Consider the following 55,090-nt stretch of genomic DNA (forward strand, 5'->3'; position numbering starts at 1 on the left):
GGGATGACGGCGGCCAGCGCGGCGCGAGCGGGATCTTCGACGAGCAGGGACGGCCGCGCTTGCCGCCCGGCGCCGGCGCCACCGCCGGCGACGCCTTGCCGCCCGGGGTGGTGTTCGAGGATATCCAGGACCTGGATCGCGCCGGCACCTGGCTCAAGCGGCCGCCGATCGACTACAAGCCGACGGCGTTCGACCGCTACTGGATGCCCGGCGGCACGCTGCTGGAGGAGTGGGTGAGGCGCGGCATCCGCGAGGTGCAGATCGCCATCCCCGGCACGTCGAAGAAGATCCGTTGCGTGGTGTCGCTGCTGCAGCTGGGCGGCGGCTGCGGGATCACCGATCCGGACATGCAGGACCAGGAAGCCGAAGCCCGGCCTCCGCCGGACGTGCCGTGGAAGCCGGAGCTGCAGGAGAACTGATCAGTGCGGGCTGAGGTCGCGCAGCTGCGTCGGCTGCGAGGCGAAGTACGCCGCCAGGTCCCGGATCTGCTCGTCGGTGAGGTCGCGCGCCTGCTGCGACATCAGCGCGTTGCTGCGGTCGCCGCTGCGGTACATCTGCAGCGCGTGCACCAGATAGTCGCGGTACTGGCCGCCCAGCTTCGGGTAGGTGGCGTCGATCGGCGCATTGCCGCCGGCACCGTGGCAGTCGATGCAGCTCTGGCCGGTGGCGGCGCCCTTGGTGTTGGCGAGCTGTTCGCCCGCGGCCGGGTTGCCGAGCGAGTCGTTGCCCTGCGAGCTGCAGCCGGCCAGCAGGCCGATGGCCGCGACCAGGGCGGTTGCGATGAGTGCGTTCTTCATGGGGCGGCTCACTTCAGGCTCGACAGGTAGGCGGCGATGTCGGCGATGTCCTGAGCCGAGAAGCTCTCGGCCTGGGCCTGCATCGTCGGGTGCTTGCGGCTGCCCTGCTGGTACTCGGTGAGCGCGTTGACCAGGTAGGGAGCGGCCTGGCCGCCGATCTTCGGCACGTGGTAGTTCGGGTAGGCGTTCTTGTAGCCGGTGACGCCGTGGCAGCCCTGGCAGGTGAAGGTGAGCTGGTGGCCGCTCTCGGCGTTGCCGACGGGGGCGGCGGACTCCTGGGCCCAGGCGCTGGCACTGGCCAGGCACAGGCAGGAGGCAAACAACAACGATCGGATCATCGGCTTGTCCGCAGTCAAGGGTGTTCGGAAGGTGCGCACTGCAACGCGGCGGCGCGCAATCGCATCAGTATAGCCACCTCGCCACGCCAACCCCAAGGCGGGGAACGATCCGGCCGGCCCGGGGTCATCAGGTCGGTCAGGCATGACGTCACCATGACCTCTGGCGGATATCGTTGCGCCGCCGGGTGATATACCTTCATACAACACCACATGACGAGCCCCCACCGATGACCCGCAAGACCCCTGCTGCCCGCCCGCTGCGGACCGCCCTTTTGCTGTGCCTGCTGACCCCCGGCGTGCTCGCGCTGGGCGCCTGCAAGGTGGAAACCGGCCCTGCTGCGGACGCCAAGGCGGCGACCAAGGACGGCGAAGGGGCGGACAAGGCTGCCGAGGCGGTACCGGTGGAGGCCGCGAAGGTCGAGCGCCGCTCGATCGCTGCCAGCTATGGCGGCACCGCGGCGCTCGAAGCGCGGGCCGATTCCCAGGTGGTAGCCAAGACCTCGGGCGTCGCCCTGGAAGTGCTGGTCGAGGAAGGCCAACGCGTGCGCGCCGGCGACGTGCTGGTGCGCCTGGACTCGGCCCGCGCCGAACTCCAGGCCGCGCAGAGCGAGGCGCAGATGCGCAAGCTCCAGGCCAACTACGAACGCTCGCTCAAGCTGGCCGAGCAGAAGCTGATCAGCGCCAACGACATCGACCAGATCAAGTACGACCTGGAGAACGTGCGCGCCGCCAATCGCCTGGCCAAGCTGGAGCTGTCCTATGCGGCGGTCAAGGCGCCGATCTCCGGCATCATCGCCTCGCGTTCGATCAAGGCCGGCAACTTCGTCCAGATCAACACCCCGATCTTCCGCATCGTCGACATCGACCAGCTCGAGGCCACGCTCAACGTGCCCGAGCGCGAACTGGCCACGCTCAAGGCAGGCCTGCCGGTGCAGCTGCAGGTCGACGCGCTGCCGGGCAAGACCTTCAAGGGCACGGTCGACCGCGTGTCGCCGGTGGTCGACGCCGGCAGCGGCACCTTCCGCGTGATCTGCGCGTTCGACAGCGCCGGGCAACTGCAGCCGGGCATGTTCGGCCGCCTGCGCATCGATTACGACCGCCGCGCCAACGCGCTCGCGATCCCGCGCAGCGCACTGATCGAGGACGACGCCAAGCCGTCGGTGTTCGTGGTGCGCGACGGCAAGGCGCAGCGCGTGTCGCTGACGCTGGGCCACATCGAGGGCGCGTGGGCCGAGGTCCGTGAAGGCCTGAAGGAAGGCGAACAGGTCGTGGTGGCGGGCAAGACCGCGCTGCGCGACGGTACCCAGGTGCAGGTCCTGGCCCAATGAAAACCAACGGATTGGTCGGATTCGCAATCCGGCGCCGCGTCACCATCGCGATGACGACGCTGACCTTCGTGCTGTTCGGGCTGATCGCCCTGGGCGACCTGAAGGTCAACCTGCTGCCGGACCTGAGTTATCCCACGCTGACCGTGCGCACCGAGTACACCGGTGCGGCGCCGGCCGAGATCGAGACCCTGATCACCGAGCCGGCGGAGGAAGCGCTGGGCGTGGTCAAGGGCCTGCGCAAGCTCAAGTCGATCTCGCGCACCGGGCAGAGCGATGTCGTGCTCGAGTTCGCCTGGGGCACGGACATGGACCAGGCGAGCCTGGAGGTGCGCGACAAGATGGAGTCGCTGCAGTTCCCGCTCGAGGCCGAGGCGCCGGTGCTGCTGCGCTTCAACCCGTCGACCCAGCCGATCATGCGCCTGGTGCTGTCGCCCAAGGCGTCGGTGGACGAGGACGAGGCGATCCGCCAGCTCATGGAGCTGCGGCGCTACGCCGACGACGACCTGAAGAAGAAGCTCGAGCCGGTCGACGGCGTGGCCGCGGTCAAGGTCGGCGGCGGCCTCGAGGACGAGGTCCAGGTCGACATCGACCAGCGCAAGCTGGCCCAGCTCGACATCCCGATCGAGACCGTCATCAGCCGGCTGCAGCAGGAAAACATCAACATCTCCGGCGGGCGCCTCGAGGAAGGCTCGCAGCGCTACCTGGTGCGCACGGTCAACCAGTTCGCCAGCATCGAGGAAATCGCCAACATGCTGCTGACCACGCGCAGCGCGCAGGGCGGCGACAGCGGCGCGGACGAAGTGGCGCGCGTGGCCGCGGCGTCGGGCGACGCGGCGGTGATGGCGGCGGCGATGGGCGCGCGCGGCGGCGGTTCCGCTGGCCCGGCCAACGGCATGCCGGTACGGCTCAAGGACGTGGCCGAGGTCCGCCAGGGCTACAAGGAGCGCGAGGCGATCATCCGCCTCGGCGGCCACGAGGCGGTGGAGCTGGCGATCTACAAGGAAGGCGACGCCAACACCGTGGCCACGGCCGATGCGCTGGAAGCGAAGCTGGCCGAGATCCGCGAGCACCTGCCGCCGGACATCGAGCTGACCACCATCGAGGACCAGTCGGTCTTCATCCGCCACGCGATCAGCGACGTCAAGGTCGACGCGGTGATCGGCGGCCTGCTGTCGATCCTGATCATCTTCCTGTTCCTGCGCGACGGCTGGAGCACGTTCGTGATCGGCCTGTCGCTGCCGGTGTCGATCATCACCACGTTCTTCTTCATGGGCCAGTTCGGCCTCAGCCTCAACGTGATGTCGCTCGGCGGCCTGGCGCTGGCCACCGGCCTGGTGGTCGACGATTCGATCGTGGTCCTGGAATCGATCGCCAAGGCGCGCGAACGCGGGCTGGGCATCATCCAGGCCGCGCTCCAGGGCACGCGCGAGGTCAGCATGGCGGTCGTCGCCTCGACGCTGACCACGATCGCGGTGTTCCTGCCGCTGGTCTTCGTCGAGGGCATCGCCGGTGAGCTGTTCCGCGACCAGGCGCTGACGGTGGCACTGGCCATCGGCATTTCCCTGGCCGTGGCCATGACCCTGATCCCGATGCTCGCCTCGCTCAAGGGCAGGGCGCCGCTGGGCTTCCCGGAAGAACCGCCGCATCCGCGCTGGGAGCCGGAGAAGCGCTGGCAGAAGCCGGCCGCGCTGGCCGGCCGCGGTTTCGGTGCGCTCGTGCGCGGCGCGTTCTTCGGCGTGGCGTGGCTGGTGATCCGCATCTGGCGCGGCCTGGTCGCCGTGGTCGGCCCGGTGATGCGCAAGGCCAGCGACCTGGCGATGGCGCCGTACCACCGTGCCGAAGGTGGCTACATGCGCCTGCTGCCGGCCGCGCTCGGACGTCCGACGCTGGTGCTGGGCCTGGCCGCTTCCGCCTTCGTGGCGACCATGCTCGTCGTTCCGCTGCTGGGTGCGGACCTGATCCCGCAGCTTGCGCAGGACCGCTTCGAAATGACGGTCAAGCTGCCGCCGGGTACGCCGCTGGCCAGGACCGACGCGCTGGTGCGCAAGCTGCAGGAGCAGCACGCCGGCGACGAAGGCATCCACGCGCTGTACGGCGTGAGCGGCACCGGCACGCGCCTGGACGCCAGCCCGACCGAGAGCGGCGAGAACATCGGCAAGCTCACCGTGGTGATGGCGGGCGGCGGCAGCCGCGAACTCGAGGCGCGGGAGACGGAAAAGCTGCGCGCGAGCATGCAGGGCAACTCCGAGGCGCAGGTGGACTTCGCCCGCCCGGAACTGTTCAGCCTGTCGCCGCCGCTGGAAATCGAGATCCAGGGCCAGGACCTGGAGACGCTGCAGAAGGCCGGGCGCAAGCTGGCCACGATGCTGCGCGGCAATGCCCACTACGCCGACGTGAAGTCGTCGGTAGAGCAGGGCTTCCCCGAGATCCAGATCGTGTTCGACCAGGAACGCGCCGCAGCGCTGGGCCTGACCACGCGCCAGATCGCCGACGTGGTGGTCAAGAAGGTGCGCGGTGACGTCGCCACCCGCTATAGCTTCCGCGACCGCAAGATCGACGTGCTGGTGCGGGCGCAGGAATCGGACCGCGATTCGGTCGAGAGCATCCGCCGCCTGATCGTCAATCCGGGCAGCGGCGCACCGGTTGAGCTGTCGGCGGTGGCCGACGTGGTCGCCACCACCGGTCCCAGCGAGATCCATCGCGCCGACCAGACGCGCGTGGCCATCGTCTCGGCCAACCTGCGCGACATCGACCTGGGCGCCGCGGTGCGCGAGGTTGAGGCCATGGTCGCGGCCGATCCGCTCGCGCCCGAGGTCAGCATGCACATCGGCGGCCAGGGCGAGGAGCTGGGCGAATCGCTGCGTTCGCTGCTGTTCGCCTTCGGCCTGGCGATCTTCCTGGTCTACCTGGTGATGGCTTCGCAGTTCGAATCGCTGCTGCACCCGTTCGTGATCCTGTTCACCATCCCGCTGGCGCTGGTCGGCGCGGTCCTGTCGCTCCTGCTGACCCGCTCGCCGGTTTCGGTGGTGGTGTTCATCGGCCTGATCCTGCTGGTGGGCCTGGTGGTCAAGAACGCGATCATCCTGATCGACAAGGTCAACCAGCTGCGCGAGGCCGGCGTGGCCAAGCGCGAGGCGCTGGTCGAGGGCGCGCGTTCGCGCCTGCGCCCGATCATGATGACCACGCTGTGCGCCATGTTCGGCTTCCTGCCCCTGGCGCTGGCGTTCGGCGAGGGCGCGGAGGTGCGCTCGCCGATGGCGATCACGGTGATCGGCGGCCTGCTGGTATCCACGCTGCTGACCCTGGTGGTGATCCCGGTAGTGTACGACCTGCTCGACCGCCGTCCCGACGCGGACTACGTCGAGCGCGGCCGCCGCGCCATCGACGACGCCGAGCTGGCCGCCGAAGTGCTCTCGCACGACGACGATCCGCTGTCGGCCTCCGATCCCCGCCACGCCTGAGCCCGCACGATGAACGTTACCGAGTTCAGCATCCGCAGGCCCGTCACCACGATCATGTTCTTCGTGTCGATGGTGGTGATCGGCCTGATCGCGGCGGTGCGCTTGCCGCTGGAGTCGTTCCCCGAGGCGACGGCGCCGTTCTTCTACGTGCAGCTGCCGTACGCGGGCTCCACGCCGGAGGAGGTCGAGCGCAACCTGGTGCAACCGGTCGAGGAAGCCATCGCGACCATGCCCGGCATCAAGTCGATGAACGCTTCGGCCGATGCCAACGGCGGCGGCGTGTTCGTGCAGTTCAGCGACTGGAGCCGGGACATCGCGATCGCGGCATCGGAGGCGCGCGAGCGCATCGACGCCATACGCGACCAGTTACCCGACGACTTCCGCCGCTACTTCGTCCACCGCTGGAGCTCCAGCGACGAGGAGGCAGTGGGCCTGCGCCTGATCAGCGACGAGGACCTCACCACGCGCGGCGACCTGATCGACGCCGTGCTCAAGCGCCGGCTCGAGCGGCTCCCGGGCGTTGCACGCGTCGAAATCGAGGGCGTTCCGGACCTCGAGATCGAAGTGGCGATCCGTCCCGAGCGGCTGGATGCGCACGGCATCGGCCTGGACGAGTTGGTCAGCCGGCTGCAGTCGGCCAATTTCTCGGGGTCCGCCGGCGAGATCACCGACAACGGGCGGCGCCTGCGCGTGCGGCCACGCGGCGAACTGGCGGACTTGCAGGAACTGCGCGACCTGCCGCTGGGCAACAAGGGCGCGCGCCTGTCCGACATCGCCGACGTGAACATGCGGCCGGAACGCATGGACTACGTCCGCCAGGTCGACGGCAAGCCGTCGGTGGGCGTGGACATCTACAAGGAGCGCAACGCCAACGTCGTCGACCTGTCCCGCGACGTGCGCGCCGAGGTCGAACTAATCCGCAAGGACCCGGCGATGCGCGGCATCCGCATCGACGTGACCGACGACCAGGGCAAGGAAGTGACGAGTTCGCTGGCGGCCCTGGCCGAGGCCGGGGCCATCGGCCTGATCCTGTCGATCGCCGTGCTGTTCTTCTTCCTGCGCCACTGGCCGTCGACCCTGATGGTGACGCTGGCGATCCCGATCTGCTTCATCATGACCCTGGGCTTCATGCATTTCACCGGGGTGACGCTCAACATCCTGTCGATGATGGGCCTGCTGCTGGCGGTCGGCATGCTGGTCGACAACGCCGTGGTGGTGGTCGAGAGCATCTACCAGGAACGGGAGAAGTACCCCGACCAGCCGCGCCTGGCGTCCATCGTCGGCACCCGCCACGTGGCGATCGCGCTTTCGGCCGGCACCCTGTGCCACTGCATCGTGTTCCTGCCGATGATGTTCGGCGAGAAGAACATCATCACCATCTACCTGTCGCAGCTGGCGATCACCATCTCGGTGTCGTTGCTGGCTTCGTGGCTGGTCGCGGTCAGCCTGATCCCGATGCTGTCGGCGCGGATGAAGACGCCCCCGGCGGTGACCTCGAGCGACGGCCTGATCCCGCGCCTGCAGGAGCGCTATGGCCGCTTCCTGCGCTGGACCCTGGAGCATCGCGGCTGGGCCGTGGCCGGCATCGTCGCCATCTCGCTGCTGAGCGCGATACCGATGAAGCTGGTCAAGTCCGACTCGGGCGACGAGGAGGACCCGAGCGAGATCAACCTGTTCTACCAGTGGCACGGCTCCTATTCCAAGGAAGAGATGGGCAGCGAGGTGGCCAGGATCGAGCGCTACATCGATGCCAACCGCGAGCGCTGGGGCGTGGAACGGATCTACTCGCGCTACAGCGAGCAAGGCTGGGCGCGCACCGAGATCAACCTGGACTCGCAGGACCCCGAGAAGACCGCGAAGCTCAAGGAGGAGATCCGTGAAAACCTGCCGAAGTCGGCGCGCGCCAATATCGGCATCGGCTGGCAGAGCGGGGACGGCGACGAGAAGGGCGTGGAGTTCAGCCTGCTGGGCGAGTCCAGCCAGGTGCTGCGCGAAATCGCGGCCGACATCACGCCGATCCTGATGCGCAACAAGTCGCTGCGCGACGTGCGGGTGAACACCGGCGATAGCAGCAGCGAGCTGAAGGTGCGGGTCAACCGCGAACGCGCGGCGGCCTTCGGCTTCAGCGCCGAACAGGTGGCGCAGTTCGTCGGCCTGGCCTTGCGCGGCTCGCCGCTGCGCGAGTTCCATCGCGGCGATGTCGAGATCCCGGTGAACGTGCGCTTCGCCGGTGCCGAACATTTCGGCGCCGCGGACCTGGAGTCGTTCACGGTGCGGGCCTCGGACGGCCGCAGCGTGCCGCTGCTGGCGATGGTCGACGTGGACGTGACCCGGTCGGCGGACTCGATCGACCGCATGAACCGGCAGACCATGCTCAAGATCGAGGCCGGCCTGGCGGCGGACGCGACCATGCAGGACGCCAGGAAGGCGATCGAGGAAACGCTCGCGAGCGTGCAGTTCCCGCCGGGTTACGGCTACACCTTCGAGGGCGGCGGCTTCGGCATGCAGATGGACATGGACAAGACCATGTTGCGCAACGTCGCGATCGCGCTGGTGCTGATCTTCATCGTCATGGCCGCGGTGTTCGAGTCGCTGCTGTTCCCGATGGCGATCATGAGCGGCGTGCTGTTCTCGGTGTTCGGCGTGTACTGGCTGTTCTGGATCACCGGCACGGCATTCAACATCATGGCCTTCATCGGCATCCTGGTGCTGATGGGCGTGGTGGTGAACAACGGCATCGTGCTGATCGAGCACATCAACAACCTGCGCCGTCGAGGCATGTCGCGCACCGAGGCCTTGGTGATGGGCGGGCGCGAGCGCCTGCGGCCGATCCTGATGACGATGGGCACGGCGATCCTGGCGATGGTGCCGATCGCGCTGTCGTCCACGCAGCTGGCCGGCGAGGGCCCGCCGTACTACCCGATGGCCCGCGCCATCGCCGGCGGCCTGGCGTTCTCCACCGTGGTGAGCCTCCTGTTCCTTCCCACCATCTACGCCCTCCTGGACGACATGAGCAACGGCACCTCTCGCCTCATCGCCAGGGCGAAGGTCAGACGCACACGCAGGACGCGGATCAACGCGGATCTACAAGCCGATCAACGCGGATAGAGCCAAGGCGGAATGGGTCCAGGCACGGCGCCCACCAGTCGCCTGGATCCACTAGCGCCCTATCCGCGTTGATCCGCTTTTCAATCCGCGTAAATCCGCGTCCCGCGGTTGGCTTTGCTCTAGGCCAGGAGCTTGCCGAGGAGGCGGGCGCCGCCGAGCCAGACGCCGATGGCGGTGCCCATGCTGGTGAGGAAGAAGTTCAGCAGCAGGCGGGCGACGCGGTTGCGCCACCAGCCGCGGATCGTCGCGGCGTCGTCGCGCAGCGCCATGAAGTCGCCGTGCGTGGGCTTGCGGATCCACGCTTCGACCAGCGCGCTGATCGTGCCCGATGCCAGGGCCGGATGCAGCGGCGTGATCGGCGAGGAAACGAACGCCGCGAGCATGCTCAACGGATGGCCGCCGGCGATGGCGCAGCCCAGCGCGCCGAGCGTGCCGGTGAGCAGGATCCAGTACAGCAGCAGGTCGGCACCGACTTCGACTCCGCCGTGCCAGAAGCCCCAGGCGAAACCGCCCAGGACGAACGCTGCCAGGGCGATGGTGAACCACGGGATCGACTTCTTCTCCGCGACCGATTCGAGGTCGGCGCGGACCACGTCGGGTGCCACCTGGTCTTCGCGCAGGTGCGCCGCCAGCCCCTGCAGGTGGCCGGCGCCGACCACTGCCAGGACTTCGCGTGCGCTGGAGGCGGGATCGGCGGCGATGGCGCGCAGGTTCGCGGCCATGTAGCGGTCGCGCTCGGCGATCACCACGTCGTACAGCGCGGGGCTGCCGCTGGCGAACTCGCCGAAGCTGGCCTCGAGCATGTCGCCTTCCTTGAGCTTCTCGATCTCGTCCGCACCGAGGTCCTCGTCGCCGACGAACAGCGTGGTCATCAGCCCGGCCGCGAGCTTGGCCCGTCCCCACCAGCCCAGGCGCCGCGAGGCGCGCTTGAAGGTCAGGCCGACGTCGCGGTCGATCAGCCGCAGGTCCAGACCGCGCGCGTTCGCTTCCTGCGCGGCGGCCTTGAGCTCGGCGCCCGGTTCGATGCCGAGCTGCTCGGCCAGGCGGCGCTGGTAGGCCGCCAGCCCGAGGTTGGCTGCGAACAGCGCGGTGCGGCCGGAGCGGATCACCTGGACCACGTCCATCCGCGCCAGTGCGTCGGGATCGGTCAGCGATTGCAGGCGGTGCGGATCGAGCTCGACCGCGATGGTGTCGTAGTCGCCGCCGTCGATCGCCGCGCGCACGGCGTCGACGCTGCTGTGCGAGACGTGGGCAGTGCCAAGCAGGGTGAAGCGGACGCCATCGCGTTCGATGATGGCATGCGGCTGGCCGGAAAGGCCGGGGAAAGCGTCGGTCATGTGGGGACTCACGGGGAGTCCCGCAGGATACCCGCTCAGGCCAGTCCGTAGGGCAGGTTGGGGCTGGACACCACGCGCTCGCCGACGTTGTCGCCTTGCAGGAAGCGCAGTGTCGCGGCGATCACGCCGGCATCGTCGACGATGCGGTTGTGGCCCAGGCCGACGGTGCTGAGCAGGCGCGAGCCGTGCCAGGCGCGGGCGTAGCACTCGCCGTCGGACCATGGCACTTCCCGGTCCTCGAGGTCGTGCACGATCAGCGCCGGGCGCGCGATCAGCGGCGCGTTGTGGTGCGCCTGCAGTTCGCGCACATCGAATCCCATCGCCTGCTCGAAGCGGGCGAACATGCGTCGCCCAAGGCGCTGGCCCAGCCACACCACTCGCGCGAAGCGCTCGACCGCGGTCAGCGGATCGGCCATCGGCGCGATCAGCACCGCGCGTTCGGCATGCAGTCCCCGCGCCAGGGCGAGCGCGGTGGCCGAGGCGCCCAGCGAGTGGCCGATGACGGCCGCCGCCGGTCCGAAGCGCCGGCCGACCGCCAGCAGGTGGCAGGTGAAGTCGGGCAGGGTGGTGAGCCTGCCGCCGCTGCGCCCGTGCCCGGCCTGGTCGAACGCGACCACGGCGTAGCCTGCCGCGCGCAGCGTAGGCAGCCATGGCGCGATGCGGGTGCCATGGCTCGACCAGCCGTGGGCGAACAGCACGTAGGGCTGCCGCGACGGATCGCCCCAGGTGTAGGCGTGGATGCGGGTGCCGTCGATGTCCAGGTCGTGTTCGACTGCGTCCAGGGTGGGCGCCAGGCGCGCCCGCGTGCGCGAGCTGCCCATGGGTTGGCAGAACAGGTCGCCAGCGCGGCGCGCAGCCTGCTCGGGGGCCAGCAGTCGCTGGATCAGGAATTGCAGGCGGATGGCGTACAGCAGCAAGGTCTTGCGCATGGTCTGCTCACGGTGCGTTGCTGGCGATCCAGCGTTCGGTGGCGGCGTCAGCGTGGCGGCGCGCGAGTTCGTGGCCGAACAGGCCCGACTCGTGGTTCAGCGCCAGGGCGATGGCATAGAGCTCGAACACGCACTGGCCGGTGTCGTCGCGGCGCAGGTGGCCGCATTCGATCGCCTGCTCGATGGAGCGGCCCAGTACCTCGCGCCACCGCTCCTCATTGCCCAGCACCCGGTCGCGAACGGCGCCGGGGCGGTCGTCGTACTCGGTCACCGAACCGAGCAGCACGCAGTTGCCATCGTTGCGGTGCACGAAGTCGAACCAGTGCTGCATCACCGCGCGCAGCCGGGGCAGGCCGCGCGGTTGGGCCAGGGCCGGCACCAGCACCGCTTCGCCGAAGCGGTTGGCGGCGAGATCCAGGACCGCCAGCTGCAGGTCCTCGCGTGAGCCGAAGTGGGCGAACACGCCGCTCTTGGACATGCCCACGGCCTGGGCGATGTTGCCGATGGACAGGCCCTCGAGTCCGGCGCAGCGGGCGATCTCGTAGGCGCGCTCGACGATGGCCTCGCGGGTCGCGGCGCCTTTTGCGGTAGGTGCGGGAATGGCGTTCATGGCCGCACAATAGCACGACCGTTCGTTCCTTTGCCGACCGTTCGTCGGCAGGACCCAGCCCTTAGTCGCGGTAGCGCTTCACCAGGTCGCCATAGGCGTCGATGCGGCGATCGCGCAGGAACGGCCAGATCCGGCGCACGTGCTCGCTGCGCTCGAGGTCGACCTCGGCCAGCAGTACCTCGGCCGCGTCGGTGGAGGCTTCGGCCAGGAACTCGCCCTGCGGACCCAGCACGTGGCTGGAGCCCCAGAAGTCGATCCCGGAGCGACCCACCGGCGAGGGCTCGTGGCCGACCCGGTTGCACGACAGCACCGGCAGGCCGTTGGCCACGGCGTGGCCGCGGTGGCTGAGGATCCATGCGTTGCGCTGGCGGTCCTTCTCGGCCTGGTCGTCATCCGGATCCCAGCCGATGGCGGTCGGGTAGAGCAGCAGTTCGGCTCCGGCCAGCGCCATCAGGCGCGCACCTTCCGGGTACCACTGGTCCCAGCACACCAGCACGCCGAGGCGGCCGACCGAGGTGTCGATCGGGTTGAAGCCCATGTCGCCCGGGGTGAAGTAGAACTTCTCGTTGAAGCCCGGGTCGTCGGGGATGTGCATCTTGCGGTACTTGCCGACCAGGCTGCCGTCGCTCTCCAGGACCACGGCGGTGTTGTGGTACAGCCCGGCGCCGCGGCGCTCGAACAGCGAGCCCACGATCACCACGCCGTGCTTCCTGGCCAGTGCGCCCAGGCGCTCGGTGCTGGGGCCGGGAATCGGTTCGGCGAGCCCGAATTCGCCCACGTCCTGGTGCTGGCAGAAATAGGCGCCGTTGTGCAGCTCCTGCAGCAGCACCAGGCGCGCTCCGGCCTTGGCGGCCTCGGCCACGCGCTGCTCGATCACCGCCAGGTTGGCCTCGGCGTCGCCATGGTTGCGCTCCTGGACGAGCGCGACGGGAAGGGTTTTCCGGCTCATTCCGCGATTATCCCCTGTGGCACCTGCATGGTGAGGCAATGCAGGCTGCCGTTCTGCCAGATCAGCGCGCGGCAGGGTACCTGTACGATCTCCCGATCCGGGAACGCCTGCGCGAGCACGCCGGCGGCGAGACCGTCGGCCGGGTCGCCGTAGGCCGGCACCAGCACCGCGCCGTTGACAATCAGGAAGTTGGCGTAGCTGGCGGCCAGGCGGCGCCCGTCGTCGACGATGGGCTGCGGCCAAGGCAGCGGGAACAGGCGGTAAGGCTTGCCGTCGCGGGTGCGCAGCGTGGCCAGCTCGGCGGCCATCGCCTGCAGCTCGGCGTAGTGCGAATCGGCCTCGTCGTCGCAGGCCTGGAACACGATCGCGTCCGGGGCCGCGAAGCGCGCCAGGGTGTCGATGTGGGCGTCGGTGTCGTCGCCTTCCAGATAGCCGTGGTCGAGCCACAGCACGCGCTCCTGGCGCAGCCAGGTCGCCAGCTTCGCCGAGAGGTCCTCGCGGGCCGCATCCGGGTGGCGCTCGTGCAGGCACTGCCAGGTACTCAGCAGCGTGCCCTGGCCATCGACGTCGATGGCGCCGCCTTCCAAAGCAAAATCAATATTTTGCCGTGCAGAGTTCGAGAAGAATCCCATCTGGTGCAAGCGCTCGACCAAGCGGTCGTCCTGCGCCGCCTCGAACTTGCCGCCCCAGGCGGTGAAGCGGAAATCCAGCAGGCAGGCGCCGCCGGGCGAGACCAGGGTGATCGGCCCGCTGTCGCGCAGCCAGGTGTCGTCGTAGGGGACCGTGGCGAAGATGACCCGGCCCATGTCGATCCGGGCCGAGGACAGGCGCGCGCGGGCATAGGCCTCGATGTCGTCGTCGGCCACGCACAGCAGCACGCGCTGGAAGCGGGTGATGGCCGCGACCAGGGCGATGTAGGTCTCTTCGACGTCTTCCAGGCGTTCGGCCCAGTCGGTACCGGCGTGCGGCCAGGCAAGCAGGATCGCCGCCTGGGGCTCCCATTCGGCCGGCAGGCGGGCATCGTCCCGATTGCAGTGCGTCATGGCGTGGGCTTGGGTCCGATCTCGTTGGGGCCGGCCTTGGCCAGGACCGCGTCGATGACCTTGTCGCCCTCGAAGTACACGGTGAAACCCGGGTAGCTCCAGCGGTTGATGACCGGCCAGGCCGAACTCTGGCCGCCGCGCGGTTCCAGCCGGCTGGCCGGTTCACCGTAGCGGGCCTGGACCTGGGCCATGGACAGGCCGCGTGCGGGCAGGGCGGCGCTGGGTTCCTGCTGGACGCGTTCGATCAGCAGGGTGTCGCCGGCCGGAGTTGCGGCACAGGCGATGCCGGCGGCACCGGACAGGGCGAGCAGGGCGATGATCTGGAGGCGCATGGCAAGGTCCTCGTGGATGGTCGGCCGATTGTAGAGCGGTGTGGCCCCGAGGGAGCGGCGGAAGCCGCGAAGGCGGTCACAATCGCGGCTTCACAAAATCGCGGCTTCCGCCGCTCCCACCAAGCGTCGCCCACGAAAAAGGCCGCGTTTCCGCGGCCTTCCTGGGCGACCTGCGCGAAAACTCAGCGCTGGCGAGCCTTGAAGCGCGGGTTGGACTTGCAGATCACGAAGATCTTGCCGCGGCGGCGGACCACCTTGCAGTCGCGGTGACGATTCTTCGCCGACTTCAGGGAGGACAGGACCTTCATGATGGAACCTCGGCAACGGTTGATTGATGGAATGGGTTGGATCAAAAAAGGCGCCTGAAGCGCCAGCCGCCCATTCTAGCCGGGATTTCCCCTGCCATTCAAGTGTTTGCACCGGTTTGCCGCGTGCCCCGGCTACAATCCCCCGATGACAGACAGCAACCCGACTCCGGACCCGGCCGCCCCGGTCCTCACCATCGACGGTCCTTCCGGTTCCGGCAAGGGCACGATCAGCCGCCTGGCGGCCACCCGGCTGGGCTGGCACTACCTGGATTCCGGCGCACTTTACCGGGCCGTGGGCGTGGCCGCCGGCTGGGCCGACCTGGACCTGGACGACGCCGGCGCCCTGGTGCGCTGCGCCTTCGATTCGGACATCGCCTTCCGCGAGGCCGCCGACGGCGAGCTTCGGGTGCTGGTCAACGGCCACGACGCCACCGACGAGCTGCGGACCGAGACAGCCGGCGCCGCCGCCTCGGCGATCGCCGCCATCCCCGAGGTCCGGGCCGCGCTCCGGGACCGGCAGCGGGCCTTCCGCCAGCCGCCGGGCCTGGTGGCCGACGGCCGCGACATGGGCACGGTGATCTTCCCGGACGCTCGCTACAAGGTCTTCCTGACCGCCAGCGCCGAGGAAAGGGCAGAAAGGCGCTATAAGCAGTTGAAGGAAAAAGGGGTTTCCGTTACATTGGCCGGTCTGCTACGGGAGATCCTTGCCCGTGACGCCCGCGACGCGAGCCGCGCGGTGGCTCCGTTGCGACCGGCCGAAGACGCCGTGCGCATCGACACCACCGGGTTGCCCATCGACGCGGTCGTGGAACAGGTGCTCGCGCTTGTCCGGTAGAGCCGGCCCATGCCGGTTGTTGTCGATCCATCCAACCCTTCCATCCACCCCAACCCCTGGCAACTGCAAGCCCGCACGCGCCAACTGAGAAAAACATGACCGTAGCTACCGAATCCTTCGCTGAACTGTTCGAACAGAGCCAGGCCCACATCGCCAAGCTCAAGCCCGGTGCCATCGTCACCGGCACCGTGGTCGACGTGCGCTCCGACGTGGTCGTCATCAACGCCGGCCTGAAGTCCGAGGGCATCGTCCCGATCGAGCAGTTCCGCAACGACGCCGGCGAGATCGACGTGGGCATCGGCGACACCGTCAAGGTGGCGCTGGACTCCCTCGAGAACGGTTTCGGCGAGACCGTGCTGTCGCGCGAGAAAGCCAAGCGCGCCATGGTGTGGGACGAACTCGAGGAAGCCCTCGAGAAGAACGAGACCATCACCGGCCGCATCAGCGGCAAGGTCAAGGGCGGCTTCACCGTCGACATCAAGGACGTCCGCGCATTCCTGCCCGGTTCCCTGGTCGACGTGCGCCCGGTCCGCGACCCGGTGTACCTGGAAGGCAAGGAGCTCGAGTTCAAGCTCATCAAGCTCGACCGCAAGCGCAACAACGTGGTCGTTTCCCGCCGTGCGGTGGTCGAGTCCGAGCATTCGGAAGAGCGCGAACAGCTGCTCGAGAAGCTGGTCGAGGGCGCCGTGCTCAAGGGCGTGGTCAAGAACCTCACCGACTACGGCGCGTTCGTGGACCTGGGCGGCATCGACGGCCTGCTGCATATCACTGACATGGCCTGGAAGCGCGTGCGCCATCCGTCCGAAGTCGTGGAAGTGGGCCAGGAGCTCGACGTCCGCGTGCTCAAGTACGACCGCGAGCGCAACCGCGTCAGCCTCGGCCTGAAGCAGCTGGGCGAGGATCCGTGGGACAACATCGCCCGCCGCTACCCGGCCAACACCCGCGTGTTCGGCAAGGTCTCCAACGTCACCGATTACGGCGCGTTCGTCGAGATCGAGCCGGGCGTCGAAGGCCTGGTGCACGTGTCGGAGATGGACTGGACCAACAAGAACGTCAACCCGTCCAAGGTGGTGCAGGTCGGCGACGAGGTCGAGGTCATGGTCCTGGACGTGGACGAGGAGCGCCGCCGCATCTCGCTGGGCATCAAGCAGGTCACTTCCAACCCGTGGGAGACCTTCGCCGCGATCCACAAGAAGGGCGACAAGGTCGAGGGCCAGATCAAGTCGATCACCGACTTCGGCATCTTCATCGGCCTGGACGGCGGCATCGACGGCCTGATCCACCTGTCCGACATCAGCTGGAACTCCACCGGCGAGGACATCGCGCGCAACTACAAGAAGGGCGACACCCTGGAAGCCGTCGTGCTTGCGGTGGACCCGGAGCGCGAGCGCATCTCGCTGGGCGTCAAGCAGCTCGAGCAGGACCCGATGGGCCAGTTCCAGGCGACCAACGCCCGCGGCTCGATCGTCAAGGGCACCGTCAAGGAAGTGGACGCACGCGGTGCGACCATCGACCTGGGCGACGGCGTCGAGGGCTACCTGGCCGCGCGCGACATCGCCCACGAGCGTGTCGAGGACGCGAGCCAGAAGCTCAAGGTCGGCGACGAGATCGAGGCCAAGATCGTCGGCACCGATCGCAAGAGCCGCCTGATGCAGCTGTCGATCAAGGCCAAGGACGAGGCCGAGACCCAGGAAGCCCTGGCCGAGTACAACAAGTCCTCGGCGGACGCTTCCAGCGGTACCACCAAGCTCGGCGCGCTGCTGCGCGAGCAGCTCGAGAGCAAGTCCGAGTAAGCAACATGCAAGGCACGCGGCCCGGCAGCAATGCCGGGCCGCGCGCTGCGCAAGCAAGGTACGGCCCGACGCGACGAAATGACCAAGTCCGAACTGATCGAGATCCTCACGCTGCGGCAGGCCCACCTCAAGGCCGACGATGTCGACCTGGCGGTGAAGTCGCTGCTGGAGATGATGGGCGCGTCGCTGGCCCAGGGCGAGCGCATCGAGATCCGCGGTTTCGGCAGTTTCTCCCTGCATTACCGTCCGCCGCGCACTGGCCGCAATCCCAAGACCGGCGACGCCGTCGCGCTGCCCGGCAAGCACGTTCCCCACTTCAAGCCCGGCAAGGAGCTGCGCGAGCGCGTCGCCAATGCGATGCCGCGGGCAGCCGAGGACTGATGCGACTGCTGCGCGTCCTGGTCGGTTTCTTCTTCCTCGCCGCCGGCCTGGCCGTCGGTGCACTCAATCCGCAGCCGGTCGCCGTCGACCTGGGCTTCGCGACCCTGCACGCCACCCTGGGCGTTGCGATCCTGGTGGCCCTGCTGGCCGGCGTGATCGCAGGCGGCCTGGTGCTGGCCGTGAGCGTGGTCCTGCCGTTGCGCAACCGCCTGCGCCGCCGGGGACCATGAGGCATGGCTTTCCTCGACCAATGGATCTGGTTCGTCCTGTTGTTGCCGGCCGCGGCGCTCAGCGGCTGGGTCATCGGCCGCCGCGGCGGCGAGCGGCATAGCGACAGCCAGGTCAGCAAGCTGTCCACCACGTACTTCCGTGGCCTCAACTACCTGCTCAACGAACAGCCGGACAAGGCGATCGAGCTGTTCCTGCACATCGCGGAGCTGGACAAGGACACGTTCGAAACCCAGGTTGCGCTGGGCCACCTGTTCCGCCGCCGCGGCGAAGTCGACCGCGCGATCCGGCTGCACCAGGCGCTGGTGCAGCGCCCCGACCTGACCGACCAGCAGAAGGTCCAGGCGCTGCTGGCGCTGGGCGAGGACTACATGAAGTCCGGCCTGCTGGACCGGGCCGAAACGGTGTTCACCGACCTGGCGCGCATCGACCAGCGCGCACCGCAGGCCCTGCGCCACCTGATCGCGATCTACCAGTCCGAGCGCGACTGGAGCAAGGCGATCGAGAACGCGAGCCGCTTCGAGGCAGTCACCGGCGAGCCCATGGGCAAGCTCATCGCCCAGTTCGAGTGCGAGCTCGCCGACCGCCATCGCGTCGCCGGCGATATCGATGCCGCGCGCGCCTCCATCGCCCGCGCCTACGCCGCCGACTCGACCTCGGTGCGCGCCGGCATGCTCGAAGGCCGCATCGAAGTCGATGCCGGCAACGACGTCGCCGCGATCCGTGCCTTCGAACGCGCCGCGCGCCACGACCCCGATTACCTGCCGGACCTGCTGCCGGCGCTGCTGGCCTGCTACGCACGCGTTGGCGATACCACCGGCGCGCGCGCCTTCCTGGCCGAGATGGCCGAGCACTACCGCGGCATTTCGCCGGTGCTCGCGCTGGCGCGGCTGGTCGAATCCGCCGAAGGCGTCGGCGCCGCGCGCGCCTACCTGGCGCAGCAGCTCAAGGACCGTCCGTCGGTGCGCGGCGAGGCCGCGCTGATCGACATGACGCTGCTCGAGCAGGCCGATCCGGTCGCGACCCTGCACGACCTCAAGCACATCACCGACCAGTTGCTGGTGCGCAATCCCAGCTACCGGTGCAGCCGATGCGGTTTCGGCGCGCGCAGCCACCACTGGCAATGCCCGAGCTGCAAGGAGTGGGGCACGGTCAAGCCGCTGCTGAACTACGCGGTGGTCTAGCGCCATGTGGTGGTACCTGACGATCGGCGCCTTCGCCACCGGCCTGGCCGGCACCTGGCTGGCCAGGCGCTATGCGTTGGGCCGCGACATGCTGGACGAACCCGGCGAGCGCCGCAGCCACGCGTCCGCCACGCCGCGCGGCGGCGGCATCTCGATCGTGGTGGCGATGCTCGCGGTGCTGGCCTGGCTGGCCTGGCGCGTGCCAGGGCAGGGTGGATTGCTCGCGGCCATCGGTGGCGGCCTGGCGCTGGTCGCCGGGATCGGCTGGGCCGACGACCATCGCCCGCTTCCGCCCGCGCTGCGCCTGGTCGTGCATGCGCTGGCCGCGGCCCTGCTGGCATGGGCGGTGCTGGCGCTCGGGGCAGGGGCAGGCAAGGCGGCAGTCGCGTTCGTGGCAGCCCTGGTCCTGGTCAACGTCTGGAACTTCATCGACGGTATCGACGCGCTGGCCGCGAGCCAGGCCATGCTCGCTGCCCTGGGCTTCGGCCTGCTGGCAGGCAGTGGGACGGTCGCGGTGCTGGGCATCGCGCTGGCCGCGGCCTGTGCCGGGTTCCTGCCGTTCAACCTGCCCAGGGCGAACATCTTCCTCGGCGACGTCGGCAGCGGCGCGCTGGGATACCTGCTGGCCGTGCTGGTCGCGCTGTTGCTGGTTGCGGGCAGCTGGCAGCAGGCGCCATTGCTGCTGCTGCCGCTGGTGGCCTGCGGCGTGGATGCCACCCTGACCCTTGCCCGGCGGGTGCTGCGCGGCGAGCGCTGGTGGCAGCCGCACGTGCAGCACGCCTACCAGCGCTGGGCCCGCCGCAGTGGCCATGCCGTCGTGGCTTTCGCGTTCCTTGCGTGGACGGCCGTTGAAGTCGCATTCATGCTTCTGGCTGACGGCAGCGCGTCGATCGTTATCATGTGCTCCGCCGGAATCTCCTGCCTGGCCGCATGCGCCGTCTGGTTGCGCCTGCAACAGTCCAGGGAATCCACGCCAGGAGAGCGTCAATGACGGACTGGAAGCAACGCGTCGCCACCAACCTGCCGCGCACCGCGGTGGTGCTGCACGACCTGGCGATGGTCTGGGTGGCCTGGATCGGACTGCACCTGGTGCGGTACGCGATGCGTTCGGAGCCGTCGCCGATCGCCGCCTGGTCGGCCGAGATCGCGCTGGTCCTGCTGGCCCAGGGCCTGGTGTTCTGGCGGGTCGGCCTGTACCGCGGCGTGTGGCGCTTCGCCAGCGTTCCCGACCTGGTCAACATCCTCAAGGCCTGCCTGTTCGGCCTGATCGCGATTTCCGTCAGCCTGTTCATCTACAACCGCATGGACCAGGTCTCGCGCACGGTGCTGCTGTTGTATCCGTTCGTGCTCACCGCGCTGCTGGGCATGCCGCGCCTGTTGTACCGCGTGTGGAAGGACTACCAGCTGTCCCGTTCGGAGGAAGCCGGGCTGCGCGTGCTGATCCTGGGCGCCGGCCGTGCCGGTGAAGCCCTGGTGCGCGACCTGCACCGCACCGGTTCCTACCAGCCGGTGGGCTTCCTCGACGACGCGGCCACGCTGCGTGGCAGCTACCTGCAGGGCGTGCCGGTACTGGGCCGCATCGACGAGGTCGAACGCATTGCCCGCGAGACCGCCGCCCGCCTGCTGGTGATCGCGATGCCGTCGCTGGATGCGGCCGCCATGCGCTCGGTCGTGGCCGCCTGCGAGAGCACCGGCCTGCCGTTCCGCCGCGTGCCGCGCCTGGACGACCTGCTCGAGGGGCGCTCGCTTCCCGGCGAACTCAAGGAAGTGGCGATCGAGGACCTGCTCGGCCGCCAGCCCGTGACCCCGGACTGGAAGGCGATCCGCGGCTGGCTGGGCGGGCGCAGCGTGCTGGTCACGGGCGCCGGCGGCTCGATCGGATCGGAGCTGTGCCGGCAGTGCGCCAAGCACGGCGCGCACCAGGTCGCGCTGGTCGAGATCGACGAACTCGCGCTGAGCATCGTGACGGCCGAACTGCAGCGCGACTATCCGCAGATCCGCTGCGTGCCGGTGCTCGGCGACTGCGGCGATCCGGCGGTGATGCGCCATGCGATCGCGCTGTCGCAGCCCGAGGCGGTCTTCCATGCCGCTGCCTACAAGCAGGTGCCGCTGCTGGAAGCGCAGCTGCGCGAAGCGGTACGCAACAACGTGCTGGCCACCGAGACCGTGAGCGCGGAAAGCCACCGCGCCGGCGTGGGCAGCTTCGTCCTGATCTCCACCGACAAGGCCGTCGATCCGGTGAACGTGCTGGGCGCCACCAAGCGCATGGCCGAGAAGGTCAGCCAGGCCCAGGCGCTGGCCGAGCCGCATGCGACCCGCGCGGTCACCGTGCGCTTCGGCAACGTGCTGGACTCGGCCGGCAGCGTGGTGCCGCTGTTCCGCAAGCAGATCCGCAACGGCGGGCCGGTGACCGTCACCGATCCGGAGGTCACTCGCTACTTCATGACCATTCCGGAAGCCTGCCAGCTGATCCTGCAGGCGGCGGCGATCGGCTCGCAACACGCGATCTATACGCTGGACATGGGAGAACCTGTCGCCATCAAGGATCTGGCGGAACACATGATCAGGCTGGCAGGCACGCAACCCGGGCGCGACATCGCCCTCGTCTACACCGGCCTGCGGCCGGGTGAGAAACTGCACGAAACCCTGTTTCACGCCGACGAACGCTATCGTCCGACCGTGCATCCCAAGATCCAGCAGGCCGAGGCCCGCGGGATCATGGCCGAACGCATCGTCGGCATCACCGCGCGCATGCGCGAGGCCACGGCTCGCTACGACCTGGAAGAACTGTCGGTACTGCTGCGCGAAGCCGTGCCCGAGTTCGATCCGGCCAAGGCCGACGAGTCCTCGGTCGGGCGCGGCGCCGTCGTGGCGTTCCCCGTGCGCGGCAACAGGGCCAGCTGATGGCGGCCGCAGCGAACCGCCGCATCCGCAAGGCTGTCTTCCCTGTCGCCGGCCTCGGCACCCGCTTCCTCCCGGCCACCAAGACGGTGCCCAAGGAGATGCTGCCGATCATCGACAAGCCGCTGATCCAGTACGCGGTGGACGAGGCGATCGAAGCCGGTTGCGACACGCTGGTGTTCATCACCAACCGCTACAAGCACGCGGTCGCCGACTATTTCGACAAGGCCTACGAGCTCGAGCAGAAGCTGGAGCGATCCGGCAAGCAGGAACTGCTGGAACTCGTGCGCAACGTGCTGCCTTCCGGCGTGCGCGCGATCTTCGTCACCCAGCACGAGGCGCTGGGCCTGGGCCACGCGGTACTGTGCGCCAAGCCGGTGATCGGCGACGAACCGTTCGCCGTGTTGCTGCCCGACGACCTGATCTGGACACGCAAGGGCGTCAGCGGCGCGCTGAAGCAGATGGCCGACGTGGCCCAGTCGGCCGATGCCAGCGTCATCGCGGTCCAGGACGTGGCGCCGGAGAAGACCGGCAGTTACGGCATCGTCGCCACCGAGGGTTTCAACGGCCGCACCGGCAGGATCACGGCGATGGTCGAGAAGCCCGACCCGGCCGAAGCTCCCAGCACCCTGGCGGTGGTCGGCCGCTACGTGCTCTCGCCGCGGATCTTCGAGTTGCTGGAAGCGACCACGCCGGGCGCCGGCGGAGAGATCCAGCTCACGGATGCGATCTCGGCGCTGCTGCGCGAGCAGGTGCTGGCTTACCGGTTCCAGGGCACGCGCTTCGACTGCGGCACCCACATCGGCCTGATCGAAGCCACCATCCGCTACGCCCTGGACCACGAAAAGCTCAGCGACCCCGCGCGCGAAACCATGACCCGCGCCCTCGCCGAAATGGGCGTCATCGACCTCGACTGAGTCGCGCCTGGAGCCTCTTTTGACGCGGATCAACGCGGATGAAAGAGCCGATCAACGCGGATAAGGCAGTAGTGGCTCCAGGCGATCTGCTACGGCGCCCACGAACCCACTCCTGCCTTTGCTTGATCCGCGGTTATCCGCTTTTTCATCCGCGTTGATCCGCGTCCTGCGGTTGCGGTTCAAAGAGCTTCGAAGATGCCGGCGGCGCCCATGCCGGTGCCGATGCACATGGTGACCATGCCGTACTTGAGCTTGCGGTGGCGCATGCCGTGGACGATGGTCGCGGTGCGGACCGCGCCGGTGGCGCCGAGGGGATGGCCCAGTGCGATCGCGCCGCCGAGCGGATTGACCTTGTCGGGGTCCAGCTCGGAGGTGCGGATCACCGCGAGCGCCTGCGCCGCGAATGCCTCGTTGAGCTCGATCCAGTCGAGCTGTTCCTTCGACAACCCGGCCTGCGCCAGCGCCTTCGGGATGGCGGCGATGGGGCCGATGCCCATCACCTCCGGACGCACGCCGGCGACCGAGAACGAGACGAATCGGGCCAGGGGCGTCAGGCCGTAGTCCTTGATCGCCTGTTCGGAGGCGACCAGCACCGCGCCGGCGCCGTCGGACATCTGCGAGGAATTGCCCGCGGTGACCGAACCGCCGAACTGGCCGTTGCGAAACACCGGGCGCAGCTTCGCCAGGCCCTCGGGGGAAGTATCCGGACGCGGACCTTCGTCGGTATCGACCAGCGTCTTCTTCAGGCGGATGGTGTTGCCGGCCAGCTCGGGCAGGCGCGCGACCACTTCCAGCGGCGAGATCTCGTCGCGGAACTCGCCGGCGTCGATCGCGGCCAGGGCCTTGCGGTGCGAGGCCAGGGCGAACGCGTCCTGGTCCTCGCGCGAGACCTTCCATTCCTCGGCGACCTTCTCGGCGGTGATGCCCATGCCATAGGCGATGGCGACGTGGTCGTTGCGGAACACATCCGGCGACAGCGCGACCTTGTTGCCCATCATCGGCACCATCGACATCGACTCGGTGCCGCCGGCCAGGACCAGGTCGGCGTTGCCCAGGCGCACCTGGTCGGCGGCCAGGGCCACGGCCTGCAGGCCGGACGAGCAGAAGCGGTTGATGGTCTGTGCCGCGATGGTGTCGGGCAGGCCGGCCAGCAGCACGCCGATGCGCGCCACGTTCATGCCTTGCTCGCCTTCGGGCATGGCACAGCCGATGATCGCGTCCTCGATGCGCGAGGTGTCGATGCCCGGCGCCTGCGCGACCACGCTGCGCAGCACGTGCGCGAGCATGTCGTCCGGGCGGGTGTTGCGGAAGACGCCGCGCGGGGCCTTGCCGACGGGAGTGCGCGTTGCCGCGACGATGTAAGCGTCCTGGATTTGGCGTGACATGGTCTTCAGTTCCTCAGCGGCTTGCCGGTCTTCAGCATGTGCGTGATGCGTGCCTGGGTCTTGTCCTGCTGCGCAAGCGCGACGAAATGCTCGCGCTCCAGGCGCAGCAGCCAGTCCTCGTCCACCAGCGCGTTGCGGTCCACCTCGCCGCCGCAGAGCACGGTGGCGATGCGGCTGGCGATCTCGTAGTCGTACTCGCTGATGAAGCGGCCCTCGAGCATGTTCACCAGCAGCATCTTGAACGTGGCGATGCCGACATCGCCGGCGACGCGCACCTGGCGCGCGGGCAGCGGCGGGCGATAGCCGCGGTCGGCCAGCGCCAGCGCCTGGCCCCTGGCGATGTGCAGCAGTTCGTGGGCGTGGAACGCGACCACGTCGTCGGGTCGCAGCAGCCCGAGTTCCTTCGATTCAACGGCCGAAGCCGAGGCCTTGGCCATGGCGACGGTCTCGAACACCTTCTTCAGCTGCTCGAACACGTCGCCGCTGGCGCCCGCGGCAGCGGAAGCGCGCACGGCCAGTTCCTTCAGGCCGCCGCCGGCGGGCAGCAGGCCCACGCCGGCCTCGACCAGGCCGATGTAGCTTTCCAGGTGGGCGACGGTGCGCGCCGCGTGCATCTGGAATTCGCAGCCGCCGCCGAGCGCCAGGCCGCGCACGGCCGCCACCACCGGCACCAGCGAGTACTTGATGCGCTGGCTGGTGGCCTGGAAGTTGGCGACCATCGCCTCGAACCCGGCGACGTCGCCGGCCTGGAGCAGGCCGAGCGCACCGGCGAGGTTGGCGCCCGCGGAGAACGGCTCCTGCGGCTGCCAGACCACCATCGCGCGAAAATCGCGTTCGGCCACGTCGATGGCCTGTTGCAGGCCGGCCATCACCTGATCGTCGACGGTGTGCATCTTGGTCTTGAACGAGGCCACCAGGACGCCGTCGCCGTCGTGCCAGGCGCGAATGCCTTCGTTCTCGAACACGGTCTCGCCCGGATCGGCTCGCTCGCCCAGCAGCGGGTCGGGGAAGCGCTGGCGCTGGTAGACGGGCAGGGCCGAGCGCGGCAGCTTGGCGTTCTTGACCGGGCTGAAGCTGCCCTCGGCGCCGTGCACGCCCTCGCGGCCGTCGAACACCCAGTCGGGCAGCGGCGCGTCGCTCATCGCCTTGCCGGCGACGATGTCCTCGGCGATCCAGTCGGCGACCTGCTTCCAGCCCGCGGCCTGCCAGGTCTCGAACGGGCCGAGCTTCCAGCCGTAGCCCCAGCGGATCGCCAGGTCGACGTCGCGCGCGGTGTCCGCGATCGACGCCAGGTGGTAGGCGCTGTAGTGGAACAGGTCGCGGAACACCGCCCACAGGAACTGTGCCTGCGGGTGTTCGCTGCCGCGCAGCGCGGCGAACTTCTTCGCCGGATCCTTTTCCTTGAGCATGGCCGCGACTTCCGGGGCCACTTCGCCTGCGCTGGCACGGTAGTCCTGCGCCTGCAGGTCGAGCACCAGGATGTCCTTGCCTCGCTTCATGTAGATGCCGGCGCCGCTCTTCTGCCCCAGCGCGCCCTGGGCCACCAGGGCCTCGAGCCAGCCCGGCGCCTTGAAGTGCCGGTGCCACGGATCGTCGGGCAGGGTGTCGGCCATGGTCTTGATGACGTGGGCCATGGTGTCCAGGCCGACCACGTCCGCGGTGCGATAGGTCGCCGACTTGGGCCGGCCGATCGCCGGGCCGGTGAGCGCGTCGACGGCGTCGAAGCCAAGGCCGGAGGCAGCGGTGTGGTGCATGGTGGCCAGGATCGAGAACACGCCGATGCGGTTGCCGATGAAGTTGGGCGTGTCCTTGGCCCGCACCACGCCCTTGCCGAGGTGCGTGGTGAGGAAGGTTTCCAGCGCGTCGAGGATCGCCGGATCGGTGCCGCGCGCCGGGATCAGCTCGGCCAGGTGCATGTAGCGCGGCGGGTTGAAGAAGTGCACGCCGCAGAAGCGCGGACGCATGGCTTCGGGCAGCACGTCGGCCAGGGCGTTGATGCCCAGGCCTGAGGTGTTGCTGGCCAGCACCGCGTGCGGCGCCACGTGCGGGGCGATGCGCTTGTACAGGTCCTGCTTCCAGTCCATGCGCTCGGCGATCGCCTCGATCACCAGGTCGCAGCCTTCCAGCAACGCCAGGCCGGTGTGGTAGTTCGCCGGGACGATGGCGCCGGCCAGGGCCTTGCTGGCGAGCGGGGCGGGAGAGAGCTTTCCGAGGTTGGCGATGGCCTTGAGCACCACGCCATCCGGATTGCCGTCCTTGGCCGCCAGGTCGAACAGCACCGTGTCGACGCCGGCGTTGGCCAGGTGCGCGGCGATCTGCGCGCCCATCACGCCGGCCCCGAGGACCGCTGCGCGCCGTACAAGCAATTTCTCAGACATATTCGCTATCTCTATGAATTTAAATAGTTGCAGCTTCAGGAAGTGAAGCCAGCCGCGGCAAAGCGGATCAGTTCGCGGGCGGCGCGCTCGCGGTGCGCGGCCTCCGTGGTGCCGGCAGGGCGCTTGATCATTCCGAAGTCGGCCATTGCGTAGGTCAGCGCCCCGGACAGGAAGTCCAGGCGCCAGTACAGCTGCTCCTTGGGCAGGTCCGGGAGGCAGCCGGCGATGGCTTTGGCGAACTCGCGCGGCACGTGCCCGTACTGGTCGGACAGGAACTTGCGCAGGCTGTCGTTCTTCTCGGCGTAGGCCCGGGCGATCACCCGGATGAAGGCGGCGCCGCCATGGCGGTCCAGGGCCAGCGACAGCGCGGGCTCGACGAAAGCCGCCAGCACCGGCTCCAGCTCGCCGGGCTGCTGTTCCACGGCCTTCGCCAGGCGCTCGAGGCGGCGGGCGCTCATCTCGTCCATGCGCCGGCGGAAGACCTCGTTGACCAGGTTCTCCTTGCTGCCGAAGTGGTAGTTGACCGCCGCGATGTTGACGTCGGCCCGGCTGGTGACCTGGCGCAGCGAGGTCCCCGCGAAGCCGAACTGGGCAAACAGTTCCTCGGCGGCGCCGAGGATGCGGTCCTTGGTGGAGAAGGCAGTGGTCGCCATGGTGCCGAAGGCCCTAATCAAACGATTGTTTGATGCTACGCCCTGGCCGCAGGCAACGTCAAACCGCGTGCGCGGGGGAATGCAAAGTTGCCGGCCAATGCAGTAGAATTACCGCAGCCATGTCGGCTAAACCCGCGTTCCTACGCGGGTTTTTCTGTTATCCTCGGGCGCGGGACCCTGCCGATGGCGGGGAGTTTTCGCGACCCGCCTTTTCCGGAGAGTGTCCAAATGGCGCTGGAGCGCACCCTGTCGATCGTCAAGCCCGATGCCGTTGCAAAGAACGTCATCGGCGAAATCTATTCGCGTTTCGAAAAGGCCGGCCTGAAGGTCGTTGCCGCGAAGATGAAGCACCTCTCGAAGCAGGAAGCCGAAGGCTTCTATGCCGTGCATCGCGAGCGTCCGTTCTTCGCCGCGCTGGTCGAGTTCATGATTTCCGGCCCGGTGATGATCCAGGTGCTGGAAGGCGAGGGCGCGGTGCTGAAGAACCGCGAACTGATGGGCGCCACCAATCCGAAGGAAGCGGCGGCCGGCACCATCCGCGCCGATTTCGCCGATTCGATCGACGCCAACGCCGTGCACGGTTCGGACTCGCAGGAGAACGCCGCGATCGAGATCGCGTATTTCTTCCCGGCCACCGACGTCTACGCACGCTGAGCCGATGATGGAACGCGCGGGCGACGCCATGGCAACGCAGTCGAAGACAACTGGCCTGACCAATGTCTTCGACTTCGACCGTGCGTCGCTCGAGCGGTTCTTCGAAGAGGAGCTGGGCGAGAAGAAGTTCCGCGCCCACCAGGTGATGAAGTGGATCCATCACCGCCACGCGACCTCGTTCGAGGAAATGACCGACCTTGGCAAGGCGCTGCGCGCCAGGCTCGAGGAGCGGGCGGTGGTGCATGCGCCGCTGGTCATGTTCGACAAGGCCTCCACCGACGGCACCCACAAGTGGCTGCTCGGCATGGATCCGAAGAACGCCATCGAAACGGTGTACATCCCGGACAAGGGACGCGGCACGCTGTGCGTGTCCTCGCAGGTGGGCTGCGCGCTCAACTGCACGTTCTGCTCCACTGCCACCCAGGGCTTCAACCGCAACCTGTCGACGGCCGAGATCATCGGCCAGGTCTGGGTCGCCGGCCGCCACCTGGGCAACGTACCGCACGGTCGTTCTGGTGAAGGCGGGCGCCGCCTCACCAACGTGGTGATGATGGGCATGGGCGAGCCGCTGGCCAATTTCGACAATGTCGTGCGCGCGATGTCGATCATGCGCGACGACCTCGGCTACGGCCTGGCCAACAAACGCGTGACGCTGTCGACCGCCGGCATGGTGCCGATGATCGACCGACTCGGCGAGGTCAGCGACGTCTCGCTGGCCGTGTCGCTGCACGCCCCGTTCGACGAGCTGCGCAACCAGCTCGTGCCGCTGAACAAGAAGTATCCGATCGCCGAACTGATGGACGCCTGCGTGCGCTACGCGCTGCGCAAGCGCGGCACCTCGGTGACGTTCGAGTACACCCTGATGAAGGGCATCAACGACCAGCCCGAGCATGCGCGCGGGCTGGTGGCGTTGATGCGCGACTTCGACCGCCGCGTGCAGATGAAGGATGCGGCCAAGGTCAACCTCAGCCCGTGCAATCCGTTCCCGGGCACCCGCGTCGAGCGCCCGGACGAAGACGCGATCCGCGCCTTCCAGAAGCAGCTCAACAACGCCGGCATGATCGCGCCCGTGCGGCGCACGCGCGGCGACGACATCGACGCGGCCTGCGGCCAGCTCAAGGGCCAGGTCATGGACCGCACGCGGCGGCAGGCGGAGTTCCGGCGATCGCTCGAGGCAGGCCGGCTCGAATCCGGCGAGGGGGCACCCAGGGATGCGGCGGCCTGAGGCGAACGCCATGCGCCACCTGGTCGCCGGCCTGGTGCTGGCGGCCCTGCTTGCCGGGCCGCTCGCCGGCTGTTCCCGCCTGACCTTCGTCAAGGCCGACCCGAACCGTGGCGACTACATCCAGGTCGCGCCGGACTACAAGGTGCGCGAGGGCAAGGACGAGCAACGCCGGACGCTGGCGCTGTCGCTGGCTGCCGCCGCTACCGAAGCGCTGCAGGCCGGCCGCCTGGGCCAGGCCGAGGCCGAAGCGAAAAAGGCGCTGGACAACGATCGCGAGTCGTCCGAGGCGCACACCGTGCTGGCCCTGGTCGCCGAGCGCCGGGGCGACGCGAAGGCCGCCGGCAAGCACTACGAAGAGGCCGTGAAGCTGGCGCCCGGGCGCGGCGCCACGCTCAACAACTACGGCGCCTGGCTGTGCGGCAACGGCCGCGTCGCCGAGTCCCTGCCGATGTTCGACAAGGCCCTGGGCGACCGCGCCTACCGCACCCCGGAAGTGGCCCTGGCCAATGCCGGACGCTGCCGGCTGATGGCCGGCGAGGGCAAGCTGGCCGAGCGCTACCTGCGCCTGGCCCTGAAACTGGACAAGGACAATCCGGTGGCCCTGGCGGGGATGGCCAGGTACTCCTACGACATCGGCGACTACATGCAGGCGCGCGCCTTTTCCGAGCGCCGGCTGGCAGCTGCCGCGGCGACGCCGGAAGTCTTGCTACTGGCGTCACAAATCGAGCAGAAACTGGGCGACATGGCTGCGTCCGCGCACTATGTTCAGAGAATGAGGAACGAATTTCCTCAGTCGCAGACTCCCCGGGGGGGTGTGGGTCAGCAATGAATGCGAACGATATCGAGACCGGCGGAAAGCACGGCGCCGGCGAGCAGCTGCGCAAGGCGCGACGGGCGGCAGGCCTGAGCCAGGCCGATGTGGCGGCGCGGCTGAAGATGCCGCTGCGGGTGGTGCAGTCCCTCGAAACCGAGGACTGGTCGCGGCTGGGCGCACCGGTGTTCGTCCGTGGCCAGCTGCGCAGCTATTCGAAGCTGCTGGGCCTGACCATCGAACCGGTGGTGGAGGCCGCAGGCGTCGAGCCGGTGCGTCCGCCGACGCTGACCCCGCGTACCTACGTGGCGCCCTGGCAGCGCTTTGCCGAGCAGGCCGCGCGCCGTTTCGTCTACATCGTCATGACCGTCGCCATCGCCATCCCGGTGTGGCTGGCGACCCGGCCGCACCTGGACGTCGTGGCCCACGAAGGCGCGCCGCTGGATGCGCCGGCCACCGACGCCACGCGCTCCCCGGCGCCGGCCGAACCGGCGACCGATCCGCATCCGCTGGTGGCGTCGCTGGCACCGATCCCGGCGCGCGCCCCGGCGCTGTCGCTGCGCTTCAGCGGCGACAGCTGGGTCGAGGTGATGGACGCCGACGGCAGGATCCTCGAGCAGGCGCTGCTGCATGCCGGCGACCGCCGCAACTACGACGCCGGCGAAGTGGGCGGCATGGTCCTGGGCAACGCCTCCGCCGTGGAGGTCCGCCAGCAGGGCCGCAAGGCCGATATCGCCCCGTTCCTGCGCGCGAACGTCGCACGCTTTACGGTATCCTCTGACGGATCCCTCGCGCCTGCCGTGGACTGACGTCACTGCCGTCGCGGGGTCCCTCCTTCCCCACACGGCAGTTGCATGGCAATCGACGACCTTCTCGACGAACACGAACAGGGCGAACGCGTCCGCTCCTGGCTGCGCGCCAACGGCGCCGGCATCCTCGGCGGCATCGTCCTCGGCCTGGCCCTGATCTGGGGCTGGCAGTGGTGGCAGCAGCAGCGCAGCGGCAAGCAGATGCAGGCCGGCGCCGACTTCCTTGCGGCCACGAGCGCGCTCGAGCAGGGCGCGACGGACAAGGCCAAGGCCCACCTCGAGGCGCTGCCCGAGGGCGCCTACGCCACGCTCGGCGCGCTCTCCCTGGCCCGGAGCCAGGTCGAAGCGGGCCAGCGCGACGAAGCTATCGCGACGCTGCGCGCAATCAAGGCCGACGATCCCGCGCTGGCCGAAGTGGCCGTGCAGCGCCTGGCCCGGCTGCTGATCGACACCGGCAAGCCGAAGGAAGCGCTGGCTGCCCTGGCTGGCCTCAACGAAGATGCCGGCACGCTCCAGGTCCGCGGCGACGCCTACGCAGCGCTCGAGCAGGACGAGCAGGCGCGCGAGGCCTACACCCGTGCGCTGGCGCTGATCGAGGTCGGCTCGCCGCAGCGGAACATGGTCGAGCTCAAGCTCTCCGACGTCGGCGGCGACGTGGCGGCGACGGAGGCCGGCAGCTGATGGCACCCGCACGCACCCGCGCCCATGCGGCGCCGAAATTCCTCCTGGTGCTTGCCTGCGTGGTCGCGCTGGGCGGATGCAGCACGGTCAAGGGCTGGTTCACCGACAAGAGCAAGAACATCGCCGAACCGTCCGAACTCGTCGACTTCACGCCCACGGCCAAGCCGCAGCGGATGTGGTCGGTCAACGTCGGCAAGGGCGAAGGCCGCCTCGGCTCGCGCCAGGCGCCGGCCATCGCCGACGGCCGGGTCTACGCTGCCGACCTGGAAGGCGGCGTGGGCGCGTGGGACCTGCAAAGCGGCAAGCCCGCGTGGCGGGTCGAGTCCGAGCTGCGCCTGTCCAGCGGTCCCGGCGTGGGCGATGGCATCGTGGTCGTGGGCAGCCTGGAGGGCGATGTCGTCGCCCTCGAAGCCGCCAACGGCGCGCAGAAGTGGACGGCAAAAGTCGGCACCGAGATCCTCGCCGCGCCCACGGTGGGGCAGGGATACGTGCTGGTGCGTTCCATCGACGGCCGCGTCACCGCCTTCGACTCCGCAAGCGGCGAGCGCCGCTGGTTCTGGGAGCGCGAGACCCCGACGCTGACCGTGCGCGGCAACGCCTCGCCGCTGCTGGGCCCGGGCCTGGCGTTCATCGCCAGCGACGACGGCAGCCTGTCGGCGGTCACGCTCTCCACGGGGCGGCTGCTCTGGGAGCAGGCGATCGCACTGGGCGAGGGCCGCACCGAGCTCGATCGCATGGCCGACGTCGACGGCATGCCCTCGCTCGACGAGGTCGTGCTGTTCGCCACCAGCTACAAGAAAAAGACCATGGCCATCGACGGCACCACCGGTCGGCCGATCTGGGTGAACGACTCCGGCGGTCCCGGCAGGACCGGCGTGTCCGCCGACCGCGTCGTCGTCGCCGATCCGCAGGGCACCGTCTGGGGCCTGGGCAAGTTCGACGGCAGCGGCCTCTGGCAGCAACCAGCACTTGCATACCGTCGCCTCGCCGGCGTCGCGATCCAGGGCGACTACGCCGTGGTCGGCGACTACCAGGGTTACCTGCACTGGCTGCAACTTTCCGATGGCGCCCTGGCGGCGCGCGTCGAAGCCGCCGACGAGGCCTTCCGCGCTGCGCCCGTGGTCGCCGACGGCGTCCTCGTCGCCCAGGCCAGCGATGGCACCATGAGCGCCTGGCGCCTTTCGCCCTGACCGGAGGGCCGGTCCGCCGGCCCGCACAACCTACATGTTGCCTCTCGTCGCCCTCGTCGGCCGGCCCAATGTCGGCAAGTCGACCCTGTTCAACGCGTTGACGCGCACGCGCGACGCGCTGGTGCACGACGCGCCCGGCGTGACCCGCGACCGCAACTACGGCGTGTGCCGCCTGGACGAATCGCGTCCCTTCGTCCTGGTCGACACCGGCGGCATCGCTGGCGACGAGCAGGGCCTGGCCGGCGCCACCGCGCGCCAGTCGCGCGCCGCGGCCGAGGAGGCCGACCTGGTGCTGTTCGTGGTCGACGGCCGCGAAGGCGCCTCGGCGCTGGACGACGAAATCCTCGCCTGGCTGCGCAAGGTGTCCACGCCGGTCTACCTGGTCGTGAACAAGGTCGACGGCATCGACGTGCAGCAGGCGCGCAACGAATTCGCGCGCTACGGCTTCAAGGACGTCTTCGCCGTGTCCTCGGCGCACCGCCAGGGCCTGGACACGCTGCTCGCCTCGATCCTAGCCGCGCTGCCGGAGGACGGCGACGCGCAGGTGCTCGACAACGACCCGGAGCGGATCCGCATTGCCTTCGTCGGCCGCCCCAACGTCGGCAAGTCGACCCTGGTCAACCGCATCCTCGGCGAGGAACGGATGATCGCCTCCGACGTGCCAGGCACCACGCGCGACTCGATCGCCGTAGACCTGGAACGCGACGGCCGCAAGTACCGACTGGTGGACACCGCCGGCATCCGGCGCAAGTCGAAGGTCGACGAAGCGGTCGAGAAGTTCTCCATCGTCAAGACCCTGCAGGCGATCGAGCAGTGCCAGGTCGCAGTGATCATGCTCGACGCGGGCGAGGGCGTGACCGAACAGGACGCCGCCGTGCTCGGCGCCGTGCTCGATGCCGGCCGCGCGCTGGTGATCGCGGTCAACAAGTGGGACGGGCAGAGCGACTACCAGCGCAAGCAGACCGAATCGCTGCTGGTGCGCAAGCTGTCCTTCGTCGATTGGGCCGAGGCGGTGCGCATTTCCGCGCTGCACGGCTCCGGCCTGCGCGAACTGTTCAAGGCCGTGCATCGCGCGCATGCGTCGGCCACGCGCCAGTTCAGCACCGCCGAGGTCACGCGCGCGCTGGAAACGGCGATCGAGTCGCACCCGCCGCCGGTGGTGCGCGGCCACGCCGCCAAGCTGCGCTTCGCCCATCCGGGCGGCGAGAATCCGCCGACCTTCGTCGTCCACGGCAACCGCCTGCGCACGCTGGCCGAGAGCTATCGCCGCTACCTGGAAAACTACTTCCGCAAGCGTTTCAAGCTCGTCGGCACGCCGGTGCGCTTCGTGTTCAAGGAAGGCGACAACCCGTACAAGGACAAGAAGAACGTCCTGACCGATCGCCAGGTCGCGAAGAAGCAACGGCTGATCCGGCGCGCCAAGCGGAGCAAGTGACGATGGACGTGCCGGGCGGGGTGACCCTCGGCCTGCTCGCCGGCGGGCGCGCCACGCGCCTGGGTGGCATCGACAAGGCCTGGCTGTCGCGCGACGGCCTGCCACAGGTGCAACGCTGGCAACGACGCTTTGCCGGCGAAGTCGATGCGATGCTCGCCAGCAGCAATGGCGACGAGGCGCCGTATGCGGCGCTCGGCATCGCCGTGGTCGCCGACCGCGTGACCGAAGCCGGCCCGCTGGCGGGGCTGGACGCACTGGCCCGCGCGTGCACCACGCAATGGTTGCTGACGCTGCCGGTGGACCTGGTCGGGGTCAACGAGCGCCTGCTGCCGAGCCTGTACGCCGCGGCGGGCGACCATGGCAGCATGGCCCGCGACGACGACGGCCCACAGCCGCTGGTTGCGCTGTGGCTGGTGAAACGGTTGCGCGGCGCGGCCGTGGCCGCGCTGGCGGAAGGGGCGCTCGCGATCCACGCGTTGCAGGCGCGGCTGGGCATGCACGAAGTCCGTTTCGAAGGCGTGCGCTACGGCAACCTCAACACGCCGGCCGACCTGCAGGCCGCGGGAGTGCTTGTTCCATGATCGCCTTCGACGAAGCGCTGGCCATCGTCGCCGACGTCGCCGCCGCGCACCGGTTGCCGGTGGAGGCGCGCAGCCTGTCGCGCGCGCATGGCCACGTGCTGGCCCGCGGCGTGGCGGCGCCCATCGCCTTGCCACCGTTCGACAACAGTGCGATGGACGGCTTCGCGCTGCGCAGTGCAGACCTGGCGGCCGAAGGCGATACCGTCCTGCGCCTGGCCGGCGAGCAGTTCGCCGGGCCCTCGCTGGCCCTCGCGGTACATGCGGGCGAATGCGTGCGCATCACCACCGGCGCGCCGATGCCGGCAGGCGCGGACGCGATCGCGATCCGCGAGAACGTGCGCGTCGAGGGCGGCCACGTCATCGTTCCATCCGGCGCGTCGCGCGCCGGATTGCACGTGCGCCGCGCCGGCGAGGACGTGCGTGCCGGCGACCAGGTGCTGCAGGCCGGATGGACGCTGACGCCATCGCGCGTCGCCCTTGCCGCCGCGCTCGGCATCGACACCCTCGAGGTCGCACGCCGGCCGACGGTGGCTGTGTTCACCACCGGCGACGAGTTGGTCGAGCCCGGCATCCCGCTGCAGCCGGGACAGATCTACAACTCCAACCGCGAACTGCTGATGGGCCTGTTGCGCGCGGACGGGATCGAACCGGTGGCCTGGCCGACCTTGCCCGACGATCGCGGGCGCATGGCTTCGATGCTGCGCGATGCCGCCTCCAGTTTCGACGTGGTGGTGACCTGCGGCGCGGTGTCGGCCGGCGAGAAGGACCACCTTCCGGGCATCGTGCGCGAAGACGGCCACGTGCATTTCTGGAAAGTGCGGATGAAGCCCGGCATGCCGTTGCTGTTCGCGCAGATCGGCGAAGCCCGGATGCTGGGGCTGCCGGGCAACCCGGTATCGGTGCTGGCCACCTGGCTCACCTTAGGGCGCGCGCTGGTAGACGGGCTGCAGGGCAGGGCGGAACCGCGTCCGCGCTGGCAGGCGCGGATGGCCACGGCGTTCGCCAAGCGCAATGCGCGCCGGGAGTTCCTGCGCGGGCGCCTGCTGCCCGGCGCGGACGGCATCCTGCTGGTCGAACCCAATCCCGCGGACGGCTCGCACCGGCTCGCCGCCGCGGCGCGCGCCGACGCGCTGCTGGTGCTGCCTGAAGGCGAACGCAACTTCGAACCCGGCGACATCGTCGAGGTGTTGCCGATTCCCGGATAATGCCGGTCATGGCAAACGTCGACGGCATCCGCGAGATCGCGCCAGAAGAGGCCTTGCGGCGCCTGCAGGCAGGCGCGGTGCTGGTCGACGTGCGCGGCGACCACGAACGTGCGCTGGGCATGGCACAGGGTGCGCTGGGCGTGGTCCGCGAACAGCTCGAAGCCGCGCCGGCCGCCGTAGTGCCCGATCCGGACGCCGAAGTGCTGCTGATCTGCCAGTCCGGACGCCGTTCGCTCCTTGCTGCCCAGGCGTTGCACGCACGCGGCTACCGCAACCTAGCATCGGTGCGCGGCGGAACCACGGCTTGGGCGGCCGCAGGCTTGCCGATGCTGCGTCCGCAGCTCGACCCCGATTTCGAGGAACGCTATTCGCGCCACCTGCGCCTGCCCGAAGTCGGGCTGCAAGGGCAGCAGCGACTGGCTGCCTCGCACGTGCTGATCATCGGCGCCGGCGGACTCGGATCGCCCGCCGCGTACTACCTGGCGGCCGCGGGCGTCGGCCACCTGCGCATCGCCGACGACGACGTGGTCGAACGCAGCAACCTGCAGCGCCAGATCCTGCACACGGACGCGGCCATCGGCATGGCCAAGGTCGACTCGGCCTCCGCGAGACTGGCGGCGCTGAACCCGCGCATCCGGATGGAGACGGTGCGCGAGCGCGTCACCAGCGCCAACATCGAGCGCCTGCTCGACGGCATCGACCTGGTCCTGGACGGCGCCGACAACTTCCCGGTGCGCTACCTGCTCAACGATGCCTGCGTGAAGCTCGGCAAGCCGCTGGTGTACGGCGCCGTGCACCGCTTCGAAGGCCAGGTCTCGGTGTTCGACGCCGGACGCGCGCGCGGCAGCCTGCCTTGCTATCGCTGCCTGTTCCCGGAACCTCCGGCCGCCGCCGATGCGCCCAACTGCAGCGAGGCAGGGGTGCTGGGCGTGTTGCCAGGCGTGGTGGGCATGCTGCAGGCAACCGAAGCGATCAAGCTGCTGCTGGACATCGGCACGCCGCTGTCCGGCCGGCTGCTGCATTTCGACGCATTGGCGATGCGCTTCCGCGAAACCCGTCTCGCCCCGGATCCCGGCTGTGCCGTGTGCACGCCGGGTCGACCTTTCCCCGGATACATTGACTACGTGAAGTTCTGTTCGGGTTGAGTCGTCCCGCCGGGTAGGCAATGCATGGGCAGCGACATCCGACATCGATGGTTGCTGGCCTTGCTGACGATCGCCCTGGCCGGCTGTGCCCGGGCAGAACCTGCCTGCGGCGCGGACGCGCGTGCCGGTGAAGGCAGTTTCGCCGCCGGCATCGCCGCGGCGGCCTGCGCCGAGAACGCACTCTGGTATTCCCCGTTCATCGATGCCGACGGCCGCCTGGCGAGCATGACGGTCTCCGAGGTCGAGACCGCAGCGCTGGCCGACGGCAGCACGCCCGCGTGGACGCGCGTCGCCGAGTACTGGCGCGGTTCTGGACTGATGCCGGAAATGGCCTCGTATCCAGGCGCCGGCGAATGCGCGCGGGCCACCCCGGAAGCCTATCCATCGCCATCGTGCCGCGCGTTTCTCGCCGACCGGCCGTGGTCCGCCGCGTTCGTGTCCTGGGTGATGGTGCGCGCGCGGCTGCCCGGTTTCCGCCCCTCGACCAGCCACCTCGATTTCGTCCGCAGCGCCTGGCGGGGTGGTGGCAACGCCTACGTGCTCGCCGATCCGGAGCGCCACGCGCCCGCAGCCGGCGACCTGCTGTGTTTCGTCCGCGGCAACGGAGCGCCACGCGGGCATGCGGGCCTCCTTGCGTTCCTGGAGGCCGGCAGCGGCGACGGCCTGCCGATGCACTGCGACATCGTCGTGGGGCATGCGCGCGGCGGCCAGGACCTGTATCTCGTCGGTGGCAACGTGCTGCAGGGCGCGACGCTGCGCATCCTGCCGCTCAATCGCAAGGGCCTGCTGTGGTCGTTGCCGCGCGGCTCGACCGCGACCTGCAGCCCCGGCCAGCAGGAGACGTGCAGTTTCAACCGCCAGGACTGGGCGGCGCTGCTGAGGTTGCGGCCGCAGGCCGAGCTGGAAGCGCTAGCCGGAGGCTGATGCCTCGTGCTTGCCCTTGGGGCGCCGCTTGGTACGCGGATCCAGTTGCACGCCGAGCACGGCGTGGCAGTGGATGCAATTGAAGGTGAGGATGCGCGCCTTGCTGTCGCCATCCACGACGCCGACGATTTCCTCGACGTTGACGTGCAGCACGCGATGGCCGCACTTGCCGCATTGACCCTGGATCGCCATGCCTGTTCCCCCTTGGCTGGAAGACCGTGTCCGGTCGCCCGGGGTTATCGGCGATAATCCCGTATTCCGACTGTAACGCAGCGACCTGCCCACCGCATGACCCAGCCCACCGCCAGCGCCAGGATCCTCGATGGCAAGCGCATCGCCGAGGACCTGCTCGACGGGCTGGCGGCCCAGGTCCAGGCGCGGATCGCCGCCGGCAAGCCGCGCCCGGGGCTGGCCGTGGTGCTGGTGGGGCAGGATCCGGCGTCGGCGGTCTACGTGCGCAACAAGCGCCGGGCCGCAGCCAAGGTCGGCATCGAGGCGCACGACTTCGACCTGCCGGCCGGGACCAGCGAGGCCGAACTGCTGGCCTTGATCGACCGCCTCAACGCCGATCCGGCGATCCACGGCATCCTGGTGCAGCTGCCCCTGCCGGGCATCGACGACGCCAGCCGCCTGATCCATCGCATCGATCCGCGCAAGGACGTCGACGGCTTCCATCCGGAGAACGTCGGCCATCTGGCCCTGCGCCAGTTCGGCCTGCGCCCGTGCACGCCGCGCGGCATCACCACGCTGCTGGCCTATACCGACCGCCCCGTGCGCGGGCAGAGCGCCACCATCGTCGGGGTCAGCAACCATGTCGGCCGGCCGATGGCGCTGGAGCTGCTGATCGCCGGCTGCACCACCACCAGCTGCCACAAGTTCACCCCGCCGGCGGTGCTGGAGGCCGCGGTGCGCGGCGCCGACATCCTGGTGGTGGCCGCGGGCAAGCCCGGGCTGATCCCCGGGGAGTGGGTCAAGCCCGGCTCGGTGGTGATCGACGTGGGCATCAACCGCCTGGACGACGGCCGCCTGGTGGGCGACGTGGGCTTCGAGGCCGCGGCCCGGCGGGCCAGCTGGATCACCCCGGTGCCCGGCGGCGTGGGGCCGATGACCGTGGCCACCCTGATGCAGAACACGCTGGAAGCAGCCGAGGCCGCCGACGCGTTACAATGACGCGCTTCACCTCCTCCGGAATCGGCCATGCTCCGCATCCAGGCTGAAGCGCTGACCTACGACGACGTTTCCCTCGTCCCCGCGCACTCGACGGTCCTGCCCAAGGACGTCTCGCTCGCCACCCGCGTCTCCCGCGACCTGCGCCTCAACCTGCCGCTGCTGTCGGCCGCCATGGACACCGTCACCGAATCCCGCTTGGCCATCGCCATGGCCCAGCTCGGCGGCATCGGCATCATCCACAAGAGCATGAGCGTCGAGCGCCAGGCATCCGAGGTCGCGAGGGTCAAGACCTTCGAAGCCGGCGTGATCAAGGAACCCTTCACCGTCGGGCCCGAGACCACCATCGGCGAAGTGCTCAAGCTCACCCGCGCGCGCAACATCTCCGGCGTTCCCGTCGTCGACGGCGACGGCCACCTGGTGGGCATCGTCACCGGCCGCGACATGCGCTTCGAGAAGAAGCTCGACGATCCGGTGCGCCACATCATGACCAAGCGCGATCGGCTGGTCACGGTGAAGGAGGGCGCCACCGACGACGAAGTGCTCGGCCTGCTGCACAAGCACCGCATCGAGAAGGTGCTGGTGGTCAACGACGGTTTCGAACTGCGCGGCCTGATCACGGTCAAGGATTTCCAGAAAAAGCAGGACAACCCGAACGCGGCCTACGACGCGCACGAGCGCCTGCTGGTCGGCGCCGCGGTCGGCGTCGGCGGCGACACCGAACAACGCATCGAGGCACTGGCCGCCGCGGGCGTGGACCTGCTCATCGTCGACACCGCGCACGGCCACTCGCAGGGCGTGATCGACCGCGTGGCCTGGGTCAAGAAGCGCTTCCCGCAGGTGCAGGTGGTCGGCGGCAACATCGTCACCGGCGACGCCGCGCTGGCGCTGATGGACGCGGGCGCCGACGCGGTCAAGGTCGGCATCGGCCCCGGTTCGATCTGCACCACCCGCATCGTGGCCGGGGTGGGCGTGCCGCAGGTCACCGCGATCTCCATGGTCGCCGAAGCCCTGCAGGACCGGATCCCGCTGATCGCCGACGGGGGCGTGCGCTATTCGGGCGACATCGGCAAGGCGATCGTCGCCGGCGCTTCCACGGTGATGGTCGGCGGCCTGTTCGCCGGCACCGAGGAATCGCCGGGCGAAACCGAACTGTTCCAGGGCCGCAGCTACAAGAACTACCGCGGCATGGGCTCGCTCGGCGCCATGGAGAAGGGCTCCAAGGACCGCTACTTCCAGGACGCCTCGGACGCCGACAAACTGGTGCCCGAAGGCATCGAGGGCCGCGTGCCGTACCGCGGCCCGCTCGGCGGCGTGGTCCACCAGCTCGCCGGCGGCCTGCGCGCGACCATGGGCTACGTCGGCTGCGCGACCATCGAGGAAATGCGCAAGAAGCCGACGTTCGTGAAGGTGACCGCCGCGGGCACGCGCGAGAGCCACGTCCACGACGTCCAGATCACCAAAGAACCGCCGAACTACCGGGCAGGCTGAATGACCGACATCCATAGCGACAGGATCCTCGTCCTCGACTTCGGCGCGCAGTACACGCAGCTGATCGCGCGCCGGATCCGCGAACTGGGCGTGTACTGCGAAATCTGGGCCTGGGACCACGACCCGGCGGAAATCGCGGCCTTCGGCGCCAAGGGCATCATCCTGTCGGGCGGCCCGGAATCGACCACGCTGCCGGGTGCGCCGAGTGCGCCGCAGCAGGTATTCGACTCGGGCCTGCCGTTGCTGGGCATCTGCTACGGCCTGCAGACCATGGCCGTGCAGCTCGGTGGTCGCACCGAGGCAGCCGACCAGCGCGAATTCGGGCACGCCACGGTCGAGCTGGTCGCGCCGGATTCGCTGTTCGAAGGGCTCAAGGACCATCCGGGCTCGCCGCCGAAGCTGGACGTGTGGATGAGCCACGGCGACCACGTCTCCGAGGCGCCGCCGGGCTTCACCGTCACCGCGCGCACCGACCGCATCCCCGTGGCCGCCATGGCCAACGAGGACAAGCGCTGGTACGGCGTGCAGTTCCATCCCGAGGTCACCCACACCCGTTCCGGCCAGGCGCTGTTGCGTCGTTTCGTGGTCGACATCTGCGGCTGCGACACGCTGTGGACGCCCGAGCACATCATCGAGGACCAGGTCGCGCGCGTGCGCGAGCAGGTCGGCAGCGACCAGGTCATCCTCGGCCTGTCCGGCGGCGTCGATTCCTCCGTGGTGGCGGCGCTGCTGCACAAGGCGATCGGCGACCAGCTCACCTGCGTGTTCGTCGACACCGGCCTGCTGCGCTGGCAGGAAGGCGACCAGGTGATGGCGATGTTCGCCGAGCATATGGGCGTCAAGGTCGTCCGCGTCGATGCCGCCGACCGCTACTTCAAGGCACTCGAAGGCGTCTCCGACCCCGAAGCCAAGCGCAAGATCATCGGCAACCTGTTCGTCGAGATCTTCGACGAGGAAGCCGGCAAGCTCGCCAACGCGAAGTGGCTGGCGCAGGGCACGATCTACCCGGACGTGATCGAGTCGGCCGGCAGCAAGACCGGCAAGGCCCACGTCATCAAGAGCCACCACAACGTCGGCGGGCTGCCGGAGCACATGAAGCTCGGCCTGGTCGAACCGCTGCGCGAGCTGTTCAAGGACGAGGTCCGACGCCTGGGCGTGGAGCTCGGCCTGCCGCACGCCATGGTCTACCGGCATCCGTTCCCGGGTCCCGGCCTGGGCGTGCGCATCCTGGGCGAGGTGAAACGCGAATACGCCGAACTGCTGGCCCGCGCCGACCACATCTTCATCGAGGAGCTGCGTGCGGCCGACCTCTACGACAAGGTCAGCCAGGCGTTCGCGGTGTTCCTGCCGGCGAAGTCGGTCGGCGTGGTCGGCGACGCCCGCGCCTACGAATGGGTCGTGGCGCTGCGCGCCGTCGAGACGATCGACTTCATGACCGCCCACTGGGCGCACCTGCCGTACGAATTCCTCGGTAAGGTATCAAACAGGATAATCAACGAGTTACGAGGCATTTCTCGCGTAGTCTATGACATAAGCGGCAAACCCCCCGCTACGATCGAGTGGGAGTAGAGCCTTCTCGCCACGGATGAACACGGATAGACACGGATAAGGCAGATGCAAAAACTCAAGGGTTTTATCCGTGTGCATCCGTGTTCATCCGTGGCAGAGATGCTTCCGCAATGAACGTCGCAGACGAAGCGTGGATGCAGCGGGCGCTGGGGCTGGCGGAGCGGGCCGAGCGGGAGGACGACGAGATCCCGGTGGGTGCGGTTGTCGTCGACCCTGGTGGCGAGGTCCTCGGCGAGGGCTGGAACCGCAACATCACCGAGCACGATCCGACCGCGCATGCCGAGATCGTCGCCATGCGCCAGGCAGGCAGGGCGCTGGGCAACCACCGCCTGGTCGGCTGCACCCTCTTCGTGACCCTGGAACCCTGCGCCATGTGCGCCATGGCCATGGTCCATGCCCGCCTTGCAAGGGTGGTCTACGCCGCCGCCGACCCCAAGACCGGGGCTGCGGGCAGCGTGTTCGACCTGCTGGGCGATCCGCGCCACAACCACCGCGTGGAGGTGGTCGGCGGGGTTATGGCGGCGGAGGCGGGGACGCGGCTGAGCAACTATTTCAGGCGCAAGCGGGGCAAGCCGCCGGTATCATGAGGGCATGAATGGAAGCGAAGGCCGCCTGATCTGGATCGACCTGGAAATGACCGGGCTCGACACCAACCGCGATTCGATCCTCGAGATCGCCACCATCGTCACCGACTCCCAGCTCAACGTGCTGGCCGAGGGACCGGAGCTGGCGATCGCGCATCCGCTGGCCACCCTCGAGGCCATGGACGACTGGAACCGCCGCCAGCACGGCAAATCCGGCCTGTGGCGCAGGGTGCTGGAAGAGGGCGTGGGCATGGCCGAGGCCGAGGCGCGCACGCTGGCCTTCGTGCAGAAGTGGGTGCCGGCGAACTGCTCGCCGATGTGCGGCAATTCGATCTGCCAGGACCGGCGTTTCCTGCACCGGCAGATGCCGGCGCTGGAGCGCCATTTCCACTACCGCAACCTGGACGTGAGCACGCTCAAGGAACTGGCCCGCCGCTGGGCCCCGCAGGTCCTGGCCGCCGTGCACAAGGAAGCCGCGCACACCGCCCTGAGCGACGTCCGCGACTCCATCGACGAACTCCGCCACTACCGCGCCCACATGGGCGAACTCGCGGGTCTCTGAAGGTTCTTTTTGACGCGGATCAACGCGGATCGGGAAAGCGATCAACGCGGATACAGCAGTAGTGGGTTCATGCGGAGCGCTGCATCCACGAGAAACCACTCCCGCTGTATCCGCGTAAATCCGCCTTTCAAATCCGCGTTGATCCGCGTCCTGCGTTTAGCCGCCGGCCTTGGCCTTGGCGAGGGCGAGCCAGGTGTCGACGACGGTGTCGGGGTTGAGGGAGACGGACTCGATGCCCTGTTCCATCAGCCACAGGGCAAGGTCAGGGTGGTCGCTGGGGCCCTGGCCGCAGATGCCGACGTACTTGCCCATGCGCCGCGCGGTCGAGATCGCCATCGACAGCATCTTCTTCACCGCCGGGTCGCGCTCGTCGAACAGGCCGGCGACGATCGCCGAATCGCGGTCCAGGCCCAGGGTGAGCTGGGTCATGTCGTTGGAACCGATGGAGAATCCGTCGAAGATCTCCAGGAACTCCTCGGCCAGCAGGGCGTTGGAGGGGATCTCGCACATCATGATGATCTTGAGGCCGCCGTCGCCCTGCACGAGGCCGTTCTCGCGCAGCACCTCGATGACCTTGCGGCCCTCGTCGAGCGTGCGCACGAACGGGATCATCACCCACAGGTTGTCCAGGCCCATCTCCTCGCGCACGCGCTTGACCGCCTGGCACTCCAGCGCGAAGGCGTCCTTGAACGACGGATCGACGTAGCGGCTGGCGCCGCGGAAGCCGATCATCGGGTTTTCCTCGTGCGGTTCGTAGCGGCTGCCGCCGACCAGGTTGGCGTATTCGTTGGACTTGAAGTCCGACAGGCGCACGATCACCGGCTTGGGCGCCACCGACGCGGTGATCGTGGCGATGCCCTCGGCCAGGCGGTCGACGTAGAACTCGACCGGGCCGGCGTAGCCGGCGATGCGTGCGTCGATCTTCTGCTTCGTGGCCGCGTCCTGGCGGTCGTACTCGAGCAGCGCCTTGGGATGCACGCCGATGTGGCTGGCGATGATCATTTCCAGGCGGGCCAGGCCGATGCCGGCGTTGGGCAGCATGCCGAAGTCGAAGGCACGGTCCGGGTTGGCCACGTTCATCATGATCTTCAGCGGCGCCGGCGGCATGTTGCCGAGGTCCGTGGTGGTGCGCTCGAAGGGCAGGGTGCCGGCATAGATGTAGCCGGTGTCGCCCTCGGCGCAGCTCACCGTCACTTCCTTGCCGTCGGCGATGCGGTCCAGCGCGTCGCCGGTGCCGACGACTGCAGGAACGCCCAGTTCGCGGGCGATGATCGCGGCATGGCAGGTGCGCCCGCCGCGGTTGGTGACGATGGCCGAGGCGCGCTTCATCACCGGTTCCCAGTCCGGGTCGGTCATGTCGGCGACGAGCACGTCGCCGGGCTGCACGCGGTTCATGTCGTCCAGCGAACGCACCACGCGGGCGACGCCGCTGCCGATCTTCTGGCCGATGGCGCGGCCTTCGGCCACGACCTCGCCGCGCTGCGAGAGGTTGTAGCGCTCGATCTGGGTGGCGTGGCCGCGCGACTTCACCGTCTCCGGGCGCGCCTGCAGGATGTACAGCTTGCCGCTGTTGCCGTCCTTGCCCCATTCGATGTCCATGGGCCGGCCGTAGTGCTGCTCGATCACCAGCGCCTGCTTGGCCAGTTCCTGCACGTCGGCATCGGAAATGGAGAACTGCGAACGCAGGTCCGCCGGGGTTTCCTCGGTGCGCACGCGCTCGCCGGGCTGGTCCGAATAGACCATGCGCAGCTGCTTGGCGCCCAGCGAGCGGCGCAGGATGGCCTTGCGCCCGTCGCGCAGGGTGGGCTTGTAGACGTAGAACTCGTCGGGGTTGACCGCGCCCTGGACGACCATTTCGCCCAGGCCGTAGCTGGCGGTGATGAACACTACGTCGCGGAAGCCCGACTCGGTGTCCAGGGTGAACAGCACGCCGGACGCGCCGACGTCGGAACGCACCATCAGCTGGATGCCCGCCGACAGGAACACGTCCTCGTGCTTGAAGCCGTGGTGCACGCGGTAGGCGATGGCGCGGTCGTTGTACAGGCTCGCGAAGACTTCCTTGACCTTGCGCACGACGTCGTCGGCGCCGGTGACGTTGAGGAAGGTTTCCTGCTGGCCGGCGAACGAGGCGTCGGGCAGGTCCTCGGCGGTGGCCGAGGAGCGCACCGCGACCGCAACGTCATTCCCACCTGAAGCCGGCCCGCCGCTCTCGGCGCACAGCTTCGCGTAGGCGTCGCGGATGTCGCGTTCCAGCGCCGGCTGCAGCGGGGCATCGATGACCCAGCCGCGGATCTCGGCACCGGCGGCGGTGAGGGCAGGGACGTCCTCGACGTCCAGGCTGGCCAGGCGGTCGTAGATGCGCTGGTGCAGCGTGTTGTGCGCCACGAAGTCCTTGAAGGCATCGGCCGTGGTGGCGAAACCGCCCGGGACCGAAACGCCGAGGCCCGAGAGTTCGCCGATCATCTCGCCTAGCGAGGAGTTCTTGCCGCCCACCTGGGCCAGGTCGGAAAGGCGCAGGTCCTGCAGCCACAGGATGTTGTTGCTGGGGGCTTGGTCGCTCAAGGCGGGGAACTCCGGGGGGTTTGGGCTATTTTAGCAACCCCGTCCCGTCTTCGGAGCCTGCATGCCCGACCTGCGCCCGGTCTTCTACGTATCCGACGGTACCGGCATCACCGCCGAGACCATCGGCCACAGCCTGCTGACCCAGTTCGCGGACGTGCGTTTCGTCACCGACCGGATTCCCTTCGTCGATACCGCCGAAAAGGCCCGGGCGGCCGCGGACGAAATCCGCCAGGCCGGCATCGACCATGGTTTCCGCCCTGTGGTGGTCAATTCCTGCGTGGATCCGGCGCTCAACGCCATCCTGGCCGAGAGCGGGGCACTGATGCTCGACGTGTTCGCGCCCTTCATCGAACCGCTGGAGCGCGAGCTCAACATGCAGCGCCAGTCGCAGGTGGGCCGGGCCCACGGCATGGTCGACTTCGACGCCTACCACCGCCGCATCAACGCCATGAACTACGCGCTGGCGCACGACGACGGGGTGAGCATGGACTACAGCGAGGCCGACCTGATCCTGGTCGGCGTGTCGCGCGCGGGCAAGACGCCGACCTGCGTGTACCTGGCCCTGCACCACGGCGTGCGCGCGGCCAACTATCCGCTGACGGAGGACGACCTGGACGGCGACCGCCTGCCGGCGAAGCTGCGCCCGCACCGGCACAAGCTGTTCGGGCTGACCATCGACCCGGTGCGGTTGCAGCAGATCCGCCAGGAGCGTCGTCCGAACTCGCGCTATGCCCAGCTCGACACGTGCAAGCGCGAAGTCGCCGCAGCCGAGGAAATGCTGCGCAACGAAGGCATCCAGATGCTGAGCACGACCCACGCTTCGATCGAGGAGATCTCGAGCCGCGTGCTGGAAGTGCTGGGGCTCAACCGCGAGATGTTCTAGCGGCCGGAATCCCAAACGTAGGCCGGTTGCCCGGTTTCGTCAATGCTGCCCGGATCGGGTTGCGTTGTGTAGCATCGGGCCATGTCGCAGGTACTTTCCCAGGCTGCACGGATTCCGCGGATCGGCCGTTTCGGCTGGCTGATGGGACTGTATGCGGAGAACCACGCGCTGCTGGTGCGCCTGTTCGAGCCGGGCGACCTGCCGGTGGGCCGTTACCGCTCCAGTATCGGCGACGGCCTGGACCTGCGCCTGGACGTGATCGAGCAGCACGCCTACACCACGGAACTGCGCCTGACCTACGCGTTGCGCGATCCGGTCACCGGCGAACCCGATCCTTCGGCCTGGCTGCGTGTCTACCACGATGCGCGCCAGGTCGAGGCCACGCACTGCTACGTCGGCAGGCGCTGGCAGGACGTGCTGGGCATGTACCCGCCGGCCGCGCGCGTGGTCGACCACCGCCTGCGCATGAACACCTTCCTGGGCAAGTGGCTGCACTACCTGGCCGAGGGCGGTCATGGCGTGGCGACCCTGCAAAAGACAACGGGCCCGACCTTGGTCGAGCCCGCTGCCTGATCACGTTGCATGCCTGAACTGCGTGTTGCAGTGACGCGAATTGGCGTCCCCACGGGGATTCGAACCCCGGTGTCCACCGTGAAAGGGTGGTGTCCTAGGCCTCTAGACGATGGGGACGAGAAACCTCTTTCCGTACTGTATTCCGGTGAAGGAATTGGTGGAGCCAGGCGGGATCGAACCGCCGACCTCCTGCATGCCATGCAGGCGCTCTCCCAGCTGAGCTATGGCCCCACGCGCCGGAAAGCGGGCAAGTTTAGCGGTGCCTTTGCGGCAGTGCAAGAGGACCGACGCGCCACCTGCACGCAGCGCATCCCCGGGCAGGGTTAAGCTGCAGACATGAGCGAAACCCAGGGAGCGTTCGCGCCGTTCCGGCACCGCATTTTCCGCTCGGTGTGGATCGCCACCCTGGCTTCGAGCTTCGGCGGGATGATCCAGGGCGTCGCCGCCGCCTGGCTGATGGTGGCGCTGGCCGCCTCGGCGCAGATGGTGACGCTGGTGCAGGCATCCATCGCGCTGCCGATCGTGATCCTGTCGCTGGTGGCCGGCGCCCTGGCCGACGCGTTCGACCGGCGCCTGCTGATGCTCGCCGCGCAGGTGCTCATGCTGGTGGTGTCCACGGTGCTGGCGGTGTTCGCCTGGCTCGACCTGGTCACGCCCTGGCTTTTGCTTCTGTTCACTTTTCTCATCGGCTGCGGCGCGGCCATCAACGCGCCGGCCTGGCAGGCGTCGGTGGGGGCCATGGTCCCACGCCGCGACGTGCCTTCGGCCGTGGCCATGAACTCCATGGGGTTCAACCTGGCGCGCAGCCTCGGCCCGGCCATCGGCGGCGTGATCGTCGCGGTGGCCAGCGCCGCGACCGCGTTCGCGATCAACGCCATCAGCTACATCGGCCTGGTCGTGGTGCTGGCGCGGTGGCGGCCGGAACCGGAACCGCGGCTGTTGCCGCGCGAACCGCTGGGGCGCGCGATCGCCGGCGGCGTCCGCTATGTGTGGATGAGCCCGAACATCAGCTACACGCTGGTGCGCGGCTTCGTCACCGGCGCCGGGGCGAGCGCGGTTTCCGCATTGATGCCGCTGATCGCGCGCGACAACATCGGTGGCGGGCCGGCGGTCTACGGCCTGTTGCTCGGCGCGTTCGGCGTCGGTGCGGTCGGCGGCGCGTTCTGGTCGCACCGGCTGCGCATCGCCTTCAACAACGAGTTCATCGTCCGTTGCGCGCTGCTCGGTTCGGCGCTGGGCATTGCCGTCACCGCGTTCAGCACCTGGATGGCGCTGACCATGCTCGCGATGGTGCTGTGCGGCGCGGGCTGGGTGCTGGTGGTGTCCATCCTCAACGCCACCGTGCAGATGTCGGCGCCGCGTTGGGTGGTGGCACGCGCGTTGTCGCTGTACCAGATGGCGACCTTCGCCGGCATGGCCGGCGGCGCCTGGTTGTGGGGCTACGTTACCGAGGGCAGCACCCTGGCCGCGGCGTTGCTGGCCGCCGCGGCGGTGCAGGTGGGTTGCGCCGTGCTCGGCCGCTGGTTCCCGCTGCCCGAGACCGAGGAAATGGACCTCGACCTGGCCGAGTTCCGCGAGCCCGACCTGGCGGTGCCGGTCACCGGGCGGACCGGGCCGGTGATCGTGTCGATCGAATACAGGATCGCCGAGGTCGACGCGGCGGCGTTCCTCTCGGCCATGACCGACCGGCGCCGGGTGCGGCGCCGCAACGGCGCGCGTGGCTGGTCGCTGATGCGCGACCTGGGCGACCCCGAGCTCTGGGTCGAGCGCTACCGCAACCCGACCTGGACCGAATACCTGCGCCACAACCAGCGTTTCACCCGCGATGACGCCGCCATCGGCCAGCGTATCCGCGCGCTGCACCAGGGCCCGGAGGGGCCGCGGGTGCGGCGGCTGATCGAACGCCAGCCCGGCTTCGCGCCGCATGCGGCCGCGCCGGATTCGGGGGAATGGGTGGCGCCGGTGATCGATCAGTCGCGGCTGTCCTGACTGGCGGACGTTTGGGGTAAAGTGCCGCCATGTACCAGCGCGACCTGGTGTTCCGCCTGTTGCTGGCCGTGGCGATCGTCCTGAACGGGATGGGCGCCGCGGTCGCGGGCGCATCGCACGATCACGCACCGCCATGCCATGGCGACCATGCCATGACGGAGCAGGCCATGGCGGAGCAGGCCATGGCGGAGCACGTCATGGACGACATGCCGCAACCGGACCATCGTCAGCCCCCGGCGCAGGATTGCTGCGAAGCAGGGCAGTGCGCTTGTGCATGCATGCAGCCGGTCCAGGCGCCGCCTCCGGCCGGGATCGCCGCCTCCGCGCCCCCAGGGGTGCCGGTTGCCAGCCCGCCTGCGTCGGGCCGCTGCGGTCCGGCCCTTCCGCATCCCATCCGACCTCCCATCGGCTAAGCGGTCCTTCGGCGCATGGGCGCCGATCCGCACGCGCGCCCTTCGTGGCGCCGCCTTCTGCCGTGCGCGTCTTGGCGCACCGGCGCGAGATCCGGGAGCTTCACTCGATGTCATCCGATCATTCCATCCGTCGCGACGGCCTCGCCACGCCGTCGAGACGCCGTTTCGTCCAGGGCCTGGCCGCCGGCGGGGCGATCGCCGGCCTCGGCCTCTGGCCGCGCACGGGCTGGGCATTGCGTTCGCCCGGCCAGTCGACGGTGCTGTCCGGCACCGAGTTCGACCTCGCCATCGGCGAAACGCCGGTGAACATCACCGGCCGCCTCCGTCCCGCGGTGACGGTCAACGGTTCGTTGCCCGCGCCGCTGCTGCGCTGGCGCGAGGGCACCACCGTCAACCTGCGGGTGAGCAACCGGTTGCCGTCGGGCTCCATCCATGGGCAACAGACTTCGATCCACTGGCACGGCATCCTGCTGCCCGCCAACATGGACGGAGTGCCCGGGCTGAGCTTCGACGGCATCGGCCGCGGGGAAACCTACCACTACCGTTTCGCCGTCAACCAGGCCGGTACGTACTGGTATCACAGCCATTCCGGGTTCCAGGAGCAGGCCGGGCTCTACGGGCCACTGATCATCGATCCTGCCGGGCCCGAGCCGTTCGCATTCGACCGCGATTACGTGGTGATGCTGAGCGACTGGACCGACCTGGACCCGGCCGCGCTGTTCGCGCGGCTGAAGAAGATGCCCGGGCACGACAACTACTACAGGCGCACCGTCGGCGACTTCATCCGCGACGTTTCCGACGACGGCCTGCGTGCGACCCTGGCCGACCGCGGCATGTGGGGGCGGATGCGGATGACGCCGACCGACCTGTCCGACGTCAATGGCAATACCTATACCTACCTGATGAACGGAACCACGACGCCGGGGAACTGGACGTGCCTGTTCCGCAGCGGCGAGAAGGTGCGGTTGCGCTTCATCAACGGCTCGTCGATGACCCACTTCGACGTGCGCATCCCCGGCCTGAAGATGACCGTGGTCGCCGCCGACGGACAGAACGTGCACCCGGTGACGGTGGACGAGTTCAGGATCGCCACGGCGGAGACGTTCGACGTAATCGTCGAGCCGGCCAGCCAGGACGCATTCACCATTTTCGCCCAGGACATGGGGCGGACCGGCTTCGTCGCCGGCACGCTGGCGGTACGCGAGGGGCTGCGTGCACCGGTGCCGGCCGTGGATCCCCGCCCGATCCTCACGATGGCGGACATGGGCCATGGCGGCATGGACCACGCTGGCATGGATCACGGCAGCATGGACCACTCCGGCCACGACATGGGCAGCGCGGCCAGCATGCAGCAGCATCCCGCCAGCGAGACCGGCAATCCGCTGATGGACATGCAGACGATGACGCCCGCGCCGAAACTGGAAGATCCGGGAATCGGGTTGCGCGACAACGGCCGCAAGGTGCTGAGCTACGCAATGCTGCGCAGCCTGTTCGAGGACCCCGACGGCCGCGACCCTGACCGCGACATCGAATTGCACCTGACCGGGCACATGGAGAAGTTCGCCTGGGGTTTCAACGGCCGGAAATTCTCGGAGGCCGAACCGTTGCGCTTCAACTACGGCGAACGGCTGCGGATCGTGCTGGTCAACGACACGATGATGACCCATCCGATCCACCTGCACGGAATGTGGAGCGACCTGGAGGACGAGGGCGGCAATTTCCACCTGCGCAAGCACACCATCGACATGCCACCGGGCACCAGGCGCAGCTATCGCGTTCGCGCCGACGCACTGGGCAGCTGGGCGTACCACTGCCATCTGCTCTACCACATGGAGGCCGGAATGATGCGGCAGGTGAGGGTGGACGAATGAACATGATCGGACCCGCCGCCGCGCTCGGCCTGGCACTGACAGTGTCGCCCGCAATGGCGCAGCACCATGGGCACCACCAGCAGCACACACCCGCAGCAGGACAGTCGCCGGGGCATGCGCCGGTCCCGCCCGTTACCGATGCCGATCGCGCCGCGGCCATCGCCCCTTACGACGGCCATCTCGTCCACGACAACGGCATCTTTTCTTACTGGCTCGTCGACCGGCTGGAAGGGTGGTCGGCGGATCCCGGTACCGGCATCGGCTGGGAAGTACAGGGCTGGGCAGGCACCGACCTCGACCGCCTGTGGGTACGCAGCGAGGGCGAACGCATCGATGGCCACCTGCATGGCGCCGACCTGGAGTTGCTGTACGGACGCAGCGTCGCGCCGTGGTGGGACGTGGTGGTGGGCGTGCGCCACGAAGCCATTCCGGGGATGCCCCGGGATTTCGCGGCCATCGGCGTGATGGGGCTCGCGCCCTACAAGTTCGAGGTCTCCGCGACCGCCTACATCGGCACCGGCGGGCAGACTGGCGCGCAGCTGGAAGTGGAATACGAAACCCTGGTCACCAACCGGTTGATCCTGCAGCCGCGGATCGAGGCGACCATCCATGGCAAGGACGATGGGCGACGCGGCATCGGCTCGGGCCTGGGAACCGTGGAAGCCGGCTTGCGGCTGCGCTACGAGATCGACCGACGGTTCGCGCCCTACGTCGGCGTGGTCCATGAGCGCGCGTTCGGCGGAACCGCCGACCTGCGTCGCGCCGGCGGCGAAAGCATCGACGACACCCGCGTTGTCGCCGGCGTGCGTTTCTGGTTCTGATACGACCGACGACCGAGGAGAATCGCAATGAAAAGCATGTCGCTGGCATTGATTGCCATGGCTGCCCTGCTGCTGCAGGGCTGTACGGAATCCATCGCCGCACAGACGCAGGCCGGCACCGAGCCGCTGCCGCACGTCCTGGTGCACAAGAACGAGTACTGCGGCTGCTGCAACGGCTGGGTCGAACACATGCGCAAGGCCGGTTTCCATGTCGAGGTCCGCAATGTCGACAACATGGATCCGGTGAAGACCCGCGTCGGGGTGCCGGCGGGGAAGGGGTCCTGCCACACGGCCGAGGTCGGTGGTTATTTCATCGAGGGCCACGTGCCGGCGGTCGACATCAAGCGCCTGCTCTCCGAACGACCCGACGCCAAGGGGTTGGTCCTGCCGGGGATGCCGCTGGGTTCGCCGGGCATGGAAACGCCAGACGGCCGCAGCGTTCCATATACCGTCGAACTGGTCGGTCCCGGGGGCGAAACGACGCCTTACGCCAGCCATTGAGGTCCGGGCTTGACCCTTGACCATGGTCCAGGGTGCAGACTGGCGCCATGAAGATTGGAGAGCTGGCCCGCATGGCGGGCGTCCCCATCGATACGGTGCGCTACTACGAGCGGCAGGGCCTGTTGCCCGAGCCGTCACGCACCGCATCGGGCTACCGCCGGTACGGACACGACGACGTGGGCCGGCTGCGCTTCGTGCGCCGCGCCAAGGCGCTGGGCTTCACCCTGGAGGAGATACGCGACCTGCTTGGATTGTCCGCGCGGCGCGAAGGCGACATGGCCGGCATGAAGGCCGCGGCGATCCAGAAGCTGGCCGACATCGACGACAGGCTCGCAGAGTTGCAGCGCATCCGGGCCGGACTCAATGCGCTGGTCGCATCGTGCCCGGGCCACGGCGCGCTCGAGCACTGCCCGATCCTGGACGCGCTGGCGGACGAACGACATGACTGACCACCATCACATCGATCCGGTCTGCGGCATGACCGTGGACCCGGCGAAGACACCGCACCACGCCACCCACGACGGTGTCGAATACCACTTCTGCAATCCGCGCTGCCGCGAGAAGTTCGTCGCCGACCCTGGCCGCTACCTGTCGCCCCGCGAACCGGAGCCGCCCGCACCGGCAGGCACCATCTACACCTGTCCGATGCATCCGGAAATCCGCCAGGAAGGTCCGGGTACCTGCCCGATCTGCGGCATGGCGCTCGAGCCGGAGATGCCATCGCTCGACGACGACGAGAATCCGGAGCTGGTCGACTTCCGCCGCCGCTTCTGGTGGACGCTGCCGCTGACGGCAGTGGTGTTCGTGCTGGGCATGTTCGGCCAGCATTTTTCCTGGCTCGATGCCGGGACCCGCACCTGGCTGGAGTTCGTGCTGGCCACGCCGGTAGTGCTGTGGGCGGCCTGGCCGTTCTTCGAACGCTGTGTGCAGTCGGTACGCAACCGCAGCCCGAACATGTGGACGTTGATCGGCATCGGCGTCGGCGCGGCCTACCTGTACAGCGTCGTCGCCACGCTCGTGCCCGGCCTGTTCCCGGAGTCGTTCCGCGAACACGGACGGGTGGGCGTGTATTTCGAGGCCGCGGCCGTGATCGTGTCGCTGACCCTGCTCGGGCAATTGCTGGAGCTGCGCGCGCGCTCGAAGACCTCCGCCGCGATCAGGGCGCTGCTCGGGCTGGCGCCGAAGACCGCGCGACGCATCGGCCGCGACGGCAGCGAACAGGACGTTCCCCTGGAACACGTGCACGTCGGCGACCGTTTGCGCGTGCGCCCCGGCGAGAAGGTGCCGGTCGACGGCGTGGTGGAGGAGGGCAGCTCCAGCATCGACGAGTCCATGCTCACCGGCGAACCCATGCCCGTGCGCAAGGCCGTCGGCGACAAGGCGATCGGCGCGACCATCAACGGCACCGGCAGCCTGGTGATCCGGGCGGAGAAGGTCGGTTCGGCGACCGTGCTGGCGCAGATCGTGCAGATGGTGGCGCAGGCGCAGCGTTCGCGCGCACCGATGCAGCGCATGGCCGACAAGGTCGCGTACTGGTTCGTCCTGGCCGTGCTTGCGGTCGCGATCGCCACGTTGCTGGCCTGGGGCCTGTTCGGCCCGGAACTGTCATGGACTTACGCGGTGCTCAACGCGGTGTCCGTGCTGATCATTGCCTGTCCGTGCGCCCTGGGCCTGGCCACGCCGATGTCGATCATGGTCGCCAGCGGTCGTGCGGCACGCGCCGGCGTGCTGTTCCGCGACGCCGAGGCGATCGAGCACCTGCGCGGCGTCGACGCGCTGGTCGTCGACAAGACCGGTACGCTGACCGAGGGCCGGGCGGCGTTCCGTGACGTGCAGGCCGCACCGGGCATCGACCCGGCGCGGGTGCTGCAACTGGCCGCGAGCCTGGACCAGGGCAGCGAGCACCCGCTGGCCGAGGCCATAGTCGCCGAAGCCCGCCAACGCGGCCTGGCGCTGGATCCGGTGGAGGATTTCGACTCGGTGACCGGGCAGGGTGTGCGCGGCACCGTCGCTAACCGTTCGCTGCTGCTGGGCAACGCTGGCCTGATGACCGACGCCGGGATCGACGTGGCGGCTCTGGACGCGCGGGCGGAGGTTTGGCGGGAGGCCGGAGCCAGCGTGATGTTCCTGGCCGCCGATGGCCGTGCCCTGGGCATCCTGGCCGTGGCCGATCCGGTCAAGGCCGGCACGCCCGCGGCGCTGGCGGCATTGCGCGCCGACGGCGTCCGCATCGTCATGGCCACCGGCGA

Annotated in this window: 50 protein-coding genes, 2 tRNA genes and 1 pseudogene; 37 read left to right on the plus strand and 16 right to left on the minus strand. The window is 68.8% G+C overall.

Annotation, left to right across the window (positions count from 1 at the left end; translation table 11 throughout):
- A pseudogene (locus QAA18_RS04075) lies at positions 1-419 on the plus strand (transmembrane repetitive protein); the annotation flags it as partial.
- Here the strand turns inward: QAA18_RS04075 and QAA18_RS04080 are convergent.
- Both QAA18_RS04080 and QAA18_RS04085 read right to left on the minus strand, forming a co-directional pair.
- On the minus strand, positions 420-797 hold the full coding sequence (locus QAA18_RS04080) for a cytochrome c (protein ID WP_279411201.1): 378 nt from the start codon (positions 795-797) through the stop codon (positions 420-422).
- Positions 798-805: 8 nt separating this feature from the next.
- The gene (locus QAA18_RS04085) at positions 806-1,135 is read right to left on the minus strand and encodes a cytochrome c (protein ID WP_279411203.1); all 330 of its coding nucleotides are present in this window, start codon (positions 1,133-1,135) and stop codon (positions 806-808) included.
- Between the two features lie 227 nt (positions 1,136-1,362).
- Here QAA18_RS04085 and QAA18_RS04090 point away from each other — a divergent pair, with 227 nt between their 5' ends.
- The 3 genes from QAA18_RS04090 to QAA18_RS04100 are packed head-to-tail and all read left to right on the plus strand — an operon-like array spanning position 1,363 to position 9,032.
- Positions 1,363-2,463, plus strand: coding sequence for an efflux RND transporter periplasmic adaptor subunit (locus QAA18_RS04090; RefSeq protein ID WP_279411204.1), 1,101 nt, complete (start codon positions 1,363-1,365; stop codon positions 2,461-2,463).
- Complete coding sequence (locus QAA18_RS04095) at positions 2,460-5,924, plus strand: efflux RND transporter permease subunit (RefSeq protein ID WP_279411205.1); 3,465 nt, start codon at positions 2,460-2,462, stop codon at positions 5,922-5,924. Before QAA18_RS04090 ends, QAA18_RS04095 begins: the two co-directional genes overlap by 4 nt.
- A gap of 9 nt (positions 5,925-5,933) precedes the next feature.
- Positions 5,934-9,032, plus strand: a complete 3,099-nt coding sequence (locus QAA18_RS04100; protein ID WP_279411207.1) for an efflux RND transporter permease subunit — start codon at positions 5,934-5,936, stop codon at positions 9,030-9,032.
- A 119-nt stretch (positions 9,033-9,151) separates the two neighbouring features.
- On the opposite strand, the gene QAA18_RS04105 is transcribed toward QAA18_RS04100, so the two are convergent.
- The 7 genes from QAA18_RS04105 to ykgO all read right to left on the minus strand — a co-directional run bounded on the left by QAA18_RS04105 (position 9,152) and on the right by ykgO (position 14,540).
- Positions 9,152-10,369 carry a TraB/GumN family protein gene (locus tag QAA18_RS04105; RefSeq protein WP_279411209.1) on the minus strand — a complete coding sequence of 406 codons (1,218 nt, stop codon included), beginning with the start codon at positions 10,367-10,369 and terminating at the stop codon, positions 9,152-9,154.
- A gap of 35 nt (positions 10,370-10,404) precedes the next feature.
- On the minus strand, positions 10,405-11,298 hold the full coding sequence (locus QAA18_RS04110; protein WP_279411210.1) for an alpha/beta fold hydrolase: 894 nt from the start codon (positions 11,296-11,298) through the stop codon (positions 10,405-10,407).
- Positions 11,299-11,305: 7 nt separating this feature from the next.
- A complete protein-coding gene (locus QAA18_RS04115; RefSeq protein ID WP_279411212.1) occupies positions 11,306-11,908 on the minus strand; it encodes a TetR/AcrR family transcriptional regulator in 603 nt (200 codons plus the stop codon).
- 61 nt (positions 11,909-11,969) lie between these two features.
- Positions 11,970-12,857 carry a carbon-nitrogen hydrolase gene (locus QAA18_RS04120; RefSeq protein ID WP_279411214.1) on the minus strand — a complete coding sequence of 296 codons (888 nt, stop codon included), beginning with the start codon at positions 12,855-12,857 and terminating at the stop codon, positions 11,970-11,972.
- Complete coding sequence (locus QAA18_RS04125; protein ID WP_279411216.1) at positions 12,854-13,900, minus strand: agmatine deiminase family protein; 1,047 nt, start codon at positions 13,898-13,900, stop codon at positions 12,854-12,856. The genes QAA18_RS04120 and QAA18_RS04125 overlap by 4 nt, the downstream gene beginning before the upstream one ends.
- Positions 13,897-14,232 (minus strand): hypothetical protein, encoded by a 336-nt coding sequence (locus QAA18_RS04130; protein WP_279411217.1) that lies wholly within the window; start codon positions 14,230-14,232, stop codon positions 13,897-13,899. The genes QAA18_RS04125 and QAA18_RS04130 overlap by 4 nt, the downstream gene beginning before the upstream one ends.
- 182 nt (positions 14,233-14,414) lie before the next feature.
- Positions 14,415-14,540 (minus strand): type B 50S ribosomal protein L36, encoded by a 126-nt coding sequence (ykgO, locus tag QAA18_RS04135; RefSeq protein WP_166207107.1) that lies wholly within the window; start codon positions 14,538-14,540, stop codon positions 14,415-14,417.
- Positions 14,541-14,685: 145 nt separating this feature from the next.
- On the opposite strand from ykgO, the gene cmk reads away from it, so the two are divergent.
- The 8 genes from cmk to galU all read left to right on the plus strand — a co-directional run bounded on the left by cmk (position 14,686) and on the right by galU (position 22,779).
- Positions 14,686-15,375 carry a (d)CMP kinase gene (gene cmk, locus QAA18_RS04140; protein WP_279411221.1) on the plus strand — a complete coding sequence of 230 codons (690 nt, stop codon included), beginning with the start codon at positions 14,686-14,688 and terminating at the stop codon, positions 15,373-15,375.
- Between the two features lie 95 nt (positions 15,376-15,470).
- On the plus strand, positions 15,471-17,168 hold the full coding sequence (gene rpsA / locus QAA18_RS04145) for a 30S ribosomal protein S1 (protein ID WP_279411222.1): 1,698 nt from the start codon (positions 15,471-15,473) through the stop codon (positions 17,166-17,168).
- Between the two features lie 78 nt (positions 17,169-17,246).
- A complete protein-coding gene (locus QAA18_RS04150) occupies positions 17,247-17,549 on the plus strand; it encodes an integration host factor subunit beta (RefSeq protein ID WP_279411223.1) in 303 nt (100 codons plus the stop codon).
- Complete coding sequence (locus QAA18_RS04155) at positions 17,549-17,779, plus strand: LapA family protein (protein WP_279411225.1); 231 nt, start codon at positions 17,549-17,551, stop codon at positions 17,777-17,779. Before QAA18_RS04150 ends, QAA18_RS04155 begins: the two co-directional genes overlap by 1 nt.
- Positions 17,780-17,782: 3 nt before the next feature.
- Complete coding sequence (gene lapB / locus QAA18_RS04160) at positions 17,783-18,961, plus strand: lipopolysaccharide assembly protein LapB (RefSeq protein ID WP_279411226.1); 1,179 nt, start codon at positions 17,783-17,785, stop codon at positions 18,959-18,961.
- A gap of 4 nt (positions 18,962-18,965) precedes the next feature.
- Positions 18,966-19,952 (plus strand): lipopolysaccharide biosynthesis protein, encoded by a 987-nt coding sequence (locus QAA18_RS04165; RefSeq protein ID WP_279411228.1) that lies wholly within the window; start codon positions 18,966-18,968, stop codon positions 19,950-19,952.
- Entirely contained in the window at positions 19,949-21,865 is a 1,917-nt protein-coding gene (locus QAA18_RS04170) for a nucleoside-diphosphate sugar epimerase/dehydratase (protein WP_279411229.1), read from the plus strand. Before QAA18_RS04165 ends, QAA18_RS04170 begins: the two co-directional genes overlap by 4 nt.
- A complete protein-coding gene (gene galU / locus QAA18_RS04175) occupies positions 21,865-22,779 on the plus strand; it encodes a UTP--glucose-1-phosphate uridylyltransferase GalU (RefSeq protein WP_279411231.1) in 915 nt (304 codons plus the stop codon). Before QAA18_RS04170 ends, galU begins: the two co-directional genes overlap by 1 nt.
- Before the next feature lie 179 nt (positions 22,780-22,958).
- Here the strand turns inward: galU and QAA18_RS04180 are convergent, their stop codons facing one another.
- Genes QAA18_RS04180 through QAA18_RS04190 form a run of 3 tightly spaced genes read right to left on the minus strand, consistent with a single transcriptional unit; the run spans position 22,959 to position 27,195 of the window.
- The gene (locus QAA18_RS04180) at positions 22,959-24,164 is read right to left on the minus strand and encodes an acetyl-CoA C-acyltransferase (RefSeq protein WP_279411233.1); all 1,206 of its coding nucleotides are present in this window, start codon (positions 24,162-24,164) and stop codon (positions 22,959-22,961) included.
- Positions 24,165-24,169: 5 nt separating this feature from the next.
- Positions 24,170-26,542, minus strand: coding sequence for a 3-hydroxyacyl-CoA dehydrogenase/enoyl-CoA hydratase family protein (locus QAA18_RS04185; protein WP_279411234.1), 2,373 nt, complete (start codon positions 26,540-26,542; stop codon positions 24,170-24,172).
- A 35-nt stretch (positions 26,543-26,577) separates the two neighbouring features.
- The gene (locus QAA18_RS04190; protein ID WP_279411235.1) at positions 26,578-27,195 is read right to left on the minus strand and encodes a TetR/AcrR family transcriptional regulator; all 618 of its coding nucleotides are present in this window, start codon (positions 27,193-27,195) and stop codon (positions 26,578-26,580) included.
- A 228-nt stretch (positions 27,196-27,423) separates the two neighbouring features.
- Between QAA18_RS04190 and ndk the strand changes: the two genes are divergently transcribed.
- The 11 genes from ndk to QAA18_RS04245 are packed head-to-tail and all read left to right on the plus strand — an operon-like array spanning position 27,424 to position 37,855.
- Positions 27,424-27,849 carry a nucleoside-diphosphate kinase gene (ndk, locus tag QAA18_RS04195; protein WP_279411236.1) on the plus strand — a complete coding sequence of 142 codons (426 nt, stop codon included), beginning with the start codon at positions 27,424-27,426 and terminating at the stop codon, positions 27,847-27,849.
- Between the two features lie 4 nt (positions 27,850-27,853).
- On the plus strand, positions 27,854-29,074 hold the full coding sequence (gene rlmN, locus QAA18_RS04200; RefSeq protein ID WP_279411237.1) for a 23S rRNA (adenine(2503)-C(2))-methyltransferase RlmN: 1,221 nt from the start codon (positions 27,854-27,856) through the stop codon (positions 29,072-29,074).
- A 10-nt stretch (positions 29,075-29,084) separates the two neighbouring features.
- Entirely contained in the window at positions 29,085-29,903 is an 819-nt protein-coding gene (gene pilW, locus QAA18_RS04205; RefSeq protein WP_279411239.1) for a type IV pilus biogenesis/stability protein PilW, read from the plus strand.
- Positions 29,900-30,694 (plus strand): helix-turn-helix domain-containing protein, encoded by a 795-nt coding sequence (locus QAA18_RS04210; RefSeq protein WP_279411241.1) that lies wholly within the window; start codon positions 29,900-29,902, stop codon positions 30,692-30,694. Before pilW ends, QAA18_RS04210 begins: the two co-directional genes overlap by 4 nt.
- A 45-nt stretch (positions 30,695-30,739) precedes the next feature.
- The gene (locus QAA18_RS04215; RefSeq protein ID WP_279411243.1) at positions 30,740-31,375 is read left to right on the plus strand and encodes a tetratricopeptide repeat protein; all 636 of its coding nucleotides are present in this window, start codon (positions 30,740-30,742) and stop codon (positions 31,373-31,375) included.
- Positions 31,375-32,565 (plus strand): outer membrane protein assembly factor BamB, encoded by a 1,191-nt coding sequence (gene bamB, locus QAA18_RS04220; RefSeq protein WP_279411244.1) that lies wholly within the window; start codon positions 31,375-31,377, stop codon positions 32,563-32,565. The genes QAA18_RS04215 and bamB overlap by 1 nt, the downstream gene beginning before the upstream one ends.
- A gap of 34 nt (positions 32,566-32,599) precedes the next feature.
- Positions 32,600-34,000: a ribosome biogenesis GTPase Der gene (der, locus tag QAA18_RS04225; RefSeq protein ID WP_279411246.1), complete on the plus strand. Its 1,401-nt coding sequence runs from the start codon at positions 32,600-32,602 to the stop codon at positions 33,998-34,000.
- A 2-nt stretch (positions 34,001-34,002) separates the two neighbouring features.
- Positions 34,003-34,581, plus strand: a complete 579-nt coding sequence (locus tag QAA18_RS04230; protein ID WP_279411247.1) for a molybdenum cofactor guanylyltransferase — start codon at positions 34,003-34,005, stop codon at positions 34,579-34,581.
- Positions 34,578-35,786, plus strand: coding sequence for a gephyrin-like molybdotransferase Glp (gene glp, locus QAA18_RS04235; RefSeq protein ID WP_279411249.1), 1,209 nt, complete (start codon positions 34,578-34,580; stop codon positions 35,784-35,786). Before QAA18_RS04230 ends, glp begins: the two co-directional genes overlap by 4 nt.
- Positions 35,787-35,794: 8 nt before the next feature.
- The gene (gene moeB / locus QAA18_RS04240) at positions 35,795-36,931 is read left to right on the plus strand and encodes a molybdopterin-synthase adenylyltransferase MoeB (RefSeq protein WP_279411251.1); all 1,137 of its coding nucleotides are present in this window, start codon (positions 35,795-35,797) and stop codon (positions 36,929-36,931) included.
- A gap of 24 nt (positions 36,932-36,955) precedes the next feature.
- On the plus strand, positions 36,956-37,855 hold the full coding sequence (locus QAA18_RS04245; protein ID WP_279411253.1) for a DUF2272 domain-containing protein: 900 nt from the start codon (positions 36,956-36,958) through the stop codon (positions 37,853-37,855).
- Here QAA18_RS04245 and QAA18_RS04250 read toward each other — a convergent pair.
- The gene (locus tag QAA18_RS04250; protein WP_279411254.1) at positions 37,841-38,047 is read right to left on the minus strand and encodes a hypothetical protein; all 207 of its coding nucleotides are present in this window, start codon (positions 38,045-38,047) and stop codon (positions 37,841-37,843) included. The two genes, QAA18_RS04245 and QAA18_RS04250, sit on opposite strands and share 15 nt — an antisense overlap.
- A gap of 96 nt (positions 38,048-38,143) precedes the next feature.
- Between QAA18_RS04250 and folD the strand changes: the two genes are divergently transcribed.
- From folD to orn, 5 genes are all read left to right on the plus strand, one after another.
- Entirely contained in the window at positions 38,144-39,025 is an 882-nt protein-coding gene (gene folD, locus QAA18_RS04255) for a bifunctional methylenetetrahydrofolate dehydrogenase/methenyltetrahydrofolate cyclohydrolase FolD (RefSeq protein WP_279411256.1), read from the plus strand.
- Positions 39,026-39,052: 27 nt separating this feature from the next.
- On the plus strand, positions 39,053-40,513 hold the full coding sequence (guaB, locus tag QAA18_RS04260; protein WP_279411259.1) for an IMP dehydrogenase: 1,461 nt from the start codon (positions 39,053-39,055) through the stop codon (positions 40,511-40,513).
- Positions 40,514-42,082: a glutamine-hydrolyzing GMP synthase gene (guaA, locus tag QAA18_RS04265; protein WP_279411262.1), complete on the plus strand. Its 1,569-nt coding sequence runs from the start codon at positions 40,514-40,516 to the stop codon at positions 42,080-42,082.
- Between the two features lie 110 nt (positions 42,083-42,192).
- Positions 42,193-42,669, plus strand: coding sequence for a tRNA adenosine(34) deaminase TadA (gene tadA, locus QAA18_RS04270; RefSeq protein ID WP_279411264.1), 477 nt, complete (start codon positions 42,193-42,195; stop codon positions 42,667-42,669).
- 4 nt (positions 42,670-42,673) lie between these two features.
- Positions 42,674-43,228 (plus strand): oligoribonuclease, encoded by a 555-nt coding sequence (orn, locus tag QAA18_RS04275; RefSeq protein ID WP_279411267.1) that lies wholly within the window; start codon positions 42,674-42,676, stop codon positions 43,226-43,228.
- Positions 43,229-43,384: 156 nt separating this feature from the next.
- Here orn and ppsA read toward each other — a convergent pair whose 3' ends face one another.
- Positions 43,385-45,790, minus strand: coding sequence for a phosphoenolpyruvate synthase (gene ppsA, locus QAA18_RS04280; RefSeq protein ID WP_279411268.1), 2,406 nt, complete (start codon positions 45,788-45,790; stop codon positions 43,385-43,387).
- A 61-nt stretch (positions 45,791-45,851) separates the two neighbouring features.
- Between ppsA and QAA18_RS04285 the strand changes: the two genes are divergently transcribed.
- Positions 45,852-46,673, plus strand: coding sequence for a kinase/pyrophosphorylase (locus QAA18_RS04285; RefSeq protein ID WP_279411269.1), 822 nt, complete (start codon positions 45,852-45,854; stop codon positions 46,671-46,673).
- 81 nt (positions 46,674-46,754) lie between these two features.
- On the plus strand, positions 46,755-47,246 hold the full coding sequence (locus QAA18_RS04290) for a DUF1249 domain-containing protein (protein WP_279411271.1): 492 nt from the start codon (positions 46,755-46,757) through the stop codon (positions 47,244-47,246).
- 41 nt (positions 47,247-47,287) lie between these two features.
- Here the strand turns inward: QAA18_RS04290 and QAA18_RS04295 are convergent.
- Positions 47,288-47,363 (minus strand) — tRNA-Glu (locus QAA18_RS04295).
- A gap of 38 nt (positions 47,364-47,401) precedes the next feature.
- Positions 47,402-47,477 (minus strand) — tRNA-Ala (locus QAA18_RS04300).
- Between the two features lie 105 nt (positions 47,478-47,582).
- On the opposite strand from QAA18_RS04300, the gene QAA18_RS04305 reads away from it, so the two are divergent.
- The 7 genes from QAA18_RS04305 to QAA18_RS04335 form a co-directional block, all read left to right on the plus strand.
- The gene (locus QAA18_RS04305) at positions 47,583-49,235 is read left to right on the plus strand and encodes an MFS transporter (RefSeq protein WP_279411272.1); all 1,653 of its coding nucleotides are present in this window, start codon (positions 47,583-47,585) and stop codon (positions 49,233-49,235) included.
- Positions 49,236-49,264: 29 nt separating this feature from the next.
- On the plus strand, positions 49,265-49,648 hold the full coding sequence (locus tag QAA18_RS04310) for a CopL family metal-binding regulatory protein (protein WP_279411274.1): 384 nt from the start codon (positions 49,265-49,267) through the stop codon (positions 49,646-49,648).
- 107 nt (positions 49,649-49,755) lie between these two features.
- Entirely contained in the window at positions 49,756-51,519 is a 1,764-nt protein-coding gene (locus QAA18_RS04315; RefSeq protein ID WP_279411277.1) for a copper resistance system multicopper oxidase, read from the plus strand.
- Positions 51,516-52,340: a copper resistance protein B gene (locus QAA18_RS04320; protein ID WP_279411279.1), complete on the plus strand. Its 825-nt coding sequence runs from the start codon at positions 51,516-51,518 to the stop codon at positions 52,338-52,340. The genes QAA18_RS04315 and QAA18_RS04320 overlap by 4 nt, the downstream gene beginning before the upstream one ends.
- 27 nt (positions 52,341-52,367) lie before the next feature.
- Entirely contained in the window at positions 52,368-52,841 is a 474-nt protein-coding gene (locus tag QAA18_RS04325) for a DUF411 domain-containing protein (protein WP_279411282.1), read from the plus strand.
- A gap of 47 nt (positions 52,842-52,888) precedes the next feature.
- Complete coding sequence (locus QAA18_RS04330; protein ID WP_279411284.1) at positions 52,889-53,290, plus strand: MerR family transcriptional regulator; 402 nt, start codon at positions 52,889-52,891, stop codon at positions 53,288-53,290.
- Positions 53,291-53,318: 28 nt separating this feature from the next.
- On the plus strand, positions 53,319-55,090 hold a 1,772-nt coding region (locus tag QAA18_RS04335; protein ID WP_343226739.1), incomplete at its 3' end, for a heavy metal translocating P-type ATPase.

The sequence above is a fragment of the Luteimonas sp. 8-5 genome, from assembly GCF_029763755.1.
Lineage (GTDB): Bacteria > Pseudomonadota > Gammaproteobacteria > Xanthomonadales > Xanthomonadaceae > Cognatiluteimonas.

What these genes read in the sequence shown, in the direction of transcription:
- QAA18_RS04080 (WP_279411201.1), bottom strand. Translation starts at nt 797, where the DNA reads ATGAAGAACGCACTCATCGCAACCGCCCTGGTCGCGGCCATCGGCCTG.
- QAA18_RS04085 (WP_279411203.1), bottom strand. Translation starts at nt 1,135, where the DNA reads ATGATCCGATCGTTGTTGTTTGCCTCCTGCCTGTGCCTGGCCAGTGCC.
- QAA18_RS04090 (WP_279411204.1), top strand. Translation starts at nt 1,363, where the DNA reads ATGACCCGCAAGACCCCTGCTGCCCGCCCGCTGCGGACCGCCCTTTTG.
- QAA18_RS04095 (WP_279411205.1), top strand. Translation starts at nt 2,460, where the DNA reads ATGAAAACCAACGGATTGGTCGGATTCGCAATCCGGCGCCGCGTCACC.
- QAA18_RS04100 (WP_279411207.1), top strand. Translation starts at nt 5,934, where the DNA reads ATGAACGTTACCGAGTTCAGCATCCGCAGGCCCGTCACCACGATCATG.
- QAA18_RS04105 (WP_279411209.1), bottom strand. Translation starts at nt 10,369, where the DNA reads ATGACCGACGCTTTCCCCGGCCTTTCCGGCCAGCCGCATGCCATCATC.
- QAA18_RS04110 (WP_279411210.1), bottom strand. Translation starts at nt 11,298, where the DNA reads ATGCGCAAGACCTTGCTGCTGTACGCCATCCGCCTGCAATTCCTGATC.
- QAA18_RS04115 (WP_279411212.1), bottom strand. Translation starts at nt 11,908, where the DNA reads ATGAACGCCATTCCCGCACCTACCGCAAAAGGCGCCGCGACCCGCGAG.
- QAA18_RS04120 (WP_279411214.1), bottom strand. Translation starts at nt 12,857, where the DNA reads ATGAGCCGGAAAACCCTTCCCGTCGCGCTCGTCCAGGAGCGCAACCAT.
- QAA18_RS04125 (WP_279411216.1), bottom strand. Translation starts at nt 13,900, where the DNA reads ATGACGCACTGCAATCGGGACGATGCCCGCCTGCCGGCCGAATGGGAG.
- QAA18_RS04130 (WP_279411217.1), bottom strand. Translation starts at nt 14,232, where the DNA reads ATGCGCCTCCAGATCATCGCCCTGCTCGCCCTGTCCGGTGCCGCCGGC.
- ykgO (WP_166207107.1), bottom strand. Translation starts at nt 14,540, where the DNA reads ATGAAGGTCCTGTCCTCCCTGAAGTCGGCGAAGAATCGTCACCGCGAC.
- cmk (WP_279411221.1), top strand. Translation starts at nt 14,686, where the DNA reads ATGACAGACAGCAACCCGACTCCGGACCCGGCCGCCCCGGTCCTCACC.
- rpsA (WP_279411222.1), top strand. Translation starts at nt 15,471, where the DNA reads ATGACCGTAGCTACCGAATCCTTCGCTGAACTGTTCGAACAGAGCCAG.
- QAA18_RS04150 (WP_279411223.1), top strand. Translation starts at nt 17,247, where the DNA reads ATGACCAAGTCCGAACTGATCGAGATCCTCACGCTGCGGCAGGCCCAC.
- QAA18_RS04155 (WP_279411225.1), top strand. Translation starts at nt 17,549, where the DNA reads ATGCGACTGCTGCGCGTCCTGGTCGGTTTCTTCTTCCTCGCCGCCGGC.
- lapB (WP_279411226.1), top strand. Translation starts at nt 17,783, where the DNA reads ATGGCTTTCCTCGACCAATGGATCTGGTTCGTCCTGTTGTTGCCGGCC.
- QAA18_RS04165 (WP_279411228.1), top strand. Translation starts at nt 18,966, where the DNA reads ATGTGGTGGTACCTGACGATCGGCGCCTTCGCCACCGGCCTGGCCGGC.
- QAA18_RS04170 (WP_279411229.1), top strand. Translation starts at nt 19,949, where the DNA reads ATGACGGACTGGAAGCAACGCGTCGCCACCAACCTGCCGCGCACCGCG.
- galU (WP_279411231.1), top strand. Translation starts at nt 21,865, where the DNA reads ATGGCGGCCGCAGCGAACCGCCGCATCCGCAAGGCTGTCTTCCCTGTC.
- QAA18_RS04180 (WP_279411233.1), bottom strand. Translation starts at nt 24,164, where the DNA reads ATGTCACGCCAAATCCAGGACGCTTACATCGTCGCGGCAACGCGCACT.
- QAA18_RS04185 (WP_279411234.1), bottom strand. Translation starts at nt 26,542, where the DNA reads ATGTCTGAGAAATTGCTTGTACGGCGCGCAGCGGTCCTCGGGGCCGGC.
- QAA18_RS04190 (WP_279411235.1), bottom strand. Translation starts at nt 27,195, where the DNA reads ATGGCGACCACTGCCTTCTCCACCAAGGACCGCATCCTCGGCGCCGCC.
- ndk (WP_279411236.1), top strand. Translation starts at nt 27,424, where the DNA reads ATGGCGCTGGAGCGCACCCTGTCGATCGTCAAGCCCGATGCCGTTGCA.
- rlmN (WP_279411237.1), top strand. Translation starts at nt 27,854, where the DNA reads ATGATGGAACGCGCGGGCGACGCCATGGCAACGCAGTCGAAGACAACT.
- pilW (WP_279411239.1), top strand. Translation starts at nt 29,085, where the DNA reads ATGCGCCACCTGGTCGCCGGCCTGGTGCTGGCGGCCCTGCTTGCCGGG.
- QAA18_RS04210 (WP_279411241.1), top strand. Translation starts at nt 29,900, where the DNA reads ATGAATGCGAACGATATCGAGACCGGCGGAAAGCACGGCGCCGGCGAG.
- QAA18_RS04215 (WP_279411243.1), top strand. Translation starts at nt 30,740, where the DNA reads ATGGCAATCGACGACCTTCTCGACGAACACGAACAGGGCGAACGCGTC.
- bamB (WP_279411244.1), top strand. Translation starts at nt 31,375, where the DNA reads ATGGCACCCGCACGCACCCGCGCCCATGCGGCGCCGAAATTCCTCCTG.
- der (WP_279411246.1), top strand. Translation starts at nt 32,600, where the DNA reads ATGTTGCCTCTCGTCGCCCTCGTCGGCCGGCCCAATGTCGGCAAGTCG.
- QAA18_RS04230 (WP_279411247.1), top strand. Translation starts at nt 34,003, where the DNA reads ATGGACGTGCCGGGCGGGGTGACCCTCGGCCTGCTCGCCGGCGGGCGC.
- glp (WP_279411249.1), top strand. Translation starts at nt 34,578, where the DNA reads ATGATCGCCTTCGACGAAGCGCTGGCCATCGTCGCCGACGTCGCCGCC.
- moeB (WP_279411251.1), top strand. Translation starts at nt 35,795, where the DNA reads ATGGCAAACGTCGACGGCATCCGCGAGATCGCGCCAGAAGAGGCCTTG.
- QAA18_RS04245 (WP_279411253.1), top strand. Translation starts at nt 36,956, where the DNA reads ATGGGCAGCGACATCCGACATCGATGGTTGCTGGCCTTGCTGACGATC.
- QAA18_RS04250 (WP_279411254.1), bottom strand. Translation starts at nt 38,047, where the DNA reads ATGGCGATCCAGGGTCAATGCGGCAAGTGCGGCCATCGCGTGCTGCAC.
- folD (WP_279411256.1), top strand. Translation starts at nt 38,144, where the DNA reads ATGACCCAGCCCACCGCCAGCGCCAGGATCCTCGATGGCAAGCGCATC.
- guaB (WP_279411259.1), top strand. Translation starts at nt 39,053, where the DNA reads ATGCTCCGCATCCAGGCTGAAGCGCTGACCTACGACGACGTTTCCCTC.
- guaA (WP_279411262.1), top strand. Translation starts at nt 40,514, where the DNA reads ATGACCGACATCCATAGCGACAGGATCCTCGTCCTCGACTTCGGCGCG.
- tadA (WP_279411264.1), top strand. Translation starts at nt 42,193, where the DNA reads ATGAACGTCGCAGACGAAGCGTGGATGCAGCGGGCGCTGGGGCTGGCG.
- orn (WP_279411267.1), top strand. Translation starts at nt 42,674, where the DNA reads ATGAATGGAAGCGAAGGCCGCCTGATCTGGATCGACCTGGAAATGACC.
- QAA18_RS04285 (WP_279411269.1), top strand. Translation starts at nt 45,852, where the DNA reads ATGCCCGACCTGCGCCCGGTCTTCTACGTATCCGACGGTACCGGCATC.
- QAA18_RS04290 (WP_279411271.1), top strand. Translation starts at nt 46,755, where the DNA reads ATGTCGCAGGTACTTTCCCAGGCTGCACGGATTCCGCGGATCGGCCGT.
- QAA18_RS04305 (WP_279411272.1), top strand. Translation starts at nt 47,583, where the DNA reads ATGAGCGAAACCCAGGGAGCGTTCGCGCCGTTCCGGCACCGCATTTTC.
- QAA18_RS04310 (WP_279411274.1), top strand. Translation starts at nt 49,265, where the DNA reads ATGTACCAGCGCGACCTGGTGTTCCGCCTGTTGCTGGCCGTGGCGATC.
- QAA18_RS04315 (WP_279411277.1), top strand. Translation starts at nt 49,756, where the DNA reads ATGTCATCCGATCATTCCATCCGTCGCGACGGCCTCGCCACGCCGTCG.
- QAA18_RS04320 (WP_279411279.1), top strand. Translation starts at nt 51,516, where the DNA reads ATGAACATGATCGGACCCGCCGCCGCGCTCGGCCTGGCACTGACAGTG.
- QAA18_RS04325 (WP_279411282.1), top strand. Translation starts at nt 52,368, where the DNA reads ATGAAAAGCATGTCGCTGGCATTGATTGCCATGGCTGCCCTGCTGCTG.
- QAA18_RS04330 (WP_279411284.1), top strand. Translation starts at nt 52,889, where the DNA reads ATGAAGATTGGAGAGCTGGCCCGCATGGCGGGCGTCCCCATCGATACG.